Genomic DNA, 57,671 nt, shown 5'->3' with positions numbered 1-57,671 from the left:
GGCTACTGGATCGCCAAGGACGATCCGCACGCGGCGGAGGAAGCGGTCACCGGCAGCCGGTCGCTGCACGACCTGGACAGCGTGGCGCTGCTCAGCAATGGCGCCAGCCGCATCGTCAGCCCGTACGGCCTGACCGGCTGGCCCGGCGTACTGGAACTGCTTCGCGCCGACGGGCCGGCCGAAATCATCCGCCGCGTCCGGCAGGTCGAAGCCCGCATCTGCGCGGGCCCCGAGGCCCGGGTCCCTGATGACGCCACCGTTGCGCACTGCACCCACCTGCCGCCATTTGTTAAGTAGCTTGCCTTACGAAAACCTGACGGCTACCTTGACTGGTAGCGACGAAGGTCGATGCGCAGTGAGCGTCGTAGTCCGCTTCCTGCGGCATCGGTAGGCTCCGGAGGCGGCCATGACCATCGGCGGCGTACGTCTGCTCACCACCACCATCATCCTCGCCCTTGCCGGCAGCGGGGTCGGCCCCGCCGCCCCGGTCGCCGTCGGGACGACCGCCGTCCGGTTGGCCTCTGTCGTGCCGGCACCGGTCGTCGCGACGCCCGCGAGCGGCGTCACCTATCGGATCACCGCGACGACGACGATCTACACAGAGCCCGGTTCACCGGCGGCGGCGGACATCGCCGGTCAGCTTGCCGCCATCCTGCGTCGCTCGACCGGCTATCCGATGCCGGTCGTCGACGCACCGAGTGCTACCCCGTCCGACGGCATCGCGCTGCTGTTGTCCGGGGCGCCCACGGGCGCCGGCGCCGAGGGCTACCAGCTGGATGTCACCACTGCGTCGATCGCCGTGCGAGCCAACGCCCCGGCCGGCCTGTTCGCCGGTGTCCAGACCCTGCGTCAACTACTGCCCCCGGCCGCCGAGAGCGCGACGGCGCAACCCGGGCCATGGGACGTGGCCGGCGGGCGCATCGTCGACTATCCCCGGTTCTCCCACCGAGGCGCGATGCTCGACGTCGCGCGGCACTTCCTCCCGACGTCGGTGGTCAAGCGATACATCGACGAGATCGCGCTCTACAAGGTCAACCGGCTGCACCTGCACCTGTCCGACGACCAGGGCTGGCGCATCACTATCAACAGCTGGCCCAACCTCGCCGTCTACGGCGGAAGCACCCAGGTCGGTGGCGGCACCGGCGGGTACTACACCCAGGCCGAATACCAGCAGATCGTCGCGTACGCCGCCGCCCGGTACGTCATGATCATCCCGGAGATCGACATGCCGGGTCACACCAACGCCGCGCTTGCCTCGTACGCGCAGCTGAACTGCGATGGCGTGGCGCCGAAGCTCTACACCGGCACCAAGGTCGGTTTCAGCTCGCTGTGCGTGAGCAAGGAGATCACCTACACGTTCATCGACCAGGTGCTGGGCGAGATCGCGGCACTCACGCCCGGCCCCTATCTGCACATCGGCGGCGACGAGGCCAGCTCCACCACCGCCGCCGACTACGCCACCTTCATGAACCGGTCGCAGCAGGTGGTCGCGGCGCACGGCAAGAGCGTGGTCGGCTGGCACGACATGGTCAACGCCCCGGTCCTGCCGTCGACCGTCGCCCAGTTCTGGGGGACCACGACGTCCCATGCCGGGTTGGCGGCGGCCGCCCAGAACGGCACCAGGATCATCATGTCGCCGGCCAACCGCACCTACCTGGACATGAAGTACAACTCCCGCACCCGGCTGGGCCAGCGTTGGGCCGGTTACGTCGAGGTTCAGGACGCGTACGGGTGGAACCCGGGCGCGTACCTGGCGGGTGTCGGCGAAGCGTCGGTGCTCGGCGTCGAGGCGCCGCTGTGGACGGAGACGATCGAGACGCTGGCCGACGTCGAGTACATGGCCTTCCCGCGTCTGCCGGCCATCGCCGAGCTGGGCTGGTCGCCGGCCAGCACCCATGACTGGACGTCGTTCAGCCAGCGGCTCGGCGCCCAGGGCCCGCGCTGGCGCGTCATGGGGGTCAACTACTACCACTCCACCCAGGTGTCCTGGCCCACCGGTTCCTAGCCGCCGAACCCCGCCCGGCACCCCGCCTTGATCACGTCGAGGAGGCCCACCATGTCACCGCCCCTCATCATCGACCGACCTCGCCTGCTCACCCGCCGACTGATCACGATGCTGTTCGCGGCCCTGACGCTCGTGGCGAGCGTCGGGCTCGTGCACGTGCCGAGCGCGAGCGCTGCCACCGTCGGCTCGACCGAGCTGTCGGGGGGTTGGGCGCTGAGATCAGCCAACAACGTCACCGACCCGGGCTCGACCATCTCCCAGGTCGGCTACAGCACCACGGGTTGGAACCCGGTGTCGCTGCCGTCGACCGTCCTGGCCGGGCTGGTCGCGAACAACGTCTACCAGAACATCTACGTCGGTACGAACCTGCAGTCGGTGCCGGACCTGACCGGCCAGAAGTGGTGGTTCCGGGGGCAGTTCACCGCCTCGGCCGCCACCGCCGACCAGGCGTACTGGTTGCGCTTCAACGGGATCAGCTATCGGGCCCAGATCTGGCTCAACGGCACCCAGCTCGACGCCAACGCGGTCGGCACCATGGTCGTGCACGAATACAACGTCACCAACCTGATCCGACCCGGCGCGCTCAACGCGCTGGCGATCCTGGTCACCCCGCCCGCCCACGACTGCAAGGACCTCTCCTTCTGCACGGTGGACTGGAACCCCGAGGTCGCCGACATGAACGCCGGGCTCTGGGGCAGGACGCTGCTGGACACGACCGGGCCGGTCGCGTTGCGGGATCCGTACGTCAAGACCGTGCTGCCGCTCCCGGCGACCAACGCCGCGGACCTGACGGTCCACGTCGACGCGCTCAACGCGACCAACGCCCCGGTGACCACGACGGTCAGCGGCACGATCAGCAAGGCCGGCTACCCGACCATCTCGGTCAGCCAGACCGTCACCCTGGCCGCCAACGAGCGCCGCGAAATCACCTTCGACCCGGCCAGCTACCCGCAGCTGCACGTCACCGCTCCCGCCCTGTGGTGGCCCTACCAGTACGGCAGCCCGGAGCTCTACCAGCTCTCGACCTCGGCGACGGTGGCCGCTGCCACCTCGGACACCAAGTCGATCGCCTTCGGCGTCCGCCAGTTCACCGACTACCGGAGCACCGTGAACGGCACCTCGTTCGTCGGCTACAAGGTCAACGGGCAGAACATCTTCTTCCGGGGCGGCGGATACGTCTGGGACATGCTGCAGCGTTGGGACACCAGGACTAACGCCACCCACGTCCAGTACGTCAAGGACATGGGCCTCAACACCATCCGTCTGGAGGGCACGCTCGGCAACGAGGAGCTCTACGACCTGGCCGACCGGGCCGGTGTGATGGTCATGCCCGGCTTCGTCTGCTGCAGCGCCTGGGAGAACGACAGCACGTGGACGGCCGAGCAGCAGCAGGTGGCCAACGCGTCGCTGGAGAGCCAGATGCGGGCGCTGCGCGCCCACGCCAGCACGTTCATGTGGAACTACGGCAGTGACCAGCCGCCGACCGCCGCCCACCTGAGCACGTACAAGAACACCGCCGCCAGGCTGCACTGGCAGAACCCGACGGTCGACAACGTGGCGACCTGGTCCAACGCCAACGCTGGCCTGAAGATGGACGGCCCGTACAAGTGGGAGCCACCGCTGCTGTGGTGGGACAGCCCCGCCCGGGCCGGCAGCGCGTACGGCACCACCGGCGAGCAGGGCACCGAAGCGCCGCCGCCGCTGGAGAGCCTGAAGAAGTTCATCCCCGCGGCCAATCTGTGGCCGATCGGCACGACGTGGAACTACCACGCCGGCAAGCCGAAGAGTGTCTTCGACAACATCCAGGTCTTCACCGACGGCGTGAACAAGCGGTACGGCACCACCACGAGCGCCGACGACTACTCCCGCAAGTCCGAGCTGCAGAACTACGAGAACACCAGGTCGTTCTTCGAGGCCTGGAACTCGCACGAGTACACCCAGTCCTTCGGGGTCATCTTCTGGATGCTGAACAACGGCTGGCCCTCGGTGCACTGGAACCTGTACGACTACTACTTCAAGCCCGGCGGTGGATACTTCGGCAGCAAGAAGGCCAACGAGCCGATCCACATCGCCTACGACTACAAGACCCGCAACGTGTACGCCGTCAACTCGACGCTGAGCGCACGAAGCGGCCTGACCGCCACCGCCACGGTGTACAACATCCCGAACCTGACCCAGGCCTACACCACCACGGTCCCGGTCACCGCGGCGGCGAACGCCTCCACCCAGGTGCTAACCCTGCCCACGCTGACCGGCCTGTCCACGACCTACTTCATCCGACTGCAGCTCAAGGACGCCGCCGGTGCGGTGGTCAGCAACAACCTCTACTGGTATTCCAGTCAGCCGGACGCGCTGGCGAACAAGTCGAACTGGTACATGACGTCGGTCAAGACCTACGCCAACCTCACCGGGCTCAACAGCCTGCCGTCGAACCCCAGCCTGGTCACCGGGGTGACCCGGACCGTGTCCGGTGGGCAGGAGACCGCCACCATCACGATGACCAACAACAGCACGACGAACGTGGCGTTCTTCCTGCGGCCGGAGATCACCGCCGGCAACGGGGGCAACGAGGTGTTGCCGGTGAACTACACCGACAACTACGTATCTCTGTGGCCGGGGGAGTCGACCACCATCACGGCCACCTACCAGACCAGCGATCTGGGCGGCCAGGCCCCGTACCTGCGAACCCGCGGCTACAACATCGCGACCACGTCGATTCCCTTGTCGTAAGCGCGGCACGGGTGATCCAGCGGCGGGGGCGGCGGAAGCCGTCCCCGCCGCTACGAGGACGGGGCAGGACTGCGCCCGGGCCTGTGCAGCGAGCGACTCTGGCACGAAGACGGTGGCGGCGTCCGCCCTTGATCAGGCAAGTGCCGGCGAGGGAACGGATCGACGCGGGTCCAGCAGGTCGACGCGGGTCGCCATGAACAAGTCCATCTCCGCTGCCCGCCATCCGGCTCCGAGCAGCAGCCGGACGGCGGGGTGCGGAGCCGGCAGGGTCACCTGCGCACGGCCGTCCGCGCCGTCGAGCGCGGCGAGGACCGCCAGCAGGCCCTCAGCCGCCTGCGCGTCGAGGAGTCGCGGATCTGAGGCCAGGTGAACGAGGCCGAACCCGGCACCCTCGCCCGCTACGACGCCGGCGACACCTGGCTGGCCGTCATGCGCCGCGACCAGCGCCAATCCGTTCGGCCGCCGCGTCCACGCGTGGTGGTCGGCGGTGCGGTCGATGCCCGTCCAGCCCCCCTCGAACGTGCTGACCGTGTCCGGCGTGGACGGCTCGACGGTCCAGCCAGCGGGTGCCCGCACTGTGCGGGTGTCACCGGTCAGGTACAGCAGCGGCCACCACGCATCCAGGCCGACGCTCGTGTACAGCGGCAGCGCGTTCGGGTGCTCGCTGCTGAACGTCATCCGTAGGGACCTGCGCTCGGGCCACAGCTCGGCCAGCAGCGCCCTGCCGTGGCCGCGGCCATGCTGGGACGGATCGACGAACAGGTCGCACAGCATCGAGGCCACGCCGGCAGGGCCGGCGATGTCCCGAGTCGCACCAAACCCGACGATCCGATCGTCATCCATCGCCACGGCGACCCGCCCGTACCGCAGCAGATGGCCGACATACGCGGGGTCGGCCCCGGTCCATTCGCCCCGCTGACCCGCCGCCTCGGCAACGCGGGCGATGGCATCGAGATCACCGGCGGTGGCCGCGCGAACCATCAGGCCGTGCCCGGAGACTGGATTCGTCGTCACCCGCCACATCCTGCCCGTCCGATCGTCAGCATCGTTGACGCCGTCCCGTGCCGCCTACGACTGGTCGGCTGGTGGGTGCGACGTCCCGACCTCAGGGGCGGAACATCGCGGCGAGCTTGTATGCCCGGGCGCGGGCCAGCAGCTTGAGGAGATCCCGCTTGCGGGGCTCGGTGTAGAGGACGAAGTCGTCGAACCGGCGTACTCCCGGACGGCCCACGGCGGACGCGGCTGCGTCGCGGATGGTGGTCAGATGGCCGGCGGTCAGTTGCAGCGCCCGCTCGTCGGGCTGGTAGTCCGCGCCGAGTGGGTAGTCGCGGCCGGGCTGGTTCGTCATCTCGATGTGGCAGCCGAGCACGTGCGTCACCGGCCGGGCGGCGGCAAAGGTGACCATCCGGTCGAGCGCGGCGAGGTATGCCGCGGCGTCGAACGCGTACAACCGGCCGGGCAGGACCGTGTCGCCGGTGAGCAGGATCCCGGTCCACGGGTCGTAGATGGTGATCGCCGCCGGGTGGTGGCCAGGGGAGCCGAGGATCTCCAGCACCCGGCCACCGAGGTCCAGGGTGACTGTCTGCGCGGGCCAGCTGTCGCCGAATCCGAAGAAGGACCGGACCGCGTCCACCTCCCGCGGCACCACGGTCGTGTGTGGGCGGTCGGCGAACTGCACATCGGCGGCGACGTGGTCGCCGTGCCCGTGTGAGTGCGCCACCACCAGCTCGTACGCCTCGCGCGGATGCGCATCGAGCCACTCGGCAATGAGCTTGTCGACCGTCGCGCGCAGTGGGAACAGGTCGGAGTCGGCGACGGCGCCGGTGTCGAGCAGAAGCGCGCGTTCGTTGCCGAACAGCAGGAAGAGGAACGGTGCCTCGTAGCTGGTGGCCTTGCTCTGCCGCAGGATCATCGTGTGCTCGTCGTACGCGTGGACCTGGATCTTCGGCTCGCGGTCGCGCTGCTTCGAGGGCGTGCCGTGGTTCCAGCGCACATCGAGCGACCCCTTCATGGGGGCGGCGCTCACGAAGTCGATCAGGTTGTCAGTCATCGGAGTCCCTTTCGTTGTCGGCCGGGTCGAGGTTCGGCATCGGGGTGGCCGCCATGAAGTACCGGACGTGCTGCTGGCCGGGTTCGAGCCGGACACCGTCGGCACCGGTCCGGGAGATGTACGGCTCGAGGAGCGCCTTGACCTTCTGGTTGATGTCCGCGGCCTCCTCGGCCGTCAAGACCGCCACGGCGGTCAGGAGGCTTTTGGCCCACGCCGAGCTCTCCTCGTCGGCGCGGTCCACGTAGCTGAGGATCGCCTGCATCTCCCGCTCGACCACGACCCGCTCGAGCTGCCGCCGGAGGAGCGCGTCGCCGCCGGCGGTGATCCGCAGGCGCGGCCGGGCATGCGGTACGCGCCATTTCCGCTCGCGCTTGTCACCGCCCGGCCCGGCGTCCTCCACGAACCCGTACTTGGCGAGCTGGCGTAGGTGGAAGGAGCAGTTGGCCTGGGGCACGTCAAGCGCCCGGCCGCACTGCGCGGCGGTGGCCGGGCCGGTCGCGGCCAGCAGCTCCAGCAGGTCCAGCCGAAGCGGATGGGCAAGCGCCCGGACAGCCCTGGGGTCGCTGATCTCCATATGCCAAAGAATACTTTGGGATAGCGAGATGTCAAACACTGCTTTGGCATTGTCGATGGCGCGGGCAGGCGTTCCCGCGCTCCGTTCCGTCGGCGCCTACACCGCCGCGGCGGCCTGAGCTCCGGCCGGCGCCGCCCGCACCGCCTCGGCCGAACGCCGCAGGTTGTCCGGCTGCGCCCGTACGCCGTCGAGGTAGGGGAGGCTCATCCCTTCACCGCACCGGAGGCGAGGCCACTGATCAGATAGCGCTGGAACAGCACCGCCAGCGCCACGGGCGGCAGCGCGGCGAGCACCCCGCCGGCGGCGATGAGGCCGAAGTCGACGGCGTTGCGACCGGTGAACTCGGCGATCGCCACGGGGACCGTCTTGGCCTGCGTGGTGGAGGTGAAGATCAGCGAGTAGAGGAACTCGTCCCAGCACAGCAGGAACGCGTACAGGGCGGTGGCCAGGATGCCGGGCTTGGACAGCGGCAGCATCACCCGTACGAGGGCGCCGAGCCGGCTGCATCCGTCGACCCGGGCGGCTTCCTCGAGCTCCACCGGCAGGGTTCCGAAGAAGGTGCTCATGTTCCACAGGGCGAACGGCGTGGCCAGCGAACAGTAGACGATGATCAGGCCGGTCCTGGTGTCGAGCAACCCGAACCGCGACATGAGCAGATAGAGCGGGATGATCAGGGTGATCGGCGGCAGCATGTAGGTGACCAGGAACGACAACAGCGTCACCCGTCGCAGCGGAAACCGCAGTCTCGCCAGCGCGTAGCCGCCCAGCACTCCGACGGTGAGCGAGATGACCACGGTTCCGCCGGCCACGAGGAAGCTGTTGACCATCGCGCTGCGGAACGCGGCGCCGGCGCCCGTGCCGCCGCCGGCGAAGATCTCGCGGTAACGGTCGAGGGTGACGTGTTCAGGCAGCCAGCGCATCGGCCGGGAGACGAGGTCGGTCTGGCCCACGAGCGAGGAGTAGAGCAGCCAGGCGAACGGCGCGAGGATCACGACGGACGTGGCGAGCGCGGCCAGGTGGATGAAGACGCGGTAGCGCAGGCTCGCTCTCACGATGACCTCAGCTCGCTCTGCCGTAGCAGCCGCAGGTAGATCAGGGCCAGTACGAGGATGGCGACGACGGTCAAATAGGCCAACGACGCGCCCGAGCTGAACCGCTGTGCCGAGAACGCCTGAAGGTAGGTGAAGAAGGTGATCGTCTGGGTGCCGCTGGCCGGCCCGCCGCCGGTCATGACGTAGACGATGTCGAACACCTTGAACGCCTCGATGGTGCGCAGCACCAGCACCAGCGCGATGTGGGGGACCAGCAGGGGCAGCGTGATGCGGAAGAACGAGCGCATCGGCCCCGCCCCGTCGACCCGCGCCGCCTCGTAGAGCCCTCGCGGGATCGTCTGCAGCCCGGCCAGCAGGAAGAACGCCACCAGTGACGTGTTCTTCCAGACGTCGGCGACGACCACCATGTTCAGGGCGAGGAAGGGGTCGTTGCCGAGCCACGACCGGTAGTCGCCCTGCAGGTGCAGCTCGGTGAGCAGGGCGTTGGCCACGCCGTACTGGGCGTTGAGGATCCACCGCCACATCGCACCGTTGACGATCGTCGGCAGCGCCCACGGCAGGATCACGATGGCGCGGAACAGCCACCGCAGCCGCAGGGGCGCGGCGAGCAGCTGGGCCAGGCCGAGCCCGAGGACGAGCTCGAGCCCGGTCGAGACGAGGGTGAAGTAGGCGGTGTGCCCGACGGCCGCCCACAGGCGGTCGTCGGCCAGGATCTCGGTGTAGTTGCGGAGGCCGACGAACGGATAGCGGCCGGGGAACGGGCTGTCGACGTCGTAGAACGAGATGACGAGAGCGCGCCCGGCCGGGTACAGCACCACACCGAAGACGACCAGCGCCGCGGGCAGGAGCAGGAGCAACGCCAGCCGGGTCTGACCGCTGCCGGCGCGCCGCGCGAACGACCACCGGCGAGCCGGCGGGACTCGCCGGCTCGCCGGTGCCGTGGGTGCCGGACGCGCCGGTGGCGCGGTGGTCATGTCAGCAGGCTGCGGGCTTGGTCGGCGGCGTCGTCGAGGGCCTTCTTCGGCGGTTTCTTGTCGAGCAGCGCGTTCTGCAGCTCGGCCTGCAGGATCTGGCTGATCTCGTTGTAGCGGGGCACCTGCGGTCGGGCGATGAGGTTGGCGAGCTGTTTCTTGGCCACCGGCACCACCTGAGGCAGGGCGGACACCACGGCCGGGTCGTCGTAGGACGTCGTCCAGCACGGCAGTGAGCTCTTGGCGTACTTGTTCTGCACCTCGGCGCTGGTGATGTAGCTGATGTACGTCCAGGCGGCCTTCTGGTTCTTGCTGCCGGAGCTGACCGACAGGGCCATCGACCCGTTGACACCCGGGGCGCTGGCCGACCCCGACGGTGTCGCGGCCACGCCGACCTTGCCGGCGATCTTCGACTGCTGCGGGTCGTTGGCGGCGTTGAACATGTACGTCCAGTTGAGCGCCATCGCCGCCTGGCCGTCGGAGAAGATCTTCCGAACGTCCTCCTCCAGCGACTCGACGGCGTTGGGGTTGGTGAGTTTGCTGTCGAGGGTCTGCTTCATGAACTCCAACGCCTGCAGGCCGCCACCGGTGTTGAAGGCGATGGACCTGCCGTCCTCGGACAGGAACGTGCCGCCGAAGGCGCCCACGAGCTGGGTGTAGTCGCAGACGAGCGCCTCGGCCTGCTTCCAGCTCCAGATCAGCGGGTAGTCGACGACCTTCTTGGCCTTGAGGGCCCGGGCGGCGGCGAGGACACCGTCCCAGGTGGACAAGCTCGCCGGGTCGACGTCGGCCTTGCCCAGCATGTCAGTGTTGTAGAAGAAGTACTTCGTGTCGAGAATCCACGGGACGCCGAAGTAGCGGTCGCGATAGGCGGCGGTCGCCAGCGCTCCGCCGAGCATGCCGCTCTTCCATTCCGCCGGGAACTGGTCGGTCACGTCGGTCACGATGCGCTTGCTGCCGAACTCGGCCGGCCAGATCACGTCGATCAGCACCACATCGAACGTGCTGGCCGGGGCCGCGGCCACGATCTTGTCGTGCAGCGCCTCGTAGGCGACAAAGGACGGCTCGACGCTGATCTTCGGATACTTGTTGTGGAACTCCTCGGTCATTGCGCGGATGTCGTCTTCGGAATAGCCGGCCTGCTTCATGAACAGGGCCTTGATCTGGCCTTCGCCGGTGCCTGCCGCGCCGCTGCCACCGCCCGCGCCGGTGTCGCTGCCTCCGCCGACGTCGCAGGCCGCGAGGAAAAGGCCCGCGCCGGTCAGCGCCGACAACTGGAGAAGTCTTCGCCTGGACAGCTCGCTCATGTACTCCGACATGATCGCCCTCCTAGGGGCATTAGGTAGGCTGCTTAACAAAAACTTGTACTCGGTTCGCGATCACCGGTCAAGACCGCCCGTCGCAGCCTTCCGGATCCAACAGCCGAAAGGAGTGGGTACGCCTTGGTCTCCGTCGACCCCTCCGGTCGGGCCGTGCTGGCCGCACTTCTCGACAGCGTGCCGATGACCCGGCCGGAACTCGCCCGCCGGACCAGCCTGTCGCGGCCCACCATCTCCGAGGTGGTACGCCGCCTCGTCGACACCGGCCTGATCGTCGACGCCGGCGTACGACGCGGTCGACCCGGCCGAGTGCCGACCTACTATCGCCTGGCCCCGACCGCCGGATACGTGGTAGCCGTCGACGTCGGTGGCGACAACCTCCGCGTCGCGGCGGCGGACATGAGCGGCGCGCTCTGCTACGAACAGCGGCAACCCACGCGAGCCACCGGCGCGAGCCGGATCGCCGCGCGGGCGGCCCGGATGATCACCTCCGCGACAACCGAGGTGGGCGACAAGCTCGGCCCCCTCCGCAGGGTCGGCGTGTCGGCACCCGGCGTCATCCACGCCGACGGCCGCACCATGTCGGTTGCCCGCAACCTCGGCGAGGACGGCACCTTCGACCTGATCACCCCCCTCGAAGCGCGCGTCGACGCACCCATCGTGCTGGAGAACAACGTCAACCTCGCGGCCCTCGGCGAGCGGTGGCGCGGGCACGCCCGCGACATCGCCACGTTCGCGTTCCTGGCCGTCGGCGCCGGCATCGGTATGGGCCTCGTGCACAACGGCGAACTCGTCCGCGGGGCGCACGGCGCCGCCGGCGAAGTGGCCTACCTACCACTACCGGGCTCCGTGCCACCCGAACAGCGGGGCGGGCGCGGCAGGGAGCAACTGGCCGGTGAGGCCGGCGCGTACGGCGTTCTCGCCGCCCTCCACGCCCGCCCGAACTGGCCCGGCACCCGGCCCACCTCCGTGGAGGAACTGTTCGCCCAGGCCGCCACCGGCGTGCCCGCCGCCCGCGACCTCGTGGAGGCGGAAGCCCGACAACTCGGCCTCACGATCGCCAGCGCGTGCGCGGTCTTCGACCCCGAACTCGTCGTGCTCGGTGGGGGAGTGGGCCGCAACCCGCTCCTGCTGCCGACCGTCCGGGAGACCGTCAACGCGTACGCGCCGTTCCCACCGCGGATCGAGACCAGTGCCCTGGGCGAGGCGGCATCCCTCACCGGCGCACTGTTCGTCGCCCTGGAGGCCGCACGCGCCGAGCTCCTGAAAGCCGTCAGCGGCCCCGACGGCGGCTGACCTGGCACCGGCCGGGACCAAACCGATCAGGAATCAAGAAGCGCCAGCCCCCGAGCCGTACGTAGCGTGATCGCCATGGACATCAGCATCCACCAGACCTTCCTCCCGCACGACGACCCGGACACAGCCCTGGCCTTCTACCGCGACACCCTCGGCTTCGAGGTCCGCAACGACGTCGGATACAACGGGATGCGCTGGATCACGGTCGGTCCCGCCGGCCACGCCGGTACGTCCATCGTCCTGCACCCGGCGGCCGCCACCCCCGGCATCACCGACGACGAGCGCCGCACCATCACCGAGATGATGGCCAAGGGCACCTACGCCAGCATCATCCTGGCCACCGAAGACCTCGACGGCACCTTCGAGCGGCTGCAGGCCAGCGACGCCGAGGTCGTCCAGGAGCCGACCGACCAGCCGTACGGCGTTCGCGACTGTGCCTTCCGCGATCCCGCCGGCAACATGGTCCGCATCCAGGAGGTGCACTGAGATGGCCGCCATCGAGTCCGTCACCCTGGAGGTGCCCGACCCCGCGGCCGCCGACGCCTTCTACGCCGCGGCGTTCGGGTTGGGCGCCGTGCTGGGCGTCCGCGCCTCCGAAGCACCGACGACCGGCTTCCGCGGGTTCACGCTCTCGCTCGTGGTGTCCCAGCCGAGCACCGTCGACAGCCTCATCGGCACCGCCCTCGGCAATGGTGCCACCACGCTGAAGCCGGTCAAGAAGAGCTTCTGGGGCTACGGCGGCGTCGTGCAGGCCCCGGACGGGGCGATCTGGAAGGTCGCCACGTCGGCGAAGAAGGAGACCGGCCCGGCCACCCGGCAGGTCGACGACATCGTGCTGCTGCTGGGCGTCGCGGACGTCAAGGCGAGCAAGCAGTTCTACGTCGACCGCGGCCTGGCCGTGGCGAAGAGCTTCGGCAGCAAGTACGTCGAGTTCGAGACCGCGGGGTCGCCCGTCAAACTGGCCCTGTACAGCCGCCGTGCCGCCGCCAAGGATGCCGGCGTCTCCCCGGACGGCACCGGATCGCACCGGATCGCAATCGCCGGCGATGCCGGGCCCTTCACCGACCCCGACGGATTCGCGTGGGAGGCCGCGCCGGTCCGGGCCGGTTGAAATTACTCTGTCCTCAGGCGACTTCGTTGCTCTGACGAACCTGCATCGTGTCGGGTGGCAGCATGCCGCCCGACACGATGACGCCCCGCTTTCCGCGTTCCTCGCCCTACTGGCCGGTGGTGAGCCCTCTGCTGCGACCCCTAGGACCATCGGCGGCCTTGATCATTCCGCGCATGTTCCGGATCTTGTTCTGCTCGGCCTCGGATATATGGATGTGCAGGCGAGGCGGTTGCTGAGGGCCTGGCGCGCGGGTGGCGAGCCTCGGCCGGTCCACTGAGCGCTGTGACGCCGTCGCCCGATCGGACCGCTCAGGTCCCGGGTGGTCCCGGGTACCCGAGATGGCTGCCGGCCCATCCGATACTCCCAGGCGGTTGCTTCCACTCGTTGGTGCGCCCCTTCGAGATCGACAGGTTAGGCCAACGCTTGCGCGCTGCTTGCCGGCTGGCGCCTACCGCTGCACCAAGCTCGGGATAGCCGGCCCCGCACATCGCCGCTTCCTCTGCGCTGGCGGATACCAGGTCGGCGAGAAACCGACGCATCTGCTCCCCCGCCGCCATGCGGGCCAGGTGAGTCCGCATCCCGTCCGGGTAGCTCCGCTCATGGTCTTTTCTGCGCTGGGCATCGATGTCACACGCGTTCAGCCGCCGCGCCCAGTTGGCAGCGACAGCACTCAGTTCCCGCTGTAGTTCCTGCCGCTCGTCCGACGTCAGTTCCCGCATCATGGGCTCCTTCGTCAATGGCCTCTCACCTAGAACGTTCGACAACCAAGGTTGTCAACCCTCTCACCGGAGCTGGCTGACCCTCGGGCCTCGTCCCCATGCCTCCGGCATCCTCGCGGCGAGTCAGTGTCCACGTCCGCGGGCGTCCGACCGTCACGATCGACGGCATTGGGGCTCGCGCGTCCGGCCAGCAGCAGGATCATCACATCGACCTGAAGAGGGGTTGGCCAGGTCCGGCTTCGTTGGTCAGTGTTCGGCGTACGGGGTCGCGGCCCGGCCCGTGCGACCCGCAGGCCGGGTTGAGTAGTTGTTGCATGATGCCATTTGTCGGGATTAATGCCGGCCGGGCCGCTGACCTCCTTGACGGTGGCCTGCATGGGGCGGTTTCCCTGCCGGATCCGGCCCTTTAGAGGGATCCCCGAGTCGAAAGCGTTGACCCAGAACATAGGTCTGCGTAAGATCCATGCATCTCTACACATCGCATTGCGCATGTCAATGCCGTCAGACGGGGAGATAATGAAGAGAACGCTTAGCCGCGCGGCAGGAACTTCCGCGCTCGGAGTCGCCTTGGTGCTCACCGGGATTGGGATTCCGGGCGTGGCTCACGCGGACACGAGCAAGTGCTCGTACGACGGCTACGACCGCGCGTGTGCCATCAACTACACCAGCGGCACTACCAAGTCAAGACTCGAAATATGCGACAATACGAATGATGGCAAAACGTTTGAGGTGGCATACCTCATGGAAGGCAGCGGCAGTTCAACCACCAGTTACGACACTTATGGCGGGTCCTGCACGGTGCTAACTAATTCCACATGGCGGGTCAAATGGTTCAAGGTGAGGAAGGCCGGAGGAAGCTGGCAGCCAACCGTCACCATGTATTAGCAGGCCCGCATACGATTGGTTGAAAGGCCTCAGCCCGGTGCGGTTATCGGGCTGAGGCCTTTCGCGTCGGGTGCCATCCTCGATCGATGCCGGAGGGATGCTGACAATGCCGAGACAAACGAGTGCGTGCTCGGTGAGACCGACCGCCATGTGGTTGATCGCGGCGTGCGGGCGTTGACCGCGCCTTGCCGGGCGACCCGCAGGGCACGGATCGCTTTGACGGGGCCGGCGCGGGTCTTCGGGGTGCCCATGGCGGTGCCGGCGAGGTTGGCCCGAGCGGTGGCGATGGCGTCGATCGGGTCGGATTTGGCCTTGGTCCGGCGGGTCCGGCGGTCGGGCCGGTCCACCTCCCCTCGACGAGGGTGATCTTCTCGGCGGCCAGCGACGGGCCAGGCCAGCGCCGTAGCTGTCGGTGCCCTCGATGCCCACGGCGACGCCCTCATCATCTCGGCACCTGCATCCGTCAGGCAGCTCCTGCGTGGCCTGTCCGCCAACTGCCGCGTCCGCGCCTGCACCGCTCTTCGGCTCGGCTGACGTCGGTCTGGACCGGTGGCCGGGCAGCTGCTTCTCGGGCCGCCTCCACCGCTTGGCGTGGCGCTTGTAGCGCTGCGAGGCCGGCAGCCGGTTCATGTCCAGGCGGCGGGGGGGCATAGATGGTCTCCATGCTGGCCAGAGACTCAGGTGTCAACGATGCCCGTCAGTTTAGAGGGCCAGACGCTGAGCGATGACACCTTGGCGGATTGGGCGAAGAAGGATTGTGCGGCAGGCCGTTGGGTTACCCGGTCGCGGCTACGAGGCGCGTGCGGGCCAGCAGAGAGCTGCCCTGAGGTGGTTTCATCTGATCATGATCGAGCCCGTTCGTCGCATGGCCTACCAGCTCTATGCCCGCCGGCTGCGAGACCAGCTGGCCGATACCTCGCTACCTCGGCACGTCGCCATGGTGATGGACGGGAACCGCCGCTGGGCCAGACAGATGGGATTCGACGACCCGAAGGTGGGCCACCGGTACGGCGCGGAACACATCCACGAGGTCCTGGTCTGGTGCGCAGAACTCGACATCCGTCACGTCACCCTGTTCGTCGCCTCCGTCGACAACATGCGCAAGCGCGGCTCCGACGAGGTCGAGAACCTCATGCGCATGATCGAGGAGGTCGTCGCCGAGCCGCTCCTGCGGCCGGCGAACCCATGGCAACTCCACGTCGCCGGCCGCGCGGACCTCCTACCGGGCTCGGCCCGCCACGCCCTGAAGCTCGCCGAAGAGGCGACCAGCGAGCGGGGCGCCGACTTCCACCTCACCGTCGCCGTCGGCTACGACGGCCGCGAAGAGATCGTCAGCGCGGTTCGTTCGCTCCTCGAGCAGGAGGCGCGGGCAGGAGCGACACTCGGCGACGTCGCGCAACGCCTCACCGCGGAGGCCATCGCGGAGCACCTCTACACCGGCGGCCAACCGGACCCGGATCTCGTCATTCGCACCAGTGGAGAACGCCGAATGTCCGGGTTCCTGCTCTGGCAAGCCGCCTACTCCGAGCTGTACTTCTGCGACGTGTACTGGCCCGGCTTCCGGAAGATCGACTTCCTTCGCGCCCTGCGCTCCTACGCCGCGCGTAACCGACGCTTCGGAGCATGACCACTCGTTGGGCTGCCGCTGTTTGAGGGTGGACCGCTGACGCGCGGCACACCACCGACAACCTCACCAAGACCCTCCGCACCGCAAGCTCGCTGGTGGCGGAGTGATGCCGTGGCGCGACTCCGCCAGCGCCAGCTATTCACCGGGCTTCAATGGCAGCGATAGAACCTTTTGCATGTCAAATCCCTTACAGCCCGCTCGGCCGGGCCGGGCGCGGCGGCGGTTGATCGCCGCAGCAACAGCGGCCGGGCTGATCGCTGGCGGCATCGCCGCGATCCAGGCCCCAGCCACCGCGGCAAGCCCCACTGCCCCCAAGACCACCATCAAGGACTCGCACACCATCACCCTGATCACCGGCGACGTGGTCACGGTGACCACCTCCGTCGACGGCAAGGAAACGGTCGACGTCGACCGGCCCGACAACGCTGTCGGCGGCGTTCACCTGCAGCAGAGCGGCGATGACCTGTTCGTCCTGCCCGACGAGGCGCTGCCCCTGCTGACCGGCAACAAACTGGACCGACGGTTGTTCAACGTCACCGATCTCATCGAGATGGGATACGACGACGCGACGACCGCGAGCGTCCCGCTCATCGCCACATACGCGCCCGCAGCGACGAGGGCGGCCAAGCCGGCCGTTCCGCGGGGCACGAAGCTGGTCCGTGACCTGCGACAGGTCGGTGCCGCGTCGCTGGCGGCGGACAAGAAGCAGACCCGTACCTTCTGGACCGCCGTCGCGCCGGCCGCCTCCGGATCCAGGCCTACGCTCGGTGCCGGGATGACGAAGCTCTGGCTCGACGGTCGGGTAACCGCCAGCCTCAAGGAGAGCGTGCCGCAGATCGGCGCGCCTGAGGCGTGGGCCGCCGGGTACGACGGCCGCGGCGTCAAGGTCGCGGTGCTGGACACCGGGATCGACGCCAGCCACCCCGATCTGGTCAACCAGATCGACGGCAAGGAAAGCTTCGTGCCGAACGAGGACACCTCCGACGTCAACGGGCACGGCACCCACGTCGCCTCGACGATCGTGGGCACCGGCGCGGCCTCCGGCGGCACGTACAAGGGTGTCGCGCCTGGCGCGGACCTCATCGTCGGCAAGGTGCTCGGCAACGACGGTTTCGGCCAGGACTCCTGGGTGCTCGCAGGCATGCAGTGGGCGGCCGAGTCCGGCGCGGATGTCGTCAGCATGAGCCTGAGCGACCCGACGCTCTCCGACGGCACCGACCCCATGGCGGTCGCGGTCGACACGCTGTCCGCGCAGTACGGCACGCTGTTCGTCATCGCCTCCGGCAACGCCGGGCCGCAGAGCATCGGCACACCCAGCTCCGCCGCCAGCGCGCTGACCGTCGGCGCGGTCGACAAGCAGGACCGGTTGGCGTACTTCTCCAGCACCGGCCCGCTGGTGCGGAGCGGCGCGCTCAAGCCGGACATCACCGCCCCCGGCGTCGACATCACCGCCGCCCGTTCGCAGCAGATGACCACCGGCACCGGCTCGTACCGGACGATCAGCGGCACCTCCATGGCCACCCCACACGTGTCGGGCGCCGCGGCGATCCTGGCTCAGCGCCACCCCGACTGGTCGGGTGCGCAGCTCAAGGAAGCGTTGATGAGCAGCGCGAAGGGACTGGCCGCCGGATACACGCCGTACGAGGTGGGCGCGGGCCGGCTCGACGTCGCCGCCGCCGTACGCACGGGCGTCCGGGCCACCGGCTCGGCCTTCTTCGGCAACTTCGACTGGCCGCACGAGCCCACCGACGCCCCGGTGACCAAGCCGGTGACGTTCACCAACTCGGGCAGCACCGGCGTGACCCTGAACCTCGCCATCACCGGTTCGGGCCCTTTCTCACTGGGCGCGACCTCGGTGACGGTGCCCGCCGGCGGCAGCGTAGCCGTCCCGGTCACCGGCGACCCGACCAAGCCCGGCACCGGCGAGTTCACCGGCTACCTCGTCGGCACTGACGCCGCCACGGGCACCGCGGTCACGCGTACCTCCCTCGGACTGCTCAAGGAAGACGAGCGCTACGACCTGAAGGTCAAGCTGATCGGCCGGGACGGCAAGCCCGCCGCCTCGACCGTCGTGATCAAGAAGGCCGGCGAGTTCTACCCCTGGATCTACAACATCGACGGTGAGATGACGCTGCGGATGCCGCCGGGCACCTACACGGTGGAGTCGACGCTGGACGTTGCGGGGGAGCGCGCAGACTCGCTCGGCCTCGCCCTGCTGGTGGACCCGGAGACCGTGCTCAACGACTCCGGAGCCGAGGTGGTGCTGGACGCGAGCAAGGCGCGCCTGCTGGACACCGTCGCGCCGCAGCGCAGCCAGGACCGGCAGCGCAAGCTCGACTACACCGTCAAGTACGCCAACGGCGACAGCTTCCGCGACGGGTTCGTGGTGCCGGTGAAGTACGACGACCTCTACGTCACGCCGACCGACCAGGTCACCCAGGGGTTCGGCCAGTCGTCCATCCCGGTCGCCACCGTGCACCGCGACGCCGGATCGCGACTGATCGGTCTGGCCAAGACCGGCACGTTGCGGCTGATCACCAACCAGGTGCCATCCGCGAGCTACCTCTACGACCTGACCCGCGACTACTCCGGACAGGTGCCGGACCGGCCACTGCGCTACCACCCGAACCAGCCGGACCTCGCCCGGATCGACGCGCGCTACTACAGCGTCACGGAGGGAATGGAGGGCGGCGGTTATCGGTACGACATGACCTTCACCCCGTCCCTCGGCTTCGCCGAGCGGGAGTGGCACCCCGCCACCCGTACCGAGTGGGTCACCCCGGACCAGGCCTGGCACGAATCGCACGTGCAGGGCACCTGGACGGACACGGCCAACCGCAACACGTACGCCAAGGGCAGCACCACGCGGCTGGACTGGTTCGCTCCGGCGATCCGGCCGGCGTTCAACCGGGCGTTCGCGGTCCAGAACAGCCGCTACCGCGACTACATGACGATCAACGTGCAGGCGTGGAGCCCGTCCGGGGACGGGCTGGAGCACGGCGGCAACCTGGAGTGGGGGTCGGTGCCGACCAACCTGAAGCTCTACCAGGGCGACCGGCTGCTGTACGAGAACAAGTATTCGTCGAGCATGCAGTGGCAGTCGGTGCCGGCCGGGACGCTGCCCTACCGCATGGTGCTGGACGCGTCACGACCGGCCGAACAGTGGAGGCTGTCGACCCGTACGCACACCGAGTGGGACTTCATGTCCAGCTCCAACGAGGCGGACAACTTCGAACCGTTCGCCCTGCTGCAGATGGAGTACCGCCTCGACACCGACCTGCACGGTGACGTGAAGGCCGGCACCACCGAGAAGATCCGCCTCAAGCCCATTCCTCAGGCGGGCGGCGGCCCCAGCACGGGCAACGTCACGTCGGTGACCCTCGACGTGTCGTACGACGACGGCACCACCTGGCAGCAGGTGACCCTCAGCAAGGATGCCAACAGCTGGTGGAACGGCGCACTCAACCTGGCGAAGCAGCCCGGCGGCTTCGTGTCGGTGCGGGCCAGCGCCACGACCGACGCCGGTTTCAGCATCAAGCAGGACATCATCCGGGCGTACGGCCTGCGGTGAGGCCGTTCGAAGGGCCCCGAGACGGCAACGTCTCGGGGCCCGCCCCATCCCATCACCCACCACCCGAGGCTTTGCAACATCTATCACGGAGGCGCATACTCATACAGCGACGGATCGAGGGGAGGCGTCCGCCGATGCTGGGTGCGTTGGGACTGAACACCGATGAGGAGTCTGTCTACCGCCGGTTGGTCGGGCGCACAGCGGCCAGCGCGGCCGACCTCGCGGACACCACGCAACTGCCCGAAGCGGCGATCCGAGCGGCATTGTCGCAGTTGATGGCAGACGGGCTGGTGAAGCGCACGCCCGACGGCGAATTCTCGGCCGCGCCGCCCGCGGTAGCACTCGGCGCGTTGATCAGCGAACGGCGCGACGGCCTGCACACCGCCGAGTTGGCGCTCGTCACCCTCGCCGAGGAACACCGCGTGGCGATGGCAGGCCGGAGCATCAGCGAACTGATCGAGGTGGTCACCGGAGTCGACGGGATCCGACACCGGTTCGCGCAGGTGCAGCACGCCGCCCGGACCCAGGTGCGAAACTTCGTCACCGCACCGTTCGTCGCCGTGCCCCCAGGCACCAACACCCTCGAAACAGTGATGATGGACCGCGGGGTGGAGTATCGGGTCGTTTTGGAACGAGCAGCGCTCGCCGAACCCGGCATGATCGCCGAGACCGCCGCGTCGCTGCGCAAAGGCGTCCAGGTACGGGTGGTCGAGTCGCTACCCATCAAGCTCGTTCTGGCCGATGCCGAACTGGGTCTGGTGCCGCTGACCGTCGAATCGGGCGGCGAGCCCGGTGCCGTGCTACTGCATCGCAGTGGCCTGCTGTCCGCCATGGACGCGCTGTTCGAAATCGTGTGGCGCCACGCCCATCCGCTCGACGTCTCGGCACTGGTCGGGCTGACCGACGGCGACGCCACCGCAGTGGACGCGAATGGCCCGACGGAACTCGACAGGAAGATCCTGGCACTGCTGCTGGCCGGGCTCACAGACCACGTCGTCGCGAACCAGCTCGACGTCTCCCTGCGGACCCTGCAGCGTCGTCTGCGCCACCTGATGGACCTCGCCGGCGTCAAGACCCGGATGGAGCTGGGCTGGTACGCCGCCCACCACAACTGGGCATGACGGGACCGTGGGGCCAGACGGCAGCCACACCGGCCCACTCACGCGACCTGCAGCAACCAGCTCGGCGCCCTGGTCCTGGACTCACTGTCGGTGGGTTGTTGCCGGCGCTTCACGCTGTCCTGCGCCCCGTGTGGGCCCCGCCCTCACCAGTCGTCCTCGTGCGCGGCCCGCGAGGGTCTGAGGGCTGGGGATCTGCCAGGAAGCTGGCGAGGTAGGCGTTGCGGCGTGCGATGAGTCGTCGCAGGTATGGCCGCAGGATGAGCCTGGCCACGAGGGCGCCGACGGGCCCCCACGGGGCGGTGAAGTCGATGAGATCACGCATGACCGTCGCCGAGGGGTTGACCGGGTCACGCATGAACCGGTGCTCGTGGTGCCATCGGCTGAACGGGCCACGGACCTGTTGGTCGATGAAGCCGTGCGGTCGCCGGTAATCCGTGATCATCACGGTCATGCGCCAGGGGAGTCCGAAGTGCCTGGCCTCCCAGGTGACGGCATCGCCAGCCTTCAAACGGCCGGTCGTGACGCCGCCGACCGCGCGCTCGGCGCTGGTCCCCATGGACTCGCTGTGCACATCGACGTCAAGGCAGGCATCGAAGACAGTCTCCGGCGCTGCCTGCACGGTCGTAGTCAGCTCGATGTGGGCCACGCCAGTCACCATAAGCCCTGGTCGCACCGTGAGTGCGGCCCGCTGATGCGATGAACAGAAGCTGCTACGACGGCCTCCGTCAGCGTCCGTCACTCAGGTGATCATCCGCCCTCTCATCGGCGGCCGGCCCCCGTCTTGTCCTGGCCGGTGAGGCAGTGCCACAGACCCTTGTGGGGATGAAATCGACTATGGACGGTCTCGTTCGCAGCACCCCGACCGGGAGCTGGCCGTCTCCGGTGTCCCGTCATCACTGGTCCGCCCCCGCTGCCCTCGTCGGTGGGAAAGGGAGCCCGGGCTTGACGTGGTCTGCGAGGTTGGACTCGAATCAGATGTTGACCTTGTGATGCCGGGGAGGACGGATGGGCAGTTCTGGCAGGTCCCTGTCGCTCCTGTTGGTCGGGCTCGGCATCGGTGCCATAGGTGGTGCCTACCTCGGCACAGCCGCCATGTGGCCTGGTGTCATCGTTGGCCTAGCGGGCGTCGGGCTGTCATTTGCCGGCTCGCAGCCGACGACTCTCAGCGGGGAGGCGAATGTTCGGCCACCGAGTGAGCGGCCGGTTCTGGCCGGGCTGGGTACCCGAGTCGAGCAGATCCTTCGCTTGGCTGAGGAGCAAGCTGACGACCATCGGGCCAAGGCCAAGCGCGAGGTCGAGCGCATGCTGTCGGAAGCCCGGTCGGAGGCTCGCCTCATCGTGGACAGGGCGCGTGCGGAAGCGGCCGGGTTGACGGAGGTCTCGAAGCCCGAGGTCGACCGGAGTTCGCCCGAGAAGTGAAAGATCTTGTTTCTTGACCTTGACAGGTTTCGAGACGAAAAGGTCGACAGACTCGGATTGCTGCTTGGCTCGGCGCGATCGGACGACGCGGTATGCACAGGACTGCGCCGAGTCGGTCGACCGCTGTTGGCGGCCTCAGAAAGCCGATTACGCCGCCAACGAATAGTGGGGAGCAGCTTGCAGACGCTGACCTGCCTTAAACGCACGAAGACCCCGCCCGCGGGGTCGGCGCGGGCGATGCGCGGGCCGCGAGAGCGGGGTTTCGTCGGGTAGTGTGATCAGCGCTTATCAGTCTTAGGGCAGAGGGCGGCGTTGCCGCCGAAGTTGCTCTTGCCGCCGCTCGCGATAAACGAGTTCATGGCGCCTGTGAACTTGCCCTGTGGGTTGACCTTGGCCGGTCCGATCAAGCCCTCAGAAGGGTTTACCAGACCCGCGCTGACGCAGTTCCCGTAGTTGAGGCCGGGATCGGCCTGGGCTGGTGCTGCGAAGCCGATTACGGCAATGCCGCCCGCCGCCAAGACGACTGCAAGTTTCCGCATGGTTCCCCCGTTCTGCTGCCCTCGGCTGGGAGGTGTCGACCCTGGGAAGCCTGGGCAGCAGCTATAAGCTAAGGGCTCGCTACGGTAGGCACCTTGGTTATGCCGAGTTTGAGGCCAAGCACAACGCGACGGCCGCGCCCCTCGTCGGCAGGGCGAGCGACCGTTGGATCAATAGCGGGCCGTGGTGGCCACCAGCTCTCGGCCCCAGGCGTCGCGATCCGGGCGGGCAGAGCGTCCGGCGTAGGCGTACCTCGGCCAGGCGACGAGGGCGGGCCCGCTCGTCGATGTTCTCGGCGCGGCCCGAGACGGCCTCCGCAACGGCTTCGTTCAGCTCCCAGGCAAGGGTGGCCCGGCCTCCGTCGGCGTACTTGGCGTGCGTCCGGCGGGCGACGGCCGAGCGCGAGCCGGCGTCACTGGGCAGGATGCGGTGCCGCAGCGGGACGACGCGTAGGGCGACAGCGCCTCGTCGGTGCCGCCGGTGGTGCGTGCGACCCGCTCGGCGGCCGGCCGGGTCATGATGATCGGTCTGTCGCCCCGGGGTCGCTCACTGGTCGACTTGTCGCTGCTGGCGCGCTGGACGCTTGACTTACGACAGAAGTCTTGGCTATCGGGGGCTGGGTGGATATGTTGCGGTCGCCGTACGGAGGTGTCCGGTGGGGCGGGTACTTGTGGTGGAGGACGACGACCGAATCGCCCGGCTTGTGTCGCGCGCGCTGCGTGACGACGGGCACGTCGTTGAGCGGGCTGAGACCGGGCAGGACGGTCTGCACATGGCTCTCGCCACTGAGTTTGATCTTGTCCTGCTGGACCTGTTGTTACCCGGCACCAGCGGTGTCGAGGTTCTTGACCGGCTCGTTGGCTCCCGCCCCGACCAACGTGTCTTCGTACTGTCCGCGGTGCCGGAGATCGGCACCAGGGTCGCCTGCCTGGAGGCGGGTGCGGCCGACTTCCTTGTGAAGCCGTTCGCGGTGGCTGAGCTGGTGGCGCGGGTGCGGGCGAGGATGCGCGCCCCCGCCCCGGGTCCGGCGAGGCGTTCGGTGTTCGTGGGGCCGATCTGCCTGGATCTTCGGCTGCGCCGCGCCTGGGTGGCCGGCCGGCAGGTCGAGCTGTCGTTGCGGGAGTTCCTGTTGCTTCAGCACCTGATGGAGCGGGCCGGGCAGGCGTGCAGTCGGGCCGAGCTTTTGGCCGACGTCTGGGGACTCCTGTTCGACCCGGGCAGCAACGTCGTCGACGTGTACATTCGCCGGCTCAGAACCAAGCTGGACACCCCTGAGCGGGTGGAGACAGTACGCAGTGTCGGGTATCGATTCGTCGCGGAATGACCGCCTGCTTCTCACCGGCTGGGCACTCACAGCTGTTGTCAACAGCTATCTGATGTACGTCCTGCCCGGAAAGGAAACTATTCCTTTCCATCTCGTGTGGATCGGGCTCTCGATCGTGTATGGACTGGGCACCTGGCGTCCGGTGGTCATGGCCGCCGTGCTCGCCGCCGTCACGCTCACAACGGGATACATCCTCGTCCACCATGCCTCGATGGCCGCCATCGGGTGGGAGGAAATCACGGAGGTTCCGCTGATGGCTGCGGTGTTCGGCGTCATGGTGTGGCATGTGCGGCGGCGCCAGCAGATGATGGCCGAGGTCGCCCGACTTGCTGATGTCGAGCGTTGGCGTGCCGATTCCCAGGACCGGTTCGTCAGACTCGCGTCGCATGAGCTGCGAACCCCGATCACGATCGCTCGCGGATACACCGAGCTGGTGCGGGCCGCGACCGACGACCCCGAGATCCATGAGGATATCCGGATCGTGCTGGAGGAGCTGGATCGGTTGGCCGGCATCACCCAGCGGCTGGTGACTCTCATTCAGATGGACGGGCCGTACGTCCGGGAAATGCGAGACGTCGACCTGGTGCTGGCTGGTGTCGTGCGGCGATGGCGGCCCGCCGCAGATCGGCAGTGGAGCGTGCGTTCCACGGTGGGCATGGCGTCGATCAACCAGGACCGGCTGGAGGTGGCGCTCGACTGCCTTCTGGAAAATGCGGTCAAGTTCACCAGACCCGGTGACCGGATCGAGGTCGGGGGGACTGGCGCGCGGGACATCTGGACCATCGTGGTCGCCGACTCGGGCACAGGAATGCCACCTGAGCTGGTCGAGGCTCTGAGCAACGCGGGCGTGCCGCCGGCTTCCCCAGGCACCTCCTCCGGCACCGGTCTCGGCTTGGCGATCGTGCGAGCCGTTGTCGGCTCGTGGGGTGGCTCGCTTGAGCTCAGCAGCGAGCCCGGTGTGGGCACGACGGTCTCGCTCGTCTTCCCGCGCTTCCCCACGCAGCAGGCGCCTGCGGATGTGGCGCCCGCGCCTCAGCAGCCGAGGTCTGCGGCAGACGGTTGAGTCCCCGCAGCCGGCGCAGGGCACGGCGGGAGATCTCGGCCGGCATACCTCTAGGCATGACAGGTGGATGACGAACCTGTCATAAACGTTCCGTCCGCACCGTGCGACTCCATCATCGGGGTGGTGCGCGGCACTCCTCTGACCTGGGGATACGTGCCGGGCATCGCGCCGGGAGGTGGAACCGATGCGACCAGGCTGGTCGAGCCGGACGATGAGAAGCGCATTGCCTACAGCGTGGAAGGCGTGGGTACGGAGGCGACCCGGGCGAATTCGCCGGGTGATCGCACCATCGGCGGTCGTCCTCATGGCCGCCGCTCTTTCTCCACCGGTCATGGGGCTCACGGCGGTGTCTTCGGCGGCGGCGGCTACGGCGTGCCCGGCCGGCGGCTGCGTCGTCACGGTGGACGCGCGCGACTTCGCGACCGCTCGGGACAACCCGGCCGCAGGGCAGCTGACGAACTTCACGTACATCATCAACGCGGACAACACGAAGCTGCCCAGCGATCCGCTCGCCTTGAACACCGAGAGCAACAGTCCGATCGTGGCCGAAGGCGACCAGAGCCGCCCCACGGTCAAGCTGCCCTCGGGACGTTACCTGATCTCGGTCCGCTCCCTGGATCACAAGATGTGGGGCAAGCACATCACGCTGCCCGACGACACTGCAGCTGACGGAACGCTGCTCGCGCGGATCGACCTGACCGAGCAGAGCGAGGACCACCCCCTGCCGCTGGGTAAGATCCGGGTCTTCGTGTTCGAGGACAACGCGTGGGCCAATGGCGCTCCGGACACCGAGGAGGCCGGCCTGGAGGGCTTCAAGGTCGGGCTCGAGGAGCAGACCGGCAACGCGGTCACGGTCGACTACAACAACAAGCCCCTGTGTGGCGGGAACTGTCTGACCGACGGCACCGGGTTCACCCAGCTCGATGACCTGGGGCCGGCGACGTACTTCATCGACGTGCACCCGCCGGACCGGCCCTGCAACAGTGACCCTGACAGCCGGTGGTACCAGACCACGACCATCGACGGTGGACTGCAGTTGCTGGCCCCCGTCGAGGAGGGCAGCGACGGCACCGGCGCTCCGGGCGAACAGCTGTGGGAAGCGCCGAACAACCGCACCGCGTACTGGTTCGGCTTCGTGTGTTCCCCCACCCCGTTCGCGGCGACCGGTACGGGCGAGATCACGGGCAGGGCGCGCAACTGGGTGGAGTGGGCGCCCTACACGACGGGCACCTACAACGAGCCGGTCGAGAACCCGTTCGTCGCGCTCTCGGACAGCACCACGGACCGGATGGTGTACGCCGGACGGGGCGACGCCGCGGGCAACTTCGACATCCGCAACGTCCCGGCCGGGACGTACAACCTGGCGGTCTGGGACGAGCAGCTCACCTACATCATGCGCTTCAAGCCGGTCACCGTGGCCGCAGGACGGACCGTCGACGTCAACGACACCGGCGACGACGGCGAGGTCGGACTGGGGGTGTCCCGCTGGTTCGGCTGGCTGGACGGCCACGTCTACAAGGACCTGAACAACAACGGCCGGTACGACGAGGGCGTCGACGCACCGATCGGTAACACCGACGTGGACCAGCGGTGGCGGGACGGATCCATCAAGGAGGCCACGTTCACCGACGCCCGCGGGCACTACGAGTACCCGACGGCGGAGGGCGGTGCACTCGGCCGGTGGATCGTCAACGAGCAGGGCTTCGCCCGCTTCAGCGCCTACCCAGGCCCGTCCGTGCACGACGAACACACCGGGGCGGTCGTTCCGTCCTGCGCCGTTGCGCCACCGGCGGTACCGGCCAACCCGTGCGTGCCGACGGACCAGGGCGGCGGCCTGCTGCACAACCAGCTCCTGGTCGAAGGCCATCGCGCGACGGTCGACTTCGGTAAGCGCAACTATCCCGCCGGTACGCCCGGCCAGATCGTCGGCATCACCTTCAACTCCACCACCCGCAACGAGTTCGACGCGCGGTTCCAGGCCGCCGAGGACTACGAGCCGGGCATTCCGGGCGTCACCGTGCTGCTGGAAGGTCCCGGACCTGACCGCCAGCCGAACACCAACGACGACGTGGTCCTCAACCAGTACGTCACTGACCACTGGCAGCAGCCGAACGCGGGCCAGGATCCGCAGCAGCCCGGCGGCAACAGGTTCACCCAGAGCTGCAACCCGATTCGGGACTTCAGCGGCGCAGACATCACCTCGCAGTTCAACGCGAAGATCGGGCCGAACTGCCTGGAGGTGCCGCTGACCGGCGAGCAGACCAAGGACGGGGCGTTCGACGGAGGCTACGCCTTCGCCGACTACTGCCCGAACGGTCTGGACATGAGCAGGGACCTGTGCACGGACGGGTCGGATCCATCGGATCACCCGCTCGTGGCGGGCACGTACATCACTCATGTGATCATGCCGAGGGACGGCTCGGACAGCCGTGCCTGCAACCCGGCCGGCGACGCCGCGCGGATCAGCAATCCGAAGGGCGCGGTCCCCGGAGGCGGGCAGGGGTGCCTGTACCACATCGTCCGGGAGGAAGACGTCAACGTCGACCTCGGCAACCAGTTCGCACCGCAGATCCCGCCGCCGCCGTGCGCCGGCGACAGTCACGTCGTCGACCAGTCAACCCTGACCACCCGGAGCATCTACTACACGGGGAACCAGGCGACCAGCCCGTCCCGGCCGCTGTGCGACAAGCGCGTTGTGGTCCTCGAGAACGGCCAGAACGCCAACGCCGACTTCTTCCTTATGACGAACTTCCGGACCGACCCCAACGGGACGGATGCCGCCGACCACCGGACCGGTGACGTGCAGCCACCGGGCCGCCTGGTCGGGCAGGTCTTCAACGACATCTACTTCGAGCGCAACAAGATGTCGCCGTGGTACGGCGAGCCGCGGCCGATCGCCGGCATTCCGGTCGGCGTCTACGCCCGCGTGGACACCACCCCGAACGTCAACCAGCCGTACGACCCGAACACCTGGCGACTGTTGACCACCGTCACCACCAGCGCGGACGGCTCGTTCGAGGTGCTGGTGCCGTCCACCGAGACGTTCAACTGTCCGATCCCGCAGGGCCCGTGCCCCGGGATGTACCTGGTCAAGGTCGACGATCCCGGCACGAAGGAGCACCCGAACGCCAACTTCAACCCCAACCTGCTCGTCGCGACGACGCCGGCCGAGGCGTGGCCGGGGCTGACCACGCAGCTCGACCTCCCGCTGGACCCGATCTCCGGCACCGCGTGCGAGGATCCCGCGGCCCCGGCCCGACCCGAACTGCTACAGGTCTCCACCCCGGTCGTTCCGGCCACCGGCAGCCGCCGGATCACCGTTCAGGCCGACTTCATCGGCACCACCGGCACGGCGACCGACGCGACCGGCGTACGGGCGACGCTGACCGACGACCGCAGCGGCCAGGTGCAGACCCTGACCCGTGCCAACGGCGGCATCGCCAGCTGGACCCCGGGCAGCGGCTCCACGCCCGACACCATCGTGCTGAACGTGCCGGCGCTCGCCTCGGATGCCGCGGCGAACCAGGGGCCGAACACGACCTTCCGACCCGGCCCGAAGCAGCTGACCATCACCACGGCGAACGTGAACGGTGGCGTGTCCAGCGTCAACGGGATCACCGTGCACGTGCTGGGCACCAACGGCACCAGCACGAACACCGTCGCGTACACGCCGCCGGTGGTGAACGTCGCGCCGCCACCGCCGGCTGCCGGAAACGGCGGAGCGCACGCCCTGCAGAACGCGATCAACAGCGCTGCTCCCGGCAGCCTGCTCGTGCTCTCGTCCGGGGTCTACAACGAGAACGTTCTGCTGTGGAAGCCGCTCAAGCTGCAGGGCCTGGGCCCCGGCGGAATCATCGGCGCGCACGAACTGCAGGCCCGCGACCCGGAGGACCCGAGGTTCAACGTCGCCGGCACCGTCATCGACGGCCGCTACTTCCAGCAGAACGTGGCGGACTACGACGCGACGATCAGGAACAACTCGCCGTACGCCGGGGTGACGGGCAACGGCCTGTCCGGCGCCCACCCGGTGCTGCGCGGCGCGGACATCACGGTGCTGGCCAAGACCACGACGTCGTACGACATCGGCACCGGCCTCACCGCGGTGTTCAACCGGGCCCGCATCGACGGCCTGGGCCTGACGACCGGCCAGGGCCAGGGGGCGGGCGGCATCCAGCTGCAGGCGTCCGCGAACAACATGCAGGTGACCAACAACGTGCTGGAGAACAACGGCGGGATCGTCGCCGGCGGCATCGCGCTCGGCCAGCCATACGACGCCGGGCCGCGCGGGACCGGCACGCGGGTGAACCACAACTACAACGTGCGAATCGCCAACGACCGGCTGATCGGCAACGGCGGCCTGACCGAGGCCGGCGCCGTGGGGCTCTTCTACGGCTCCAACGGGTATGAGCTGGCGAACAGCATCATCTGCTCGAACTTCAGCGTGAACTACGGAGCCGGCGTCTCCCACATCGGCCTCAGCCCCGGCGGCAGAATCCACGACAACCAGATCTACTACAACGACTCGGTCGATTCCGGCGCCGGCATCGCGATCGAGACGGAGCTGCCGGTGGGCTCGCCGGCAGCGCTGGGGGACGGGACCGGGGCGGTGGATGTCGACCGGAACCTGGTCCAGAGCAACTACTCCGGCGACGACGGCGGCGGAATCTTCATCCTCGACGCGCTCACCGCGCCGATCAACATCCGCAACAACATGATCGACAACAACGGCGCGGCCGACATCGGCGGGGCCATGATGCTCGACGACTCGTCCAACGTGCGGATCGTCAACAACACCGTGGCCAACAACGTCTCCACCGGATCGTCCGAGAACTCCGACGGCAACCCGCACTCCGCCGGCCTGGCATCGGAGGCGAACGACCCCCTGTTCCAGCCGATGCTGCCTGCCGGCTCGCCCGACTTCTCGCGCCCGGCCGCGCTGTTCAACAACATCTTCTGGAACAACAACGCGTTCACCCTGAGCCAGCGCGGGCCCGGAGCCACCCTCCTCGACAGCGGATTCATCGACTTTGAGGTCTCCGGGACCACGAACAACGCAGACACGTTCACCCCGCGTTACTCGACACTGACCAACGGTTCCAACCTCGGCCCGGACGGGGTGCTGCGCCCGGTGCCCGCAGGCCAGGCGAACCGCATCGGCGAGGACCCGCTGTTCGTGACGCCGTTCGTCAACGAGCTGACCGTGTCCGGGTCGCGGCTGGACCCGCAAACCGCGGCGGTGACGATCACCGGGCAGGATCCGCCGGTGGGCCTGACCGGAAACTACCACCTCCAGGGCACCTCGCCGGCGATAGACCGCGGCGTGCGCTGCTCGAACACCCCGGTCCCGGCGACCATGTCGTCCTGTTCCGCCGCCGCGATCGCCGCTCCGACCGGAACCCCCGGCGACATCGATGGGCAGACCCGTCCGCAGCTGCGGCTGTCGCAGCGGGACAACACCCCGTGGGATCTGGGTGCCGACGAACTCGCCGGCATACCGGTAATCGTCCCCTAGGGCACCCAGAGCGGCCAGAGGAGTCCGAAGTGAAAGCCATGGCGCGAATCTCGACGCGGAGACAGTTCCTCAGAGCGGTCGGCTGGGGCGCGGCGGGCGCCGCCGCCGGCGGGCTGATCGGCACGGCCGAGAACAGCCCCCTCGGCGCCCGCCCCGCCGAGGCGGCGACGACCACGCTGTCCCTGGTCGCCACGGACGGCTACCTCAGCGTCCCCGGCCGGGAGGGCAACCCCCTCTACATCTTCGGCTTCGTCCCCGTCGACCCCGCCCTGTCGGTGGCGGAGCTGATCTCCACCTACAAGGGCCACACCAAGCACACCGCGCCGCCGCTGGAGTTCCGGCAGAACGACGACATCAAGATCACCCTGACGAACCTGGGTCTGGTGCAGCGCCCCGATCTGACGGACTCGCACACGATCCACTGGCACGGCTTCGACCTGCCGTCGCCGTTGAACGACGGCGTGCCCGAGCTGTCCGTGGCGGTGCCCATCGGCAAGCAGCTGACCTACTTCTACCGTCCGCACCGCGAGGGCACGTACATGTACCACTGCCACTTCGAAGACGTCGAGCACGTACAGATGGGAATGACGGGGATCGTCTTCGTCCGGCCCTCGCAGGACGGCACCTCGGTCGGCGGGTTCACGCGGTTCGCGTACAACGACGGGGACGGGTCGACCGGCTACCACCGCCACTTCGCGATCCTGCTCAACGAGCTGTGGACGGACTTCCACGACGGTGACCGCGACATCCAGGAAACCATCGCCACGGACTACGACCCGCAGTGGTTCACGCTCAACGGGCGGGTCTATCCGCAGACCGTGCTGCCCAACGACAGCGCCAGCCTGCCGGCGACCATGCGGATCGCCACCCCGAACCCGAACTACGACAACGCGCCGGACCACAGCCAGCCGAACTCCGCCCTCATCCAGGTCAACCCGGGGGACCGGGCCCTGTTGCGGCTGGCCAACCTCGGCTACCAGCAGCACAGCATGCAGCTGCCGGGGATTGCGATGCATGTCATCGGGCAGGATGCGGCGCTGCTGCGCAACGGCGCCGTCGACACGTCCTACTGGGCGAACACGCTGTACATCGGACCGGGGGAGGCGCGCGACGTCTTGTTCGACGCGCCGGCCTACGACCCGGCCCGGCCGTCCGGTTCGGACAGTTGGGGAAGCTACAACGTCTATTACTTCAAGAACCGCGACTGGCGCAAGCTCGCGAACTTCGGCTCCACCGCCTCAGGGCCCGGGGGAATGATGACCGAAGTCCGGGTGTACTCGCCGGCACGTCCCCTTCCAGCTCAAACCGTCGTGAGCCAGACCTATGTCTGAGCGAGCGCGGCCGCCGCGTCGCGGAAGGAAGGCAATGATGAGGCAGAAAGCCCGACGGCTGGCCGCCGTCGTCACGCTCGCCGCCGGCTCGGCGCTGCTGGCTCCCGGACACGCCGATGCGCTGCCCGCCGGGGCGCCCAGGATCGGCATGGTGTGCACACCCGGCGCAGTCTCGGGCGGCACACGCACCTTCAACCTGGTGGCGAAGACCGGCTACATCGAGACACCCGATGGCAACAGCGTCTTCATGTGGAGCTACGCCAACGCCGACGCCCCCGACAGCGGTCAGTTCCAGAGCCCCGGGCCGGTGCTGTGCGTGACCCAGGGAGAGACCGTCGTCGTCAACCTCACCAACAACCTGCCGGAGCCCGCGTCCATCGTGTTCCCGGGCCAGGACGCGGCGGTGGCCGCCACCGGCGGCACCGCGGGTCTGTTGACCACCGAGGCGGCGGCGACGAACGGGACCGTCAGCTATCGCTTCACCGCCGGGAGTGCGGGCACCTACCTGTACGAGAGCGGCTCGGACATCGCCAAGCAGATCGAGATGGGCCTCTACGGCGCGCTGGTCGTGCGCCCGAGCCTCGGCGCCGGCTTCGCCTACGACGCCGCGACCGCGTTCGACCCGGCGCGCGAGTACCTCCTGCTGCTCAGCGAGATCGACCCCGATCTGCACCATGCGGTGGAGACGGGCACGGCCTACGACGTAAACGCCCGGCGAGACCGCTACTTCGCCGTCAACGGGCGGGAGTTTCCGGACACCATCCAGGACAACGGTTCCGGGCTGCTGCCCAACCAGCCGTACGGGGCCCTGGTGCGGATCCGTCCGACCTCGCCCGGCGCCCCGCCCGCTCTGGTCAGGATGATCAACGCGGGGGCCCTGAACCATCCCTTCCACCCGCACGGCAACCACACCACCCTGATCGCCCAGGACGGCCGGCCCCTACGCGCGCCCGGCGGTGGCTCGGCATCCACCGAACACTTCGGCGAGACCGTTGGCTCCGGGCAGACCGAGGACTTCCTCCTGCGCTGGGACGACCAGGACAAGTGGGATCCCAACACCAACCCGTTGCCGGTGGCCCCGCCCAACTACCGCAACGTCACCTTCAAGGACGGCAACACCTGGTACGGCGGCAGCCCGTACCTGGGTTACCAGGGCACCCTGCCCACGGGTGTGGTGTCGCAGAACATCTGCGGCGAGTGGTACTTCCCGTGGCACAGCCACGCCCTCAACGAATTCGCCAACTTCGACCAGGGCTTCGGTGGCATGGCCACCCTGCTGCGGGTCGACCCACCCGGCGGATGCACGGGCTACCCGACATCGGGCACCATCGTCGGCGGCGTGCTCAAGGGCGGCACCGTGGCCGACCTCGGCGTGGACGACACCCGGTACTACATGGTGAACCCGAAGACGACGACCCGACCGACGGCGACGACGGCCACGCAGACGAGCATCACCGTCGCCTCGGCCGCCGGCTTCCCCGCCTCGGGCAACTACTACGTCCGGATCGACAACGAGGTTCTGCTTGTCACGGGCGGACAGGGCACCACAACGTGGACGGTAGGACGGGGGCAAATCGGCACGGCGGCAGCCACCCACGCGAGCGGCGCAACCGTCACCGCGCTGGCCACGGACTGGTACACCGCGTTCACCGGACTTCCCACCGGCGCCCAGAACATGAAGGTGATCTACAAGGGCGAGAACTGCGCCAGCACGACCGCCACCACGTGCGCGGCCATCGGATCGAACCCGCCGCAGCAGACGGTCAAGATCTGCAACTGGACGATCGCGGGCGCCGCCGGCTGCTCGTCCACGACCTCGGCCGGGTGGGTCACGCTTCCGGCCCCGCCGGCGCAGCCGCAGACCGTCGGCTCCAGCGACGTCACCTCGACGTGGACGCTGCCCGGGCCCGCCGGCGCCTACATCGGCACCGGATCAAACGCCGGCCAGGTTCGCGTGCTCGTCCACACCCAGCGATACACCGGCCCCAACCCCACCCCCTTCTCGACGTGGGGCAACCTCATGGCGCTCACGTACGACGCGCCATGACCGGCCGCGAGGCAAAGGAGAGATCGGCGATGCGTGCACTCGCGTTGAAGACGACGAACAGGGCACTGCTCGTCCTGGCCATGATCGCTGTCGGGCTCGGGTTCCCCAGCTCGAGCGTCTCGGCCGCACCGGTGTCCATCAACCTGTGCGCGACGGCCGGCACCGCCACGCTGGCCGGCGCAGTGACCGTCCCGATCTGGGGCTTCGCCACCACTGCAACACCCGGGAACTGTGCCGGCGCAACGCCGAGCCTGCCGGGGCCGGTCCTGACCGTCAACGTCGGAGACACCGTCACCCTCACGGTCACCAACCAACTCCCCGCCGGCCACCCGCTCTCGTTCGAGATCCCGGGCATCGCCTTCAATGCGGGACCGACCGACGCCGCCGTCGGCGCGACCGTCACCCGTACTTTCACGGCCAACGCGCCCGGCACCTACCTGTACGGCAGCGGCGGTGATGCCGGACGCCAGGCGGCGATGGGGCTCTCCGGCGCGCTCATCGTCCGACCGGCGACACCCAAGCAGGCGTACAACTCCGCCACGACCGCGTACGACGTGGAGGCCCTGCTCGTCCTGAGCGCGATCGACCCCGCCTTCAACGCCGCACCCGAGACCTTCGACATGCACAGCTACCGGGCGACGTACTGGCTCATCAACGGCAAGGCCTACCCGGACACGGCACCGGGCATCACCGCGGCAGCCGGGCAACGCGTGCTGCTGCGCTACCTGAACGCCAGCTACGACAACACCACGATGCTGCTGCTCGGCATGCACGAGCGGGTGGTCGCCCGCGACGCCCGGCCGCTGAACGCCCCCCTCGACGCGAACGCCGAGACGATCCCGGCCGGCGCGACGGAGGACGCCATCGCCACGGTGCCGGCCGGCTCCGGACCGAGCCCGCACGGATTCCCGCTGTACAACCGCCAGCAGCACGTCACCAACGGTGTGCAGACCGGCAACGGCCCGACCCCGGCGACGGGCGGCGGCATGCTGACCTTCATCCACCACTGAGGTGAGGTACCGCCATGAACGATTCACCCGACCCGGGGGGCACGCCGGTTACCCCGCGACGGGGCCGGTGGCGTTGGGGCGGGCGTCATGCGCGCCTCGCCGGGGCGCTCGCCGGCGTCGTCCTGGCGATCGCGCTGACCGGGTCCGCCCTGGCGGCCTGGCGCGCATCGACCGACAGCGCCAAGCCCGCTGACAGCCCCGTCCCGGCGGCCTGGGCACGGCCGGTCGTGGACGCCGACAGTCTCGGCCAGCGCAGCGGGGTTCACATCACCCGGGTGGCGGTGACCGGCGGCGGTGGCCTGGTCGACCTGCGTTTCACGGTCGTCGACCCGGAACTTGCCAACACCCTGCACGACCAGGAAACGCCGCCGGCCCTGGTGGACGAGCAGACCGGCCTGGTGGTCCACGAGCTGCTGATGAACCATTCCCACAGCGGCGCGTACAAGACCGGCGTCACGTACTACCTGGTGTTCGAAAACCCCGGAAACTGGGTCCATCGAGGCGGCAGGGTCAGTGTGCTGCTGGGCAACGCGCAGGTGGAACATGTCGCGGTCCGGTGACCCGGCCCGCCGGCCGGCTGCCAGAATCTGGTTGCGGCTGCTCGGTGTAGCCGGTGCGCTCCTCGTCGCCCTCCTGCCGGCGCAGCCCGCGGCGGCCCACGCGGTTCTGATCGAGTCGCAACCCGCCAACGGCACGACCCTCACCCGGGTGCCCCGAGTCGCGCTGCTGCGCTTCAGCGAGGACATCTCACCCGAGTTCAGTAATGCGTCGCTGCTCGACAGCACCGGGCGGACGGTACAGGGAGCCCGTATCGCGACCGACCGCCGCGACCCTCGCCAACTCGTGCTCGAGCTGCCGAGGCTCGCACCGGGGACGTACGGCATCGCCTGGCGCGTCCTCGCCGAGGACGACGGGCACACGACGGGCGGCGTTGTCGTCTTCACAGTCGGGAACCGGCCGCCCGGCGGGCCGGCGCTGCAGGCCTTCGAATCGGGCGACGACACACCTGCGCACGATGTCGTCCGCCGGTGGCTCGGCCTGTGCCTGCTCGCCGGGCTGATCGGGGGACTGGCGGTCGCCGCAGTGGTGCTTCGACCGGTCGGCACCGCGGCGGCCGAGCCCGTCCGCGTCGCCGTCGAGCAGGCACGCCGGCGGGCGCTCACACTCGCGGCCGCCGCGGGTGGGCTGGCGGCGGTCGTCGGCGGGGCTGACCTCGCCGTCCAGACGTACCGGTCCGGTCCGCTCGGACACTCGGCGGCCCTCACCCTGCTGTCCGACACCCGCTGGGGCAACCTCTGGCTGGCCCGTGAGGCGGTCCTGCTCGCCCTCGCCGCCCTCGCCGTCGCCCTGCGATCCGCGGCCCGGGTGCGCGGTCCGGCACCGTGGGCGGCTGCCGGGCTGCTCGTATCGGTCGCCGTGACAGTCGAGGCGCTCGGCGGGCACGCGGCAGCGCTCGGGCCGGCGCGGACGGTGGCCGTCGCCGCGGTCGCCGTGCACGCCCTCACCGCGTGCCTGTGGCTCGGAGGCGTTGTCACGCTGGCGGTGGTGCTCGCCCGCTCCGGTGGACCGGCTGCCCGGTGGGGCGACCTCTTGAGGGCCGTCGGGTACCGCTTCACGGTCCTGGCCGCCGTCGGCGTGGCGTTCGTGGTGGCGACCGGGCTCTACAGCGCGGGACGCGAGGTCGAGTCGGTGAGCGCGCTGATCGATACGTCGTACGGCCGGCTGCTGATCGCCAAGGGCGTGCTGCTGTCGCTGGCGGGCGGCCTCGGCCTGGTCAACGCCGACCGACTGCACGGACGGTCGGCGGCCCGGTCCGCCGCGCCGCCGTCACGTCGGCTCCTCGCGGCCGAGGCCGCGGCGGGTGTCGTGCTCCTGCTCCTGGCGGGAGCGCTGGTCGAAACACCCCCGTCCCGGCAATCCACGACGCCCGGCGCCGATGTGTCGACCGCCGTCACCGAATCCGTCGACGACGTCGTGGTCTCACTCACGGTCACACCCAACCGCCCTGGCACCAACGGCCTCACGCTCCTCGCCGCGAGCTCGCGCCGTCCGCCACCGGCCGAAATCGAGGGCGTCGACGTCGAGCTCGCCGGCGGATCAACCGCCGTGCCGCTGCGCGAGATCGAGCCGGGCCGGTACTTCGGCACCGCCGACCTGCCGGGACCCGGCCCCGTACAGGCCACCGCGGTGATCCATCGCGGCGGAGCGCGCCTGGCGGTGCCCCTCACATGGTCGGTGCCCCCACCAGCGGACACGCCGCAACGGCCCCGCGACCGTCTCGCCCCGATCGCAAACGCGGTGGCGGCCGTCGTGCTCGGCGTACTGGCGGTGCTCGCCGGGTGGCGCCTGACGGCGGCGAGGCGCCGTCGGCCGGTCGCGGCGCCGACCAGCGAGATCAAGCAGAAGATCCGGGAGAACGTCCGATGAAGCGCACCGTCATGGCGGCAGCTCTCGTCACGGCGCTGGTGGCCCCCGCGGCGATCAGCCCTCCGGTCGCGCAGTCGCCCGCCGAAGCCAGTCCAATGGCCTCCACGCAACGCGCCGGAATGGTGAAGGCCATCGTGACGCTCAGGTCCCAAGTCGACCCGAGCGTCATCGTGGCGCCGTCCCGCCGGCAGCGCCCGGCCGCGCTCGTGCGTGCCCTGCGTGCCCGGGCGGCCGCCGATCAGACCGGCCTGCTCGGCCTCCTCGCCAGGCGTCGGGCACAGGGCCTGGTGGCCGACGCCGTGCCCCTGTGGGTGGTCAACGCGGTCGCCGTCGTCGCCCAGCCGTCGGTGATCGCCGAGCTCGCGGCACGGCCGGAGGTGCGCGAGATCGGTCCCGACCGCACGATCCAGGCCCCACCGCCGGCGCTCGGCTCGTCGACCGCCGCCGCGCCCGCGGAGCCGAACATCGAGGCCGTCAACGCTCCGGCGCTGTGGAACCTCGGCTTCACCGGCCAGGGGACCACCGTGGCCACGATGGACACCGGAGTGGACGCCAGCCATCCGGAACTCGCCGCAACCTGGCGCGGCGGCAGCAACAGCTGGTACGACCCGAACGGCGAGCACCCGACGGTGCCGACCGATGTCAACGGGCACGGAACAGCGACGATGGGCGTGATCGTCGGAGGTGCGGCGGGAGGCACGTCGATCGGCGTCGCGCCGGGCGCGAAGTGGATCGCCGTCAAGGTCTTCAACGACCGCGGCAGCACCACCACGTCCCGGATCCATCTGGGCTTCCAATGGCTGCTCGACCCAGACGGCAACCCGGCCACGCCGGACGCACCCGACGTGGTCAACAACTCCTGGAGCGGCAGCACCGGCGGGTGCAACCTCGACTTCCAGCCCGATCTGCGCAACCTGCGGGCGGCCGGCATCCTGCCCCTGTTCTCGGCCGGCAACTACGGGCCGGATCCCTCCACCGTGCTCAGCCCGGCCAACAACCCTGAGGCCCTCGCGGTGGGCGCCGTCGATGACCGTGGCGTCATCGATCCCTCGAGCAGCCGCGGCCCGTCGGCCTGCGACCAGGCGATCGCGCCACGGCTCAGTGCGCCCGGCGTCAACGTGCGGACCACCGACCTGTACGGCGGCTACCGCGACGCATCCGGCACGTCGCTGGCCGCGCCACAGGTCGCCGGTGTGCTCGCCCTGCTGCTCGGCGCGTTCCCCAGTCTGAGCGCCGACCGGCAGCAGAGCGCCCTGGAGAGCACTGCGATCGATGCGGGGGAACCTGGGCCGGACAACGCCTACGGTTACGGCCGGGTGGACGCCCTCGCCGCTTACCGATGGCTGTCCGTGGCACCCGACTTCAGCGTGGCGGCGTCGCCTTCCGAAGCGACGACCGTTTCGGGCGGCGGTGTCACGTACACCGTCTCCACCGCGGGCGTGAACGGCTTCACCGGCGACGTCGCGCTCGCGCTCGGTGGCCTGTCCGGCACACAGGCCACCTGGACGATCACCCCTGCCGTCGTCGCCGGCGGCACGGGATCCGCCCAGGTGACCGTCACCACGACGCACACGATCGCGGCCGGTACCTACCCACTGACCCTCACCGCGACGAGCGGGAGGCTGCGACGGACGGCTGCGGTGCTGCTGAGGGTGACCGCTCCGCCTGATTTCGGCCTCGCCGTGACGCCGACCGCCACCAGCGTCGTAGCCGGCTCCAGCGTCGGCTATACGATCGGCGTCACCGCCCTGAACGGCTTCACCGGCACGGTTGCGATGAGCGTGGGCGGCCTGCCGGGTACCGTCGGCACCGCATCGCTCTCGCCGTCGGCCGTCGTCGGATCCGGCAGCGCCACCCTGACCATCGCCACCTCGAAGTCGGCGCCGCCAGGGACATACGCCTTGACGTTGACGGGTACGACCGGCGCGACCAGCCACTCGACCGGGATCAACCTGATGGTCACCCCGGCACCGGACTTCTCGCTGACCATCTCGCCGTCGTCGGCGACGGTGCTGCGAGGCCGGAGCACCACCTACACGGTGTCGATTTCGCCGGTCGGTGGTTTAACGGGCGCGGTGGCATTGTCGACAGCCGGCCTGCCGGCTGACTCGACAGCCAGCTTCACGCCGAACCCCGTCGGCGCCTCCGGCACCTCCACCCTGCAGGTGAGCACCACCGGCCGGACCCCACGCGGCACATTCACGATGCTCATCACCGGTACCAGCGGCTCGGCGGTCCACCAGATCACGGCGACGCTGGTGATCCGCTAACCGCAGCGATGGCATGGGAGCCAGCGACAGGTTCAGGCAGGCCACGAGCTGGCGGCGGGTGTCGGCCACGAGGTCCGCCGCGCTCAAACGCCTCGCCGGTGCCAGACTCGTCATCGTCGGCGAGCCGGCGCATGACCGCCAACGACACGTCGGCTGCGGTACCTGGTTGGCACCGCAGCCGACGTGGTTGTTGAGGACGGCCGCAGCCGACCAGCCAGCCCTACCGGAAGAGGCCGACCAGTTCTTCCGCTGCGACGTCTTGTCCGGCGCCGTTGTACAAGGCGTTTGTGACCACGGTCCACGAGGCGCGGGGCCAGGTGCGGAAGGTGATGTGGCCGCCGGCGATGGTGGCCTCGCCCTTGCCGACGTCAAATGTGGCGATATTGGTGGCGCCGCCGATGGCAGCGGTGCCGTCCGCGTAGCCACTGACGAGCAGGTTGTCCTCCTTGGGGTACGTGGAGGCGATGTGGCCGTCGCCGGTCACCTTGAACGCCGCGTCGTTGTTGAACCAGGTCGGCCAGGACTCGGGCATCCCCCAGGCCGCCGGGACATCGGGGTTGTAGTGGTGCTTGAGCAGGGCCCCGGGTGCGTTGAACGTGGTTCGGTTGGTGGGCGTGATGTTCTGGACCGGCAGGCCGAGCGACGTGGCCGCGGTGGTGGAGGCGCTGCCGAGCGCGACGAGGTTGCCGCCTGCCTGCACGAACTGCTTGAGCTTGTCGAGCCCGTCGGGTACGCCTCGGGCCCAGTGGAACTCCTGAGGGTTCTTGTCGGGGTCGAGGCCGCGGGTGATGGTGTTCGCCGAGATCCCCGGGGCGAGCACGATGGTGTCGTACCTGCTGCTGAGGTTGGCGTAGTCGTCTGCGGCGACGACCTGGTAGTTCACGCCGATCTGGTCGAACATCCACATCATCCACCCGCCGGGCATGTTGTTGGCCCCGCGAATGAGACCCACCCGGGTGTTGTCCTTCAGTTTGACCGCAGCGACCTTGGGCACCGCGTTGGTGGCGTATACCGGCAGGCCCGTCTTCTGGCTGGCTTTGGTCAGCACCTGGCGCGCCTTCGGTTCCTTCGACGGTACGAGCACCGCACCGGCGGGCAGCGTCCTGCCCTCGACTGTGACAGCGGCCTTGGCACGGTACGTCGGTACGGCCGAATCCTGCAGATCGGCGATGACCTGACCCAGACCGTACGAGGTCGGGCTGAGGACGTAGGCGCCGTTCTGGCCGGGGTGGGCGGGCATTTGCTGCTTCACCGGTTCGATGCCCTTGATCCGTGTCGTGGTCGCCTCGAAGGGCTTCGTCACGGCGTCGACGTCGACGCCCAGGAACAGCGCGATGTTGTCGGTGGTCTCGCTGTAGGGCATGATCAGCGGGCATTGCGCGCACTTGCGCGCGCTGTCCGGGTAGTTGTCGATCCGAAGTAGTTGATCGACCCAGCGGCCCATCGGTTGGTTCGTCTTGAGGATGTAGGAGCCCTCGGGGTACTTCCTGTCGCCCACGGTGAACGCCCTCGTGGCCTGGTCGATCTCCACCTGACCAAAGTCGAAGATCTTCAGCATGTCGTACAGGGCGTACGGATCGCGTTGGTCCGCCGAGACGACGTACGCGTACGGGCCGCCGGCCCAGGTCTCGCTGTTCCGGTTGGACAGGTAGAGGTTGTTGTACAGCCACGACTTGGGATCCTTGGCGACCGTCTTCATGCCCGAGTAGGCCGCGGCGTCCCCGTACTCCACGATCTGCTTGAGCGACCAGGTCTTGCTGTCATACGGCAACACCGACCGCAACGTCTTGTCGGCGGGCTCGAGGATCTTGTCAGAGGTGTAGGTGTAGGCGAGATCCCTGGCCGATGCGATTTCGGTCAACCAGGTCGAGGTGCCAAGAAATGGACTGTGGCCGATGACGTCGGCGTTCCACAGAATGCCGTACGCGTCATTCCATTTTGAGCCCTTCTTGCCGTCTGCGACGAGGTCGCGCTGGGTCTGCATGCCGAGCGCGTTGGACGCGGAGACGACGATCGGGTCCAATGTCTCGGACATCGGCTCGTCCCACGGAGGCGACCAGATTCGCGGCGCTGTGGTTCCCGCCTGGTGCATGTAGTGTTGCGCGACCGGGCGGTATTTTTGTTCGAGCCTGACCCGAGTCTGTGACTCCTTCTGGGTCAACATGAACCAGTCGCGGTTGTTGTCATGCCCTGCGTAGTGGTGGTACAGATCCGGGTAGGTCCGGTTGAAGTCGGTGCCCGCAGTCTTGTTGAAGTGGTCGACCACCAGATGCTGCCCGTCCGGGTTCTGAGACGGGACGACGAGCAGGATCGTGTTGTCGAGGACCTGCCGAGTGAAATCGGAATTCTCCGTCGTCAGCCGGTGTACGACATTGACCAAGGACTGGGTGGGGCCGACTTCTGTTGAGTGGATCGTCGCCTCGATGTAGTAGACCGGCAGGCTCTGGGAGGCGAGCTGGCTGGCATACTCATCGACTGGGATGCCCGCCCTCGCCGCCTCGGTCTGCATTACCCGCGGGTCGGACAGGCGCTTGTTGATGTCGAGGACCTGGTTGATTCGTTTGAGGTTGTGCTTGTTGCTCATAAGCAGGATCGGAAAGTCGTTGCCGAGTGTTGTCCGATCCACAACCTGGTACTCGACCTCGTCGGAGCGGTCCGCGATGAGCTTGAAGTAGCGCTTGATACTGTCAAAGTCGGCGAGCCTGCCCTCATCGCCCATCTCAAATCCGAAGAATTCCTTCGGCGTTGGGACGCCCTTGACTTTGACGCTGGCCTGAGCTGGTGGTCGCTCGAGCACCTGGGCCTGCACGGGCACAGATACGAGCCCCACCATGGCCGTGGCAACCGCCACGGAGGCTAAGTGCCGTAACCTCATCCTGCCTCCTCGCGTGGGAAACTGATGGCGATAGAGTCACGGCGATGTCACGAGATGGTCAACCACTACCAATCGGTAAGGTAAGAAATGAAGACGATCTTCCTGTGACCGCCTACTCTTGGAGCCATTCGTCCACAGAGCACCGTGAATTCACGCCTTTGATCCACACTGATGCCGAATCCGGCGTCAGGCAACCCGTCCCCGGTGTGCACCGGCAGCGTGGTGGAGGACTTCCGTGACGTCAGGGTGTGAGGGTGGTTCAACCCAGCCAAGCGGCGCCGCCACGGACCAGGTCCGCCAGGATCGCTGACCCATCCTGCTGGAACCATCGTCGGCATTGGACAGCGAGCGGGCCTGATCGGCGCCGATGAGTGCATGTGGCGCCGCCGGGCGGAGCGGCACGCGGCCAGACTGTGCGGCGCTTGCTCGCCCGGACGCCGTTTCCCGCTCGTGTAGGGGTTGACGTCCTTGAAAGTTAGCGTTAACAATCTCGGTGATCGTCGAACCGTCGGTTCGACGACCGGACCTCACGAAGCGCCAGAGACCGGGCGTTTGGTGGTCCGCTCGCCCATGGCGCCGCTGACTTGTCGGAGGGCGATCCACGCAGGTGCCTTGCCGCGCCGGTTCGGATTGTCGGCGCTGTCGCAACGGCCCAGCCTTCGGTGGAAGGAGTCTTCTCTCAGGCGGGTATCGAACCGGTTCGACGACTCCTGGCCACCCACCGTGACTTCGAGGTGGCTGTGTCGACGCGGATCGCACGAGGACCATCACCAACCAGGAGCTGCAATGCTGACGTTGTCGAGACCAACACGCATACGAGCGGTCGCGCTAACCGCAGTACTCACCATGGTGGGTGCGGCAGGCTTCGCGGCGCCTGCCGCCGCTACCGATCTGCCGTCTCCATCCTTGCACTACGAGTTCAACGGAATTGATCTTTCCACTGGGGTCATCGCTGACACCTCGGGCAATGGGCTCGCCGGCACGCTGGTGAACCGCACGACGGCATCCCTGGTGGACGGTGTTTCCGGTGGGACGGCGCTGAAGCTGCCAGGTGGAGCGCCGACCTCCAACGCCGCCTACGTGAGCCTGCCCCGCGCCGTTCTGCAGGGGGCTTCCGACCTGACCGTCTCGACGCGCGTCAAATGGGACGGCACTACGGCTCCGTGGCAGTGGATCTACGCACTTGGCACGAACAACAGCCGTTACCTCTTCACGACTCCGTACAACGGCGATGGCATGCTCCGCACCGCCATCACGACGGCAGGCGGTGGCGGCGAGGCACAGATCACGGGCTTCGCGCAGCTGCCAGCCGGACAATGGCGCACGCTCACCACCACCCTTGACACCAACGCTGATCGCATCACCACCTACCTCGACGGTGTCGCGGTGGCGTCGGCAAGGACCACCATCTCCGCGGGCGACCTTCTGACCGGCTCGCCCACCTCTGCTGGTTTCATCGGCCGGTCCTTCTACCAGGATCCGCTGTTCGCCGGCGCCGTCGACGACTTCCGCATCTACCGGACGGCACTGTCCGCCGAGCAGGTCGCCGAACTGGTTGGGACATCCGCCCCTACCCTGACCAGTCTGGCGCAGGACACGTTCGATGTTCGGACCTCGATCGGCACCGCGCCTTCGCTGCCCGCCACGGTTCGCGCATCCTTCACCGACGGCTACGACCGAGCAGTCGTCATCACGTGGAACGCCCTCGACCCCGGCGACTACCACCGCCCAGGCGTCTTCAGGGTCTCGGGCACGGCGGCCGGGAAGCAGGTCAGCGCCACGGTGACCGTCATCCGCGAGGGCGAGTTGGTGATCGACCTCGCAGAAAACACCGGCGACTTCCACGGCGGCGCGGCGGGCGCCCTGTACGGGCTGTACGCCCCGGGAGTTCCTAGCAACAACCTCATCGAGGGCATGAACCTCCGCACGGTTGCCACCAAGGGGCAGGACGGAGCCCAACATCCCGGATCCGATGCTCTGGAGATCGTCAAGCCACTCGCCGACAGCACGGACGGCGATGTCTACGTCCGCACGACTGACTTCTACCGCGGCTTCCCCTATCAGTGGCCCGGCAGCACTCCGGAGGCGAAGCTTTCGGGGTACATGGAGGTCCTCGACCGGCAGCTCGACCAGATCGCACAGCTTGACCCGGAGTACCGGGACAACATCGTCATCGAACCCTTCAACGAGCCGGAAGGGAACATGTTCGGCACCGGCCAGTGGAGCTACAACCGCGTCAGCTGGCTGAACAATCCGACGGACTACTTCCGCGCGTGGGATCAGGCGTACGCGCGGATCAAGCAGAAGCTGCCCGACGTCCGGATCTCCGGCCCGAACACCAGCGTCCTCTACACCCAGGTCAAGGGATTCCTCGAGCACGCCGTAGAGGCCGGGACCGTTCCGGACATCGCGACCTGGCATGAGCTGAGCCATCCGGCACAGGTCCGGACCAATGTGGCGCGGTACCGCCAGTGGGAGGCGGAGGTGTTCGCCGGCACGCGCTACGAGGGCAAGAAGCTTCCCATCAACGTCAACGAGTACGCGTTCAACTACCACACCTCGGTGCCCGGGCAGATGATCCAGTGGATATCCGCGATCGAGGAGTCGAAGATCGACGCGATGATCGCCTTCTGGAACATCAACGGCAATCTCTCAGACTCGGCAGTCCAGGCCAACCGTGCGAACGGCCAGTGGTGGCTGTTCAACGCGTACGCCGGTATGACCGGGCACACCGTCAAGGTCAGTCCCCCGTATCCCGGGCAGAACTACAGCCTGCAGGGCGTGGCGACGCTCGACGAGAAGAGGGCCCAGGCCAGGGCACTGTTCGGAGGCGCTGCCGGCAAGGCCTGGATCAAGTTCGACAACGTCCCGGACCTCATCGGTGGCAAGGCACGCGCGTGGATCAGGGAGATTCCGTGGACCGGGCAGATCGGCGACTCGGCCGGCCCGGAGATCATCGACGAGCGCGTCGTGGAGGTGACCGACGGCGCGGTGGCGTTCGACTTCGGCGGTGACCTGCCGACCTTGTCGGCGTCGTCCGCCTACGAGATCGTGCTGACGCCGGCCGGCAATGGCGAGCCGACCGCTGTTGCCCCCACTCAGTGGAAGGGCAGCTACGAGGCCGAAGACGCCGCGCATCGCGGCAGCGGCTACAGCCGCAACGGCCCGGAGGGTTCGCCGTCGGACGTGTCGAAGTTCTTCACCTCCGGCGGCTACGACGTCGGCGGGCTGCGCACCGGCTCCGATGTCGTTCTCGACTTCACCGTCGACGTCCCCCAGGACGGCACCTACGACCTGAGCGTCTTCGCCAACTCGCTCAACACCTACGGGCTGGTGCAGGAACAGGGGTCGACCAACGTGTTCCTGCGCGTCGACGGTGGCGCCGAACAGGAGTTGTTCCTGCCACTGGGCTACAAGTGGGTGGTCTGGGACCACGCCGACACGAGCGTGAAGTTGACCGCGGGCCGGCACACCATCTCGCTGGCAGCGCGAAGCCTCGACGGAAGCCGCGCGACCAGGGGTGACGCGATCGTCGACCGGATCACGCTCGCCCTGCCGAACCCGGCTGCCCGCGCCAGCTACGAAGCGGAACTGGCGGACCTCGCCGGTGCGACCCCGCTGTACGCCGACCCCCGCATCAAGGCCCGTAGCGTCTCAGGCTCCGGGGTCGTGGAGGTCACTCGCGGTGACTCCGTCACGTTCTGGGTCTATTCAGCCGACGATGCCGAGTCGACCATCACGGTCCACACGCTGGCTGGCGGCAATGGTGATCTGACCGTCAACGGCCGCACCGTTCGTCGCGTTGCCGGGCCGTCGTCGGCCGCGGCGGTCTCGTTGTCCGGCGGGGTGAACAAGGTGACGGTGACCGGCAAGGCCGGAAAGCTGCTCCTGGACCGGATCGAGGTGGAGTCCACGCAGGGCCACCTCGACGTGGTCGAGTACGAAGCGGAGCAGGCACGGATCTCCGGAACGGCGGAGACCACGGCGCTGTCGTTGGCCAGCGGCGGAAAGGCGGTCAGCGGCATCGGAGGTGAACCGGGGAACGAGAACATCCTGACCTTCACCGTCGATGTCGATCGCGCCGGCGTCTATGCCATGCGAGTGAGGTACGCCAACCCCGAGCAATCGCAGGCCTCGCACTACAACCCGAACCCCATGACCCGCCGGGCCGATCTCTCGATCAACGGCGCCGATGCCGAGAGCGTGCTCTTCCCTGGTAGCTTCCACCGGAACAACTTCTGGGAGCTCACCGTTCCGGTGGAGCTGAAGAAGGGCCAGAACACCATCTCGTTCTCATCCCAGGAGGCCCGCAACTTCGACGGGGTGACGTACAGCGACAACCTCTGGCCCGGCATCCTGCTCCGCTCGAAGTACGCGCCGACAATCGACAAGATCTCAATCGCCAAGTTCAGCAGTCCACGGTAACCACGACAATGACCGCACTCGCGGCGGCCTGAACGCCCGTACGGCCAGCCGGTCCACCAGCGTGGGTCGGCTGGCCGTACGGCCAGCGCCGGCACTGCCGAACCGCTTCGGCGGTCGGGTTTCTCAGTGACGACAGGAGGAACCGTGGTCACGATCGGCGATGTCGCCCGGGCAGCCGGGGTGTCCCGCAGCACGGCGTCATACGCTCTTTCCGGCAAGCGAGCGATCTCAGGCGAGGTGCGCCAGCGGGTCCACGAAGCCGTCCGCCGGCTCGGCTACACACCCAACGCCGGCGCCCGAGCGCTGGCGACATCGCAGACGATGGTGATCGGCCTGCTCGCGCAGTTCCTGGACGACGAGTTCGCCCCGGCCATGCTGCAGTACATCCTGGGCGTCTCCAACGCGGGCCGCGAGCTCGGCTATGACACGCTGCTCATCACCGAAGCCGACGGAGCAGCCGCCCTGCACAGGATCACCGAATCCCGCATGGTCGATGGCCTCGTCCTGCTCAACGTCGCCCACCAGGACGAACGCCTGCCGGTCCTGCGCGCTGCCCCCCAGCCCGGCGCCCTCGTGGGGCTTCCCGACGACTGCTCCGGTGTCGACGTATTCGACCTCGACTTCGAGGAAGCCGGCCGAGCGATGGTCGACCACCTCTATCGCCTCGGCCACCGGGAGATCATCCTGATCTCCCAGCCGGAACTCGTCGTCGAGCGCGGCGGCGCATACGTCTGGCGGCTGCAGAACGCAGCGCTGGATCAGGCGCAGCGGCGCGGGATCGTGCTGCACGCCGTCTTCGGCGAGTCACGGCAGCCAGCGGTCGGTCGGTCACTCAACGCGGCGCTCGACGCACACCCGAACGCGACCGGCCTGCTCATCAACAACGAGGCAGCGGCCGCGGCGCTGCCGATGGTGCTGCACCTGCGTGGCCTCGACGTTCCGCGAGACATGTCAGTCATCGGCCGCTACTCGGACGAGTTCACGCAGATCTTCGCCCTGCCCTATTCGTCCATCGACAGCGCCCCCGACCGCCTGGGGCGCCTAGCCGTCCGTCAACTCGTGCACAGAATCACCTCAGAGGCACAGAGGGAAGAGCCCCACGTCCTGAGACTGCTCGCCCCAGAGTTCGTCGACCGGGGAAGCAGCGCACCCCCACGTGCGTAGGCCTCTGATCGTCGTTCGAGGACAGGCGCTCGATTCGGCGGCCGGGACGCTCAATTCCCGGCGCCCCGTGTCGAAGCTTTGCCCAGATGGTTACGGGATGATGCCGCGGCGGCGGCCTTCGGCGACGGCGGCGGTGCGGTTGTCGACATCGAGCTTGCTGAACACCTGGACGAGGTGGGACTTGACGGTGGCCTCGGTGATGAACATGGCCCGGGCGATGGCCTGGTTGCTGTGGCCCTCGGCGACCATCTGCAGGATCTGGGTCTCGCGTGGGGTCAGCGTCCGCCCAGGTGCGCGTACGCGGGTGATCAGGCGGGTGGCGATGGCGGGGGCGAGCACGGTTTCGCCCGCAGCGGCAGAGCGGATGGCGGCGAGCAGGTCGTCAGGTTCGGTGTCTTTGAGCAGGTATCCGGTGGCGCCGGCGGTGATGGCCGGCAGGATGTCGGCGTCGCTGTCGTAGGTCGTCAGGACCAGCACCCGAGGTGGTCGGGGGCGGGTGAGCAGCTGTCGGGTGACCTCCGCGCCGTTGATTCCCGGGCCCAGGTGCAGGTCCATGAGCACCACGTCCGGAGCGCCGGCCTCGGCCTGGGCGATCGCGTCGACGCCGGTGGCGGCCTCCCCGACGACCGTGATGCCCGGATCGGCGTCCAGCGCCGCCCGCAGCCCGCGGCGGACGATGGGGTGATCGTCGACGATGAGGACGCGGATCGGTTCGGCGGGATGGGGCGCGCGGGTCACGAGGGTTCCCCTTCGGTAGGGATGGAAGCGCTGATCGCGGTGCCGTGTCCGGGAGCGGATTCGACGACGAGCGTGCCACCGACTGCGGCCAGCCGGCGGCGCATGGTGGCCAGGCCCAGGCCTGTGCCGGTCGTGGGGCTGAGCGGCTGGCCGGGGTCGAACCCGCGCCCGTTGTCGACGATGTCGAGGCTGACCGCCCCGGGCAGGAAGGTCAGGGTGAGGTCCACACGATCGGCGGCGGCGTGTGCGCGGACGTTGGCGATGGCCTCCTGCCCGGCCCGGAGCAGGGCGACCTCCACCGGGGTGGGCAGTGCGTAGGGAAGGCCGTCGACGGTGAGGCGGGCGTTGAGGCCGAGGCGGCGGGTGTCGTCGACCAGGTGTTCGAGGGCCTCGGTGAGTGGCCGGCCGGCCAGCGGGGCGGGGGTGAGGGCGCGGATGAGCCGCCGGGTGTCCTCCAACGCGGATTGCGCGGCCTCGACCGCGGCGTCCAGTTGGCGGTGGGCGTCCGGCGGGGCGTCCGGCCAGCGGCCGGCGGTCGATTTCACCAGCAGGATGATCGTGGACAGGCTCTGGGCGACGGTGTCGTGGATCTCGCCGGCGAGTCGTTCACGTTCGGCGAGCGTGCCGGCTTGGCGCTGCGCGGTGGCGAGTTGGCCCTGCGCGGCGGTGAGGTCGGCCAGCAGCCGCCTGGTCAGCTCGTTCTGCTGCCGCAGGTCCCGGTACACGGTCATGATCACGATGGCCACGCCGGCGCCGATGATCGGGCCGAGCACCGCAGGAAGACTCAGCCTGCCCTCATGCGCCGAGAACGCGGCGACGGCCACCGCAGCCAGCCCCGCGACGACCAACGGCCCGAGCGCCCGCGGGAGTAGCTGCATGGCCAGCAGGAACAGGGCGAACGCCAGCCACACGAAGTCCACCGACAAGGCGGCCAGCCCGAACCAGCCGGCGGCGAGCCCGGCGAACCACAGCCAGGCCACCCCGGGCCGCCGGGCCCGCCGGGCGAGCAGAACCCCCAGCAGGTACCACAGCGCCACCGCCGCCACCACGGTGATCAGCACACCGACGGGCTGACGGCCGGACCACACGCTGCGTACGGCGCCGACGAGCAGCAGCGCGACGAACAAGGCGTGTTCGGCCCGGCGCAGCAGGGTCAGTGTGACCGCCGCGACACGCGGCTGCGGTTGATCCATGACTCTGTCGACCGTAACGGCCGCTGGGTGGCTTGGCCTCCAACTTTCGATGGGCGCCGCCATACCTCATTCGCCTCCGCAGGTCCCAGCCTCGGTGCGATGGCACCGGCGGGGTAGGCAGCGAAGCTGGCAACATGTTCATCGCAGTACGTGATCTTCGATTCGCCCGGGGCCGATTCGCCCTCCTCGGCGCCGTCATCGCGTTGATGACGTTGATGGTGGTTCTGCTGACCGGGCTGACTGCGGGACTGGGCGCGGCCAGCGTGTCGGCGGTGGCGGCGCTCCCCGTCGACGACATCTCGTTCCAGCGGCCGACCGACGGCCAGCAGGTGTCCTTCGCCACCAGCAACCTACCGGCGGAAGCGGTCGCCACCGTGGCGACACAACCCGGGGTGACCGGCGCATGGGCGCTCGGCGCGTCAACCACCCGGCTGCAAGCCGAGGACCGCGCCACGACGGTGACCCTGCTCGGCGGCGATCCCGCGCTGTATCCGGCACTGCGGCAGGGCCGGGCACCAGCCGACGCCGAGGTGGCCCTCACCGCCGACCTGGCCGAGGCGCAGTCGGTGTCGGTCGGCGACCTCGTCACCGTCGGCGGGCAGCCGGTCAGGGTGGCCGCGGTCGTGGGCAGCACCTCGTTCAACCACCTACCCGTCGTGTACACCCCGATCAGCACCTGGCACGACCTGGCCGGGGCGGACACCATCACCGCCGTGGCCTCGACCCGCGACGACGAGGCCAGCGCCGCTGCGGACCCCGCCGGCATCACCACCGTCAGCCGTGACCAGGCATTCACCGCAGTCGGCGGCTACGCCTCCGAGCAGGGGTCGCTCAACCTGATGCGCGGCCTGCTGTTGGCGGTCTCCGCCCTGGTCGTCGGCGCCTTCTTCACCGTCTGGACCATGCAGCGCGGCACCGACCTGGCAGTGGTCCGCGCCCTCGGCGGCAGCCGCGGCTACCTGCTGCGCGACGCCCTGGCTCAGGCCGGGATTGTCCTGCTGCTAGGCGCCGCCGTCGGTGCCGGCGCCGCCGCCGGCCTGGGCGCGGTGGCCGCCCGGGTGGTGCCGTTCGTCCTGGACGCCGCCACGGTCGGCACCCCGCTCGTGGCGATGGTCGCCGTCGGCGCGCTCGGCGCCGCCTTCTCCGTACGCCGGGTCAGCACCGTCGACCCGCTCACCGCCCTGGGGGCAGCCCGATGACTCTCACCCTCACCGACGTCCGCCTCACCTACCCCGACGGTGACCGCCGCCTGATCGCGCTCGACGGGGTCAACCTGCGGATCGCCGCGGGTGAACTGGTGGCGGTGACCGGTCCGTCCGGCTCCGGAAAATCCAGCCTGCTGGCGGTCGCCGGCGCACTGACCAGCCCCGAATCCGGCACGGTACGCATCGAGGACACCGACGTCACCTCCCTCGATCAGAAGGGCCGCGACCGGCTCCGGCGCGAACGGGTCGGATTCGTCTTTCAGCAGGCCAACCTGCTGGCCTCACTCACCGCCCTCGACCAGCTCCTGCTCTTCGCACACCTGTCCGGCGCATCCCGGCGCTCGGCCGAGCCCCGTGCCCGCCGGTTGCTTGATCGAGTAGGTCTCGGCGGTAAGGCGGACAAGCGTCCACACCAGCTCTCCGGCGGGGAACGCCAGCGCGTCGGGGTCGCCCGCGCGTTGATGGGAAGCCCCGCCGTGTTGCTGGTGGACGAACCCACCTCCGCGCTTGATCACGATCGCGGCGAGGTCGTGGTGCGTCTGCTGCGCGACATCACCCACGAGCAGCAGGTGGCGACCGTCATGGTCACTCACGACCTGCAGTACCTGCACCTGGCGGACCGGATGGTGGCGATGCAGGACGGAGCGATCGCCGCCCGGCCCGTTCAGGTATGACCGCGGCAACTGGCTCGCATGATCTCCTGCGTCGTGCAGTTACCGGCGCCCCAGCCCGGCGCGGTCCGCAGCCGGCCGAGGCGGCCCCGGCTCTCACGAGAGGGCGCTGTCGAGGGTGTGCCTGGGCAGATTCAGCCACCAGGATGCCGCGGAGCGGGGCTCGGACGGGACGGAGGCGTCGTCGCGTACGAACTGGAGCATCCGTTCGTTTCGTGCGATGCCCAGCGCGTAGACCAGCCCGACCAGGGCCGTTGCGTGCGTGCCGCCGCGGCGCTGCTGCCATCGGACGGCGTGGTGCTCGATCGCTCGTCTCCAGTAGTGGTCGCCGCTGCGGCCGCCGATGTGTCCGATGGCCTGGGTGGCTGCGAGTGCGATGGGGGAGGGGAGCCCGTTCGCCGTGGTCAGCCGTTCGATCACGGGGCGCTGTTCCGACGTGCCGATGATCCGGAGAGATTCGATCATGGTCAGCGCTTCATCCAGCGGGCCACTGGTGGCGCCGATGATCAGTTCGGAGGTGAGCGCCGCGGCGAGTGGCTCGCGGTACGGCGTGCCGGACAGCAGCATCGCGGCGTACAGCCGAACGTCGAAGACCGGGCTGAACAGCATCTCGGCCAGTAGTACCGGGAGTAGCCGGTCCTTGAAGTTGGGTACCTCGACCGGTGTCCGCGCCATTGTCGCTCCGGAGATCCGTGCGACGAGCAGGCGCGCGGCCTCATCCTTGGCGGGGCTGCCTGGGGCCGCCAGTGCCTGGTGCGCCATCGGATCGAGGGCCACGGCGCGGCTGAGGTGCGCCTTGGCGTTGGTGGAGATATCGGCGGGGAGTCGTCGTAGCAGCTCCGTGGCGAGCGGCTGCGCCCCCTCATAGGACGCTGGGTCGAGTACCAGTTCGTGGACGATCGGCACCAGCCGCCGTAGCTGCGGTCGGGTGAAGTGTCCGTACCGCAGCTTGCGGATGCAGCCGAGCAGGGCTCCGTACTGCGCCCGATCGTTGGTGGGGCTGGCGAGCTGTGCCAGCAGGTGTTGGCTTGCGTCCGGGTGGGGGCTCCCGTCGAGGACGCTCACTGTTTCCACGAAGACCTGATTGGTCCGGTCGGCGGCGAGGGCAGCACAGGCGGCGATGGCGGCCTGTTGACCAACGGGATGGGCGAGCAGACGGTGGAAGGCTTCGTGGCGCTGCATCCATGGCACGCCGTCGGCGACGATCATTTCCTCCAGCAATCGCTCCGCCATTTTGCTCCAGGCTGAGCGTGGGGTGATTACCTGGCGCGGGGCGGCGGCGAGGTGGGCGGTCAGCTCATCCCATTCCAAGCCCGTCACGACGCTGTCCGAGAGGACAATCTCCAACAACTGCTCTACGCGCTCGGTCGTGTCCGCGCTCCGCCCGTCAGCACCTCTGCTCAATAGTGGAGAAGTGCTGACCGCCGGCGCGAAGTAACGGTAGATGGTGTCGAGAAGTGCGACGAGACTGCCGGCCGGCAGGTCGAGCAACTGTTCGTATCGCCGCACCGCGAGGTGCGGGACGCGCACAACAGCAGTTTCCCAGCGGGAGATGCGGTAGACGCTGGTGCGTTCTCGCCAGCATCCACCTTGAAATGCGTCAGCGAAGGAGGTCGCTGCGGTCCAGGCCCCCTGCTTTCCGTACAGACGGTTGATGCGGAGCAGCCAGGCGGCCCGGTCCTGGTGGGGCGGCCAGCCGGGCCGGTTGGCCGGTTGGCGGGGTGAGTTGGGCGGTCGGCCACGGCGGGACGTGCGTCGATTTTCGCTCCCCACTACGCATTTATTGCATGCCTGACTCCGGGGTGCAACAGCGCGGCTACGAACTGACATTCGACATATCTTTGAATGACTGCCCAACCAGTCCCGCCAATATCCGGGTTGATGGTCAAAGGCCGGAATTTTCCGTTTTCGATGGTGGCTTCGCCGCCGTCCGGTAAGCAGCCGCCCAGACGTCAGCAGGAGGACGGATGGACATTTTTCGACCTACGAGGGTGTCGGTTGGGTCGATGTCTCGTATCCCGCGGCCCCGCAGCGCCACCGAAGGTACCAGTCCGCAGCCGCCCCAGTTGCCGCGCATGCCAGCGCTGGAGGAGGCGATCCGGACAGTACCCGTCCCGGGGGCGCCGCCGCCGATGTCCCGTGAGGGGGCCGCTGTGGGTCTGGCTTTCCTCGACATGGTGCTGCGGCAGAACCACATCCGCCGACTCACCGAACGACTGTCATTCGTGGAGCACGGGGTGGCGAGCAGGACCACCGAGGTCGACGTCCGGTTGAGCCTGCTGGACCCGGCTCAGCGCGAGGCCTGTCACCTGTTTCAGCGACTCAGCAGTCGCAGTGCTCGCAGCCCGGAGCAGGAGCGGACTGCCACACCGACGATCTGGGTGCCGGTGACCCGCATCTCGCGGCTGAGCGTCGCGCCGATCGACGTCGTCGACGCGGCAGGGAGCAAGCTTCCCCGCCTGACGCAGTACGAGACGTCCCGGCTGCTCGCGTCGGGTCTCTACCGGCTGTTGAAAGGGATTCTCTCCGGTCTGCCGGAGTCGCGGCGGCCGTCCAACGTCAGTCGGCTGTTCCGTGAGGAGCAGGCCCGATGGCTCATCCAGGCTGCCCTGATCGCCCTGCTGACCGAACGGAGCAGGCCCCTGAGTGACATCGAGCGCCACGAGCGCGAGTCCCATGCGGCTCCGCAGGCCGGTGGTGCGGCGGGTCGTGACTGCCGCGATCTCGTCCTTTCGGTGCTGCGGGAGTACGAACCGCAGTTGGAGCCCTACGCCAATCTGCTCGACGTGGCCCTCAATGACTACCTTCTGGTCGCCGCCTTGGACCTGACCAAGGACGACCACCTGTTGAGCTACGACGCGCCGGTGCATCTGCGCGAGCAGCGTCCCTTGAGCGACGCCCTTCGGACGTGGTTCCGCTCGACCTCGGCCCGGTACCACGTCCAGTACCTCGCCCGGATACCCGCGAACCTGCGCTCGTATCACGTGGTCGCAGAGACCGAGCCCGGTGTCCACATCGAAGGAATGTCGCTGGTGACCGACTCGGACGGGGCGAAGGCGAAGGAGTTGGCCGCAGATCTTCGGGTGCTCGGCAGCCGGCGGCGCAGCCACAAACCCGGCAGACAGACCGAAACTCGCCTACTGGAGCTCGAACTGCAGGCGGCGCTCGGCGGGCTCTCCGAACTGCTCCGCACCCGGCAATGGGACGCCGGCCAAGCCGGGCTGGACATGCCGGCCGACGCGCTTGGGGGAAGCAGGCGCCTGGCCGCGCTCTACCTGTCGGCCGAGCAGTTGGTGAACAAGCAGGACCGGGTCGAGGCACCCCTGCTGAGCGACCCCTCCATCACCGCTGAGAGCCTCGAACAGGCCGCCGACGAGATTGAAGACCAAGAGGTCGGCTCTGACTTCTCCGTGGAGAACGACCCGGCAAGCAGCCGGGCCCATGCCTACTGGCGGCACGGCTCGACACGGCCGTTCCGCGGCGACCACACCAGCGTGAAATGCACACTGACCCTGCGGGATGCCACCGGAGGGCGTCCCGGCAGCGTCATCGCGTACGCCGTCGGCGTGGCCGCCACGATCTACCTGATCAGCGCCGTGCTGTCACAAAATCCATGGCCGTACGGTGGTGTCACGGACGGGCCAGCGAACGCCGACGCGGTGGTCGCCGTGCTGCTGCTCGTGCCCGGGTTCCTGTACACGAGGCTGGAGTTGCCGCTGCGCCACACCATTCTCGGGCACCTTCGCAGGCTGTCCCGGCGGCTCGCGCAGCTGTCCATCGGCTCGGCGGTCGCCGCCTCCGCCGTCATCGCCGCCGGCCTCCAGGGCCGAGCACTGGGCTGGATCCTCGGTCTCGCCACAGCTCTCCCGCTACTGGCGGCGGCACTGCTGCACTGGCGTCTCGCCAAGCAGCGCGACCTCGCACCCGCTCGAATCTCCGCTCCGAAATGGCTGCAACCCGAGGCGGGCATCGAAGCTCCGATGGACGCCGTCTACCAATCGTCTGGATGGCACCATGAGTGAAGAAGAAGAAGCCACCTCCCCTTCCGCGCTGGCCGACCTCGCCCGAGCCGGGTTCCTGATGGCCCGACAGTCTCTGATGCAGGTGAACTTCGAGGTGCACCACGTTCGGGACCGAAGCGGCTATCTCCATGACCTGTTCGACCACAGGCTGCGTGCGGTACGCGCCACAACGCCCCCCACCGGCCGTAACCACGAAGGCGGCAACGGCGAGGTGTCTCCGCCCGAAGGCCAGACCCCACGCGAGACCCTGTCCTCGGCTGCCAACGGAATCGGCCTGGTCATCGGAACGTACGTCGGCGCGCTGCCGCAGGACATGCAGAGCCGGCGCCAGGGCAGCGACCTTCCGGTGGCCCTCAGAGTCGATCACGTGTCACCGGACGAGTGGGTCTTCCAAGGCACCGCGTGGCCCAACCCCGCCTTCATCTACGAGTCCGTCCGCAGATTCGAGGGTCTGATCCTGGTAGAGGAGAAGACCGCCCAGTGGTCGAGCTTCCAGGGCTGGGCGATCGCCGAGCTGATCGCGGAAATCTCCAGGGTCGCCGCCGACAATGACTCACCTCTGCTGTCCGTGCAGGGTCCGGTTCACCTGCCTGCCCGCGGCGAGGACAGGGAATGGCCGGTGCCGTCCGTCGTCGCGGTGCGCTTCACCATGGCGCTGCCACGATCCAACGCGGAACGACGGCTCTCGCTCGCCGAAACCTTCTCGGAGTTCGCCAGCAGACGCGGGTACGGCTTCTGGCTCGCCGACACCCGGCCCGGCCACCGGCAGGGCAACTGGTACCTGGTCCGCCCGTACGACCGATCGAAAGTTGAACAGTATGCGGACGTGACCCGGTGCGACGAGGTGGAACCGCAGTGCTGCCTGCCCGTCACCTTCGTCGGCCCCGCACGCGTCGGATCCACCAGCGCGATCATGTCCTACCTTCGTGAGTTCCCGGAACTAGGCGTGCTGGCCTGCGCGATCACCTCGCTGGACGACCTCGCCTTCATTCACCTGCAACTCGCGGTCAACCGGCTCCCCACCGGAGGCCTCGACGAGTTCGAAGCCGAACTGCGCCGGCGCATCCGATCGGCGCACGGAGACGACGCGGAAGGCCGCACCAGCGCTCCCCAGGAGATCCTCCCCGAGATCCTGCCGTTGGTAACCGGAAACAGCGCCGGAAAGCCCGACCGAAAGAAGCTTGCCGGCCTGACCGAACGCGCGGGCGACTACCAGTGCCTCACCGGACCGACCATGCTGGTCCAACCTGGTGAGGGCAGCGACCGCCTTCCCCTCTGGTTCTCCTGGCGGGCGGTCGGCACCGACGCCGGCCTCGCCGCACCCTTGATCGCCTTCATGGACGCGCTCAAGGCGATCGGTCTGGCTCCGGCCGGGGGCGCCGAAGAGGAGGTGGGGAACCACCCGAA

At 68.5% G+C, this 57,671-nt stretch carries 37 protein-coding genes and 1 pseudogene (2 of these 38 cut by a window edge); 25 read left to right on the top strand and 13 right to left on the bottom strand.

The window, feature by feature from the left end; translation table 11 throughout:
* The 3 genes from ACNAVT_RS21090 to ACNAVT_RS21080 all read left to right on the top strand — a co-directional run.
* A protein-coding gene (locus ACNAVT_RS21090; RefSeq protein ID WP_416298747.1) for a hypothetical protein crosses the window boundary here: on the top strand, nt 1-297 show its 3' end. 531 nt of this gene lie to the left of the window's left edge; only the last 297 of its 828 coding nucleotides appear in the window; its start codon lies beyond the left edge, outside the window; its stop codon occupies nt 295-297.
* Nucleotides 298-406: 109 nt separating this feature from the next.
* Nucleotides 407-2,005 carry a beta-N-acetylhexosaminidase gene (locus tag ACNAVT_RS21085; RefSeq protein ID WP_416298745.1) on the top strand — a complete coding sequence of 533 codons (1,599 nt, stop codon included), beginning with the start codon at nt 407-409 and terminating at the stop codon, nt 2,003-2,005.
* A gap of 51 nt (nt 2,006-2,056) precedes the next feature.
* Nucleotides 2,057-4,735, top strand: a complete 2,679-nt coding sequence (locus tag ACNAVT_RS21080; protein ID WP_416298744.1) for a glycosyl hydrolase 2 galactose-binding domain-containing protein — start codon at nt 2,057-2,059, stop codon at nt 4,733-4,735.
* Nucleotides 4,736-4,867: 132 nt separating this feature from the next.
* Here the strand turns inward: ACNAVT_RS21080 and ACNAVT_RS21075 are convergent, their stop codons facing one another.
* The 6 genes from ACNAVT_RS21075 to ACNAVT_RS21050 form a co-directional block, all read right to left on the bottom strand.
* Nucleotides 4,868-5,749, bottom strand: a complete 882-nt coding sequence (locus tag ACNAVT_RS21075) for a GNAT family N-acetyltransferase (RefSeq protein WP_416298742.1) — start codon at nt 5,747-5,749, stop codon at nt 4,868-4,870.
* Nucleotides 5,750-5,840: 91 nt separating this feature from the next.
* Nucleotides 5,841-6,785: an MBL fold metallo-hydrolase gene (locus ACNAVT_RS21070; protein WP_416298740.1), complete on the bottom strand. Its 945-nt coding sequence runs from the start codon at nt 6,783-6,785 to the stop codon at nt 5,841-5,843.
* Complete coding sequence (locus ACNAVT_RS21065) at nt 6,778-7,359, bottom strand: winged helix-turn-helix domain-containing protein (RefSeq protein WP_416298739.1); 582 nt, start codon at nt 7,357-7,359, stop codon at nt 6,778-6,780. Before ACNAVT_RS21065 ends, ACNAVT_RS21070 begins: the two co-directional genes overlap by 8 nt.
* A gap of 203 nt (nt 7,360-7,562) precedes the next feature.
* Entirely contained in the window at nt 7,563-8,411 is an 849-nt protein-coding gene (locus ACNAVT_RS21060) for a carbohydrate ABC transporter permease (RefSeq protein ID WP_416298737.1), read from the bottom strand.
* Nucleotides 8,408-9,385, bottom strand: coding sequence for a carbohydrate ABC transporter permease (locus ACNAVT_RS21055; RefSeq protein WP_416298736.1), 978 nt, complete (start codon nt 9,383-9,385; stop codon nt 8,408-8,410). Before ACNAVT_RS21055 ends, ACNAVT_RS21060 begins: the two co-directional genes overlap by 4 nt.
* On the bottom strand, nt 9,382-10,701 hold the full coding sequence (locus ACNAVT_RS21050) for an extracellular solute-binding protein (protein ID WP_416298735.1): 1,320 nt from the start codon (nt 10,699-10,701) through the stop codon (nt 9,382-9,384). Before ACNAVT_RS21050 ends, ACNAVT_RS21055 begins: the two co-directional genes overlap by 4 nt.
* 123 nt (nt 10,702-10,824) lie before the next feature.
* Here ACNAVT_RS21050 and ACNAVT_RS21045 point away from each other — a divergent pair, with 123 nt between their 5' ends.
* From ACNAVT_RS21045 to ACNAVT_RS21035, 3 genes are all read left to right on the top strand, one after another.
* Complete coding sequence (locus ACNAVT_RS21045) at nt 10,825-11,997, top strand: ROK family transcriptional regulator (RefSeq protein ID WP_416298733.1); 1,173 nt, start codon at nt 10,825-10,827, stop codon at nt 11,995-11,997.
* A 75-nt stretch (nt 11,998-12,072) separates the two neighbouring features.
* Nucleotides 12,073-12,483 carry a VOC family protein gene (locus tag ACNAVT_RS21040; RefSeq protein WP_416298731.1) on the top strand — a complete coding sequence of 137 codons (411 nt, stop codon included), beginning with the start codon at nt 12,073-12,075 and terminating at the stop codon, nt 12,481-12,483.
* Nucleotide 12,484: 1 nt separating this feature from the next.
* Complete coding sequence (locus ACNAVT_RS21035) at nt 12,485-13,108, top strand: glyoxalase (protein WP_416298729.1); 624 nt, start codon at nt 12,485-12,487, stop codon at nt 13,106-13,108.
* 308 nt (nt 13,109-13,416) lie between these two features.
* Here the strand turns inward: ACNAVT_RS21035 and ACNAVT_RS21030 are convergent, their stop codons facing one another.
* Nucleotides 13,417-13,827, bottom strand: a complete 411-nt coding sequence (locus ACNAVT_RS21030) for a hypothetical protein (protein WP_416298727.1) — start codon at nt 13,825-13,827, stop codon at nt 13,417-13,419.
* Between the two features lie 1,729 nt (nt 13,828-15,556).
* On the opposite strand from ACNAVT_RS21030, the gene uppS reads away from it, so the two are divergent.
* The 3 genes from uppS (at nt 15,557) to ACNAVT_RS21015 (ending at nt 21,031) form a co-directional block, all read left to right on the top strand.
* Entirely contained in the window at nt 15,557-16,339 is a 783-nt protein-coding gene (uppS, locus tag ACNAVT_RS21025) for a polyprenyl diphosphate synthase (protein WP_416298725.1), read from the top strand.
* A gap of 175 nt (nt 16,340-16,514) precedes the next feature.
* Complete coding sequence (locus ACNAVT_RS21020; protein ID WP_416298723.1) at nt 16,515-19,910, top strand: S8 family peptidase; 3,396 nt, start codon at nt 16,515-16,517, stop codon at nt 19,908-19,910.
* A gap of 134 nt (nt 19,911-20,044) precedes the next feature.
* Nucleotides 20,045-21,031: a helix-turn-helix domain-containing protein gene (locus ACNAVT_RS21015; protein WP_416298721.1), complete on the top strand. Its 987-nt coding sequence runs from the start codon at nt 20,045-20,047 to the stop codon at nt 21,029-21,031.
* 109 nt (nt 21,032-21,140) lie between these two features.
* Here the strand turns inward: ACNAVT_RS21015 and ACNAVT_RS21010 are convergent, their stop codons facing one another.
* Nucleotides 21,141-21,677 carry an SRPBCC family protein gene (locus ACNAVT_RS21010; protein WP_416298720.1) on the bottom strand — a complete coding sequence of 179 codons (537 nt, stop codon included), beginning with the start codon at nt 21,675-21,677 and terminating at the stop codon, nt 21,141-21,143.
* A 545-nt stretch (nt 21,678-22,222) separates the two neighbouring features.
* Between ACNAVT_RS21010 and ACNAVT_RS21005 the strand changes: the two are divergent.
* Nucleotides 22,223-22,423, top strand: a pseudogene (locus ACNAVT_RS21005) (cell division protein DivIVA); the annotation flags it as partial.
* Nucleotides 22,424-22,728: 305 nt separating this feature from the next.
* Here ACNAVT_RS21005 and ACNAVT_RS21000 read toward each other — a convergent pair.
* A complete protein-coding gene (locus tag ACNAVT_RS21000) occupies nt 22,729-22,989 on the bottom strand; it encodes a hypothetical protein (RefSeq protein WP_416298718.1) in 261 nt (86 codons plus the stop codon).
* A 671-nt stretch (nt 22,990-23,660) separates the two neighbouring features.
* Here ACNAVT_RS21000 and ACNAVT_RS20995 point away from each other — a divergent pair.
* The 9 genes from ACNAVT_RS20995 (at nt 23,661) to ACNAVT_RS20955 (ending at nt 39,971) form a co-directional block, all read left to right on the top strand.
* Nucleotides 23,661-24,311 carry a response regulator transcription factor gene (locus ACNAVT_RS20995; protein WP_416298716.1) on the top strand — a complete coding sequence of 217 codons (651 nt, stop codon included), beginning with the start codon at nt 23,661-23,663 and terminating at the stop codon, nt 24,309-24,311.
* Nucleotides 24,283-25,374: a sensor histidine kinase gene (locus ACNAVT_RS20990; protein ID WP_416298715.1), complete on the top strand. Its 1,092-nt coding sequence runs from the start codon at nt 24,283-24,285 to the stop codon at nt 25,372-25,374. The genes ACNAVT_RS20995 and ACNAVT_RS20990 overlap by 29 nt, the downstream gene beginning before the upstream one ends.
* A gap of 400 nt (nt 25,375-25,774) precedes the next feature.
* Nucleotides 25,775-30,886, top strand: coding sequence for a hypothetical protein (locus tag ACNAVT_RS20985; protein WP_416298714.1), 5,112 nt, complete (start codon nt 25,775-25,777; stop codon nt 30,884-30,886).
* Between the two features lie 38 nt (nt 30,887-30,924).
* The gene (locus tag ACNAVT_RS20980) at nt 30,925-32,217 is read left to right on the top strand and encodes a multicopper oxidase domain-containing protein (RefSeq protein ID WP_416298712.1); all 1,293 of its coding nucleotides are present in this window, start codon (nt 30,925-30,927) and stop codon (nt 32,215-32,217) included.
* Between the two features lie 37 nt (nt 32,218-32,254).
* Nucleotides 32,255-34,264, top strand: coding sequence for a multicopper oxidase domain-containing protein (locus tag ACNAVT_RS20975; protein ID WP_416298710.1), 2,010 nt, complete (start codon nt 32,255-32,257; stop codon nt 34,262-34,264).
* Nucleotides 34,265-34,293: 29 nt separating this feature from the next.
* Nucleotides 34,294-35,274, top strand: a complete 981-nt coding sequence (locus tag ACNAVT_RS20970; protein ID WP_416298708.1) for a multicopper oxidase domain-containing protein — start codon at nt 34,294-34,296, stop codon at nt 35,272-35,274.
* 14 nt (nt 35,275-35,288) lie between these two features.
* Nucleotides 35,289-35,834 carry a hypothetical protein gene (locus ACNAVT_RS20965; protein ID WP_416298706.1) on the top strand — a complete coding sequence of 182 codons (546 nt, stop codon included), beginning with the start codon at nt 35,289-35,291 and terminating at the stop codon, nt 35,832-35,834.
* Nucleotides 35,818-37,701 (top strand): copper resistance protein CopC, encoded by a 1,884-nt coding sequence (locus ACNAVT_RS20960; protein WP_416298704.1) that lies wholly within the window; start codon nt 35,818-35,820, stop codon nt 37,699-37,701. The genes ACNAVT_RS20965 and ACNAVT_RS20960 overlap by 17 nt, the downstream gene beginning before the upstream one ends.
* The gene (locus tag ACNAVT_RS20955; protein ID WP_416298703.1) at nt 37,698-39,971 is read left to right on the top strand and encodes a S8 family serine peptidase; all 2,274 of its coding nucleotides are present in this window, start codon (nt 37,698-37,700) and stop codon (nt 39,969-39,971) included. The genes ACNAVT_RS20960 and ACNAVT_RS20955 overlap by 4 nt, the downstream gene beginning before the upstream one ends.
* A gap of 220 nt (nt 39,972-40,191) precedes the next feature.
* Here ACNAVT_RS20955 and ACNAVT_RS20950 read toward each other — a convergent pair whose 3' ends face one another.
* A complete protein-coding gene (locus ACNAVT_RS20950) occupies nt 40,192-42,780 on the bottom strand; it encodes a M14 family zinc carboxypeptidase (RefSeq protein ID WP_416298701.1) in 2,589 nt (862 codons plus the stop codon).
* An 852-nt stretch (nt 42,781-43,632) separates the two neighbouring features.
* Between ACNAVT_RS20950 and ACNAVT_RS20945 the strand changes: the two genes are divergently transcribed.
* Together ACNAVT_RS20945 and ACNAVT_RS20940 are read left to right on the top strand one after the other, a co-directional pair.
* Nucleotides 43,633-47,271: a LamG-like jellyroll fold domain-containing protein gene (locus ACNAVT_RS20945; protein WP_416298700.1), complete on the top strand. Its 3,639-nt coding sequence runs from the start codon at nt 43,633-43,635 to the stop codon at nt 47,269-47,271.
* 144 nt (nt 47,272-47,415) lie between these two features.
* A complete protein-coding gene (locus ACNAVT_RS20940; protein WP_416298699.1) occupies nt 47,416-48,435 on the top strand; it encodes a LacI family DNA-binding transcriptional regulator in 1,020 nt (339 codons plus the stop codon).
* A 90-nt stretch (nt 48,436-48,525) separates the two neighbouring features.
* Here ACNAVT_RS20940 and ACNAVT_RS20935 read toward each other — a convergent pair whose 3' ends face one another.
* Both ACNAVT_RS20935 and ACNAVT_RS20930 read right to left on the bottom strand, forming a co-directional pair.
* Entirely contained in the window at nt 48,526-49,173 is a 648-nt protein-coding gene (locus tag ACNAVT_RS20935) for a response regulator (protein WP_416298697.1), read from the bottom strand.
* Nucleotides 49,170-50,366 carry a sensor histidine kinase gene (locus tag ACNAVT_RS20930; RefSeq protein ID WP_416298695.1) on the bottom strand — a complete coding sequence of 399 codons (1,197 nt, stop codon included), beginning with the start codon at nt 50,364-50,366 and terminating at the stop codon, nt 49,170-49,172. The genes ACNAVT_RS20935 and ACNAVT_RS20930 overlap by 4 nt, the downstream gene beginning before the upstream one ends.
* Nucleotides 50,367-50,500: 134 nt before the next feature.
* Between ACNAVT_RS20930 and ACNAVT_RS20925 the strand changes: the two genes are divergently transcribed.
* Together ACNAVT_RS20925 and ACNAVT_RS20920 are read left to right on the top strand one after the other, a co-directional pair.
* Nucleotides 50,501-51,565 carry an ABC transporter permease gene (locus ACNAVT_RS20925; protein WP_416298693.1) on the top strand — a complete coding sequence of 355 codons (1,065 nt, stop codon included), beginning with the start codon at nt 50,501-50,503 and terminating at the stop codon, nt 51,563-51,565.
* Nucleotides 51,562-52,245, top strand: coding sequence for an ABC transporter ATP-binding protein (locus ACNAVT_RS20920; RefSeq protein WP_416298692.1), 684 nt, complete (start codon nt 51,562-51,564; stop codon nt 52,243-52,245). Before ACNAVT_RS20925 ends, ACNAVT_RS20920 begins: the two co-directional genes overlap by 4 nt.
* A gap of 93 nt (nt 52,246-52,338) precedes the next feature.
* On the opposite strand, the gene ACNAVT_RS20915 is transcribed toward ACNAVT_RS20920, so the two are convergent.
* Nucleotides 52,339-53,772 carry a hypothetical protein gene (locus ACNAVT_RS20915; protein ID WP_416298691.1) on the bottom strand — a complete coding sequence of 478 codons (1,434 nt, stop codon included), beginning with the start codon at nt 53,770-53,772 and terminating at the stop codon, nt 52,339-52,341.
* A 623-nt stretch (nt 53,773-54,395) separates the two neighbouring features.
* On the opposite strand from ACNAVT_RS20915, the gene ACNAVT_RS20910 reads away from it, so the two are divergent.
* Nucleotides 54,396-56,264 (top strand): hypothetical protein, encoded by a 1,869-nt coding sequence (locus tag ACNAVT_RS20910; RefSeq protein ID WP_416298689.1) that lies wholly within the window; start codon nt 54,396-54,398, stop codon nt 56,262-56,264.
* Nucleotides 56,257-57,671, top strand: the 5' portion of a protein-coding gene (locus tag ACNAVT_RS20905) for a hypothetical protein (RefSeq protein ID WP_416298687.1). 247 nt of this gene lie beyond the right edge of the window; only the first 1,415 of its 1,662 coding nucleotides appear in the window; its start codon is at nt 56,257-56,259; its stop codon lies beyond the right edge, outside the window. Before ACNAVT_RS20910 ends, ACNAVT_RS20905 begins: the two co-directional genes overlap by 8 nt.

It is taken from the genome of Micromonospora sp. SL4-19, assembly GCF_047921475.1.
Taxonomy (GTDB): Bacteria; Actinomycetota; Actinomycetes; order Mycobacteriales; family Micromonosporaceae; genus Micromonospora.
This window is presented reverse-complemented; position numbering and strand designations above follow the sequence as displayed.

Coding starts and splice junctions, on each gene's coding strand:
- ACNAVT_RS21085 (WP_416298745.1), top strand. CDS start 407: ATGACCATCGGCGGCGTACGTCTGCTCACCACCACCATCATCCTCGCC.
- ACNAVT_RS21080 (WP_416298744.1), top strand. CDS start 2,057: ATGTCACCGCCCCTCATCATCGACCGACCTCGCCTGCTCACCCGCCGA.
- ACNAVT_RS21070 (WP_416298740.1), bottom strand. CDS start 6,785: ATGACTGACAACCTGATCGACTTCGTGAGCGCCGCCCCCATGAAGGGG.
- ACNAVT_RS21065 (WP_416298739.1), bottom strand. CDS start 7,359: ATGGAGATCAGCGACCCCAGGGCTGTCCGGGCGCTTGCCCATCCGCTT.
- ACNAVT_RS21055 (WP_416298736.1), bottom strand. CDS start 9,385: ATGACCACCGCGCCACCGGCGCGTCCGGCACCCACGGCACCGGCGAGC.
- ACNAVT_RS21050 (WP_416298735.1), bottom strand. CDS start 10,701: ATGTCGGAGTACATGAGCGAGCTGTCCAGGCGAAGACTTCTCCAGTTG.
- ACNAVT_RS21040 (WP_416298731.1), top strand. CDS start 12,073: ATGGACATCAGCATCCACCAGACCTTCCTCCCGCACGACGACCCGGAC.
- ACNAVT_RS21035 (WP_416298729.1), top strand. CDS start 12,485: ATGGCCGCCATCGAGTCCGTCACCCTGGAGGTGCCCGACCCCGCGGCC.
- ACNAVT_RS21030 (WP_416298727.1), bottom strand. CDS start 13,827: ATGCGGGAACTGACGTCGGACGAGCGGCAGGAACTACAGCGGGAACTG.
- uppS (WP_416298725.1), top strand. CDS start 15,557: ATGATCGAGCCCGTTCGTCGCATGGCCTACCAGCTCTATGCCCGCCGG.
- ACNAVT_RS21020 (WP_416298723.1), top strand. CDS start 16,515: ATGTCAAATCCCTTACAGCCCGCTCGGCCGGGCCGGGCGCGGCGGCGG.
- ACNAVT_RS21015 (WP_416298721.1), top strand. CDS start 20,045: ATGCTGGGTGCGTTGGGACTGAACACCGATGAGGAGTCTGTCTACCGC.
- ACNAVT_RS21000 (WP_416298718.1), bottom strand. CDS start 22,989: ATGCGGAAACTTGCAGTCGTCTTGGCGGCGGGCGGCATTGCCGTAATC.
- ACNAVT_RS20980 (WP_416298712.1), top strand. CDS start 30,925: ATGGCGCGAATCTCGACGCGGAGACAGTTCCTCAGAGCGGTCGGCTGG.
- ACNAVT_RS20975 (WP_416298710.1), top strand. CDS start 32,255: ATGAGGCAGAAAGCCCGACGGCTGGCCGCCGTCGTCACGCTCGCCGCC.
- ACNAVT_RS20970 (WP_416298708.1), top strand. CDS start 34,294: ATGCGTGCACTCGCGTTGAAGACGACGAACAGGGCACTGCTCGTCCTG.
- ACNAVT_RS20965 (WP_416298706.1), top strand. CDS start 35,289: ATGAACGATTCACCCGACCCGGGGGGCACGCCGGTTACCCCGCGACGG.
- ACNAVT_RS20960 (WP_416298704.1), top strand. CDS start 35,818: ATGTCGCGGTCCGGTGACCCGGCCCGCCGGCCGGCTGCCAGAATCTGG.
- ACNAVT_RS20955 (WP_416298703.1), top strand. CDS start 37,698: ATGAAGCGCACCGTCATGGCGGCAGCTCTCGTCACGGCGCTGGTGGCC.
- ACNAVT_RS20945 (WP_416298700.1), top strand. CDS start 43,633: ATGCTGACGTTGTCGAGACCAACACGCATACGAGCGGTCGCGCTAACC.
- ACNAVT_RS20930 (WP_416298695.1), bottom strand. CDS start 50,366: ATGGATCAACCGCAGCCGCGTGTCGCGGCGGTCACACTGACCCTGCTG.
- ACNAVT_RS20925 (WP_416298693.1), top strand. CDS start 50,501: ATGTTCATCGCAGTACGTGATCTTCGATTCGCCCGGGGCCGATTCGCC.
- ACNAVT_RS20920 (WP_416298692.1), top strand. CDS start 51,562: ATGACTCTCACCCTCACCGACGTCCGCCTCACCTACCCCGACGGTGAC.